This is a genomic window from Thermosediminibacter litoriperuensis (assembly GCF_008124715.1).
GTDB lineage: Bacteria > Bacillota > Thermosediminibacteria > Thermosediminibacterales > Thermosediminibacteraceae > Thermosediminibacter > Thermosediminibacter litoriperuensis.
Genome location: NZ_VNHO01000017.1, coordinates 1 through 52,134 on the forward strand (window position 1 = coordinate 1; position 52,134 = coordinate 52,134).

Annotated in this window: 45 protein-coding genes, 6 tRNA genes, 1 other RNA gene and 3 pseudogenes; 45 read left to right on the plus strand and 10 right to left on the minus strand. The window is 52.9% G+C overall.

What is annotated here, in order from left to right; genetic code table 11:
* On the plus strand, positions 1-310 hold a 310-nt coding region (locus tag LZ11_RS07995; protein ID WP_187695060.1), incomplete at its 5' end, for a transposase.
* A 35-nt stretch (positions 311-345) separates the two neighbouring features.
* Here the strand turns inward: LZ11_RS07995 and LZ11_RS08000 are convergent.
* Together LZ11_RS08000 and LZ11_RS08005 are read right to left on the minus strand one after the other, a co-directional pair.
* On the minus strand, positions 346-966 hold the full coding sequence (locus LZ11_RS08000) for a GntR family transcriptional regulator (RefSeq protein ID WP_148867381.1): 621 nt from the start codon (positions 964-966) through the stop codon (positions 346-348).
* Positions 967-1,693: 727 nt separating this feature from the next.
* On the minus strand, positions 1,694-1,849 hold the full coding sequence (locus tag LZ11_RS08005; protein ID WP_148867382.1) for a PIN domain nuclease: 156 nt from the start codon (positions 1,847-1,849) through the stop codon (positions 1,694-1,696).
* A 102-nt stretch (positions 1,850-1,951) separates the two neighbouring features.
* Between LZ11_RS08005 and LZ11_RS08010 the strand changes: the two genes are divergently transcribed.
* From LZ11_RS08010 to LZ11_RS08080, 15 genes and pseudogenes are all read left to right on the plus strand, one after another.
* On the plus strand, positions 1,952-2,161 hold the full coding sequence (locus LZ11_RS08010; protein WP_148867383.1) for a type II toxin-antitoxin system HicA family toxin: 210 nt from the start codon (positions 1,952-1,954) through the stop codon (positions 2,159-2,161).
* A gap of 38 nt (positions 2,162-2,199) precedes the next feature.
* Positions 2,200-2,607 carry a type II toxin-antitoxin system HicB family antitoxin gene (locus LZ11_RS08015; RefSeq protein ID WP_148867384.1) on the plus strand — a complete coding sequence of 136 codons (408 nt, stop codon included), beginning with the start codon at positions 2,200-2,202 and terminating at the stop codon, positions 2,605-2,607.
* 342 nt (positions 2,608-2,949) lie between these two features.
* Entirely contained in the window at positions 2,950-3,873 is a 924-nt protein-coding gene (locus LZ11_RS08020) for an aspartate carbamoyltransferase catalytic subunit (protein WP_246110760.1), read from the plus strand.
* Positions 3,870-5,207 carry a dihydroorotase gene (locus LZ11_RS08025; protein ID WP_148867386.1) on the plus strand — a complete coding sequence of 446 codons (1,338 nt, stop codon included), beginning with the start codon at positions 3,870-3,872 and terminating at the stop codon, positions 5,205-5,207. The genes LZ11_RS08020 and LZ11_RS08025 overlap by 4 nt, the downstream gene beginning before the upstream one ends.
* A gap of 14 nt (positions 5,208-5,221) precedes the next feature.
* The gene (gene carA, locus LZ11_RS08030; RefSeq protein ID WP_148867387.1) at positions 5,222-6,316 is read left to right on the plus strand and encodes a glutamine-hydrolyzing carbamoyl-phosphate synthase small subunit; all 1,095 of its coding nucleotides are present in this window, start codon (positions 5,222-5,224) and stop codon (positions 6,314-6,316) included.
* Positions 6,295-9,483 (plus strand): annotated as a pseudogene (gene carB / locus LZ11_RS13030) (carbamoyl-phosphate synthase large subunit). Before carA ends, carB begins: the two are co-directional and overlap by 22 nt.
* Positions 9,467-10,291 carry a dihydroorotate dehydrogenase electron transfer subunit gene (locus tag LZ11_RS08040; protein ID WP_246110761.1) on the plus strand — a complete coding sequence of 275 codons (825 nt, stop codon included), beginning with the start codon at positions 9,467-9,469 and terminating at the stop codon, positions 10,289-10,291. Before carB ends, LZ11_RS08040 begins: the two are co-directional and overlap by 17 nt.
* Before the next feature lie 99 nt (positions 10,292-10,390).
* A complete protein-coding gene (locus LZ11_RS08045; RefSeq protein ID WP_148867420.1) occupies positions 10,391-11,386 on the plus strand; it encodes a dihydroorotate dehydrogenase in 996 nt (331 codons plus the stop codon).
* Positions 11,383-12,093: an orotidine-5'-phosphate decarboxylase gene (gene pyrF / locus LZ11_RS08050; protein ID WP_148867388.1), complete on the plus strand. Its 711-nt coding sequence runs from the start codon at positions 11,383-11,385 to the stop codon at positions 12,091-12,093. Before LZ11_RS08045 ends, pyrF begins: the two co-directional genes overlap by 4 nt.
* A gap of 24 nt (positions 12,094-12,117) precedes the next feature.
* Positions 12,118-12,687 (plus strand): orotate phosphoribosyltransferase, encoded by a 570-nt coding sequence (gene pyrE / locus LZ11_RS08055; RefSeq protein WP_148867389.1) that lies wholly within the window; start codon positions 12,118-12,120, stop codon positions 12,685-12,687.
* Between the two features lie 102 nt (positions 12,688-12,789).
* The gene (locus LZ11_RS08060) at positions 12,790-13,137 is read left to right on the plus strand and encodes a hypothetical protein (protein WP_148867390.1); all 348 of its coding nucleotides are present in this window, start codon (positions 12,790-12,792) and stop codon (positions 13,135-13,137) included.
* Positions 13,138-13,239: 102 nt separating this feature from the next.
* Positions 13,240-14,946 carry an arginine--tRNA ligase gene (gene argS, locus LZ11_RS08065; RefSeq protein ID WP_148867391.1) on the plus strand — a complete coding sequence of 569 codons (1,707 nt, stop codon included), beginning with the start codon at positions 13,240-13,242 and terminating at the stop codon, positions 14,944-14,946.
* 301 nt (positions 14,947-15,247) lie between these two features.
* Complete coding sequence (locus LZ11_RS08070) at positions 15,248-16,666, plus strand: sigma-54 interaction domain-containing protein (protein WP_148867392.1); 1,419 nt, start codon at positions 15,248-15,250, stop codon at positions 16,664-16,666.
* A 190-nt stretch (positions 16,667-16,856) separates the two neighbouring features.
* A complete protein-coding gene (locus tag LZ11_RS08075) occupies positions 16,857-17,498 on the plus strand; it encodes an MBL fold metallo-hydrolase (RefSeq protein WP_148867393.1) in 642 nt (213 codons plus the stop codon).
* A gap of 151 nt (positions 17,499-17,649) precedes the next feature.
* Positions 17,650-19,272 carry a CTP synthase gene (locus LZ11_RS08080; protein ID WP_148867394.1) on the plus strand — a complete coding sequence of 541 codons (1,623 nt, stop codon included), beginning with the start codon at positions 17,650-17,652 and terminating at the stop codon, positions 19,270-19,272.
* A gap of 243 nt (positions 19,273-19,515) precedes the next feature.
* Here the strand turns inward: LZ11_RS08080 and LZ11_RS08090 are convergent, their stop codons facing one another.
* On the minus strand, positions 19,516-19,947 hold the full coding sequence (locus tag LZ11_RS08090; RefSeq protein ID WP_148867395.1) for an exoribonuclease R: 432 nt from the start codon (positions 19,945-19,947) through the stop codon (positions 19,516-19,518).
* Between the two features lie 145 nt (positions 19,948-20,092).
* Between LZ11_RS08090 and LZ11_RS08095 the strand changes: the two genes are divergently transcribed.
* The 7 genes and pseudogenes from LZ11_RS08095 to LZ11_RS08120 all read left to right on the plus strand — a co-directional run bounded on the left by LZ11_RS08095 (position 20,093) and on the right by LZ11_RS08120 (position 28,414).
* Complete coding sequence (locus tag LZ11_RS08095; protein ID WP_148867396.1) at positions 20,093-22,480, plus strand: Lon protease family protein; 2,388 nt, start codon at positions 20,093-20,095, stop codon at positions 22,478-22,480.
* Positions 22,481-22,485: 5 nt separating this feature from the next.
* Positions 22,486-23,400, plus strand: a complete 915-nt coding sequence (sppA, locus tag LZ11_RS08100) for a signal peptide peptidase SppA (protein ID WP_148867397.1) — start codon at positions 22,486-22,488, stop codon at positions 23,398-23,400.
* Between the two features lie 19 nt (positions 23,401-23,419).
* The gene (locus tag LZ11_RS08105) at positions 23,420-24,151 is read left to right on the plus strand and encodes a YIP1 family protein (RefSeq protein WP_148867398.1); all 732 of its coding nucleotides are present in this window, start codon (positions 23,420-23,422) and stop codon (positions 24,149-24,151) included.
* A 455-nt stretch (positions 24,152-24,606) separates the two neighbouring features.
* Positions 24,607-27,441 carry an S-layer homology domain-containing protein gene (locus LZ11_RS08110; protein ID WP_148867399.1) on the plus strand — a complete coding sequence of 945 codons (2,835 nt, stop codon included), beginning with the start codon at positions 24,607-24,609 and terminating at the stop codon, positions 27,439-27,441.
* A 166-nt stretch (positions 27,442-27,607) separates the two neighbouring features.
* Positions 27,608-27,673 (plus strand): annotated as a pseudogene (locus LZ11_RS12895) (hypothetical protein); the annotation flags it as partial.
* Positions 27,674-27,679: 6 nt separating this feature from the next.
* Complete coding sequence (locus LZ11_RS08115; RefSeq protein ID WP_342782608.1) at positions 27,680-27,937, plus strand: S-layer homology domain-containing protein; 258 nt, start codon at positions 27,680-27,682, stop codon at positions 27,935-27,937.
* 327 nt (positions 27,938-28,264) lie between these two features.
* Positions 28,265-28,414 carry a UPF0175 family protein gene (locus LZ11_RS08120; protein WP_246110763.1) on the plus strand — a complete coding sequence of 50 codons (150 nt, stop codon included), beginning with the start codon at positions 28,265-28,267 and terminating at the stop codon, positions 28,412-28,414.
* 109 nt (positions 28,415-28,523) lie between these two features.
* On the opposite strand, the gene LZ11_RS08125 is transcribed toward LZ11_RS08120, so the two are convergent.
* Genes LZ11_RS08125 through LZ11_RS08135 form a run of 3 tightly spaced genes read right to left on the minus strand, consistent with a single transcriptional unit; the run spans position 28,524 to position 32,014 of the window.
* Positions 28,524-29,699: an ABC transporter permease gene (locus LZ11_RS08125; RefSeq protein WP_148867402.1), complete on the minus strand. Its 1,176-nt coding sequence runs from the start codon at positions 29,697-29,699 to the stop codon at positions 28,524-28,526.
* Between the two features lies 1 nt (position 29,700).
* A complete protein-coding gene (locus tag LZ11_RS08130; RefSeq protein WP_148867421.1) occupies positions 29,701-30,381 on the minus strand; it encodes an ATP-binding cassette domain-containing protein in 681 nt (226 codons plus the stop codon).
* Positions 30,382-30,397: 16 nt separating this feature from the next.
* Entirely contained in the window at positions 30,398-32,014 is a 1,617-nt protein-coding gene (locus tag LZ11_RS08135; protein WP_148867403.1) for an RND family efflux transporter, read from the minus strand.
* A gap of 234 nt (positions 32,015-32,248) precedes the next feature.
* Between LZ11_RS08135 and LZ11_RS08140 the strand changes: the two genes are divergently transcribed.
* From LZ11_RS08140 to LZ11_RS08170, 7 genes are all read left to right on the plus strand, one after another.
* Positions 32,249-33,493, plus strand: coding sequence for an efflux RND transporter periplasmic adaptor subunit (locus LZ11_RS08140; RefSeq protein WP_148867404.1), 1,245 nt, complete (start codon positions 32,249-32,251; stop codon positions 33,491-33,493).
* A complete protein-coding gene (locus LZ11_RS08145) occupies positions 33,490-36,597 on the plus strand; it encodes an efflux RND transporter permease subunit (RefSeq protein ID WP_148867405.1) in 3,108 nt (1,035 codons plus the stop codon). Before LZ11_RS08140 ends, LZ11_RS08145 begins: the two co-directional genes overlap by 4 nt.
* A 7-nt stretch (positions 36,598-36,604) precedes the next feature.
* Positions 36,605-37,741, plus strand: coding sequence for a TolC family protein (locus tag LZ11_RS08150; RefSeq protein WP_148867406.1), 1,137 nt, complete (start codon positions 36,605-36,607; stop codon positions 37,739-37,741).
* 27 nt (positions 37,742-37,768) lie between these two features.
* Entirely contained in the window at positions 37,769-38,383 is a 615-nt protein-coding gene (locus LZ11_RS08155) for a TetR/AcrR family transcriptional regulator (protein ID WP_148867407.1), read from the plus strand.
* A 152-nt stretch (positions 38,384-38,535) separates the two neighbouring features.
* Entirely contained in the window at positions 38,536-39,222 is a 687-nt protein-coding gene (locus LZ11_RS08160) for an ABC transporter ATP-binding protein (RefSeq protein WP_281282729.1), read from the plus strand.
* Between the two features lie 20 nt (positions 39,223-39,242).
* Entirely contained in the window at positions 39,243-41,045 is a 1,803-nt protein-coding gene (locus LZ11_RS08165; RefSeq protein WP_246110765.1) for an efflux RND transporter periplasmic adaptor subunit, read from the plus strand.
* 12 nt (positions 41,046-41,057) lie between these two features.
* The gene (locus LZ11_RS08170) at positions 41,058-42,401 is read left to right on the plus strand and encodes an ABC transporter permease (RefSeq protein WP_246110766.1); all 1,344 of its coding nucleotides are present in this window, start codon (positions 41,058-41,060) and stop codon (positions 42,399-42,401) included.
* 45 nt (positions 42,402-42,446) lie between these two features.
* Here LZ11_RS08170 and LZ11_RS13180 read toward each other — a convergent pair.
* A pseudogene (locus LZ11_RS13180) lies at positions 42,447-42,593 on the minus strand (nucleotidyltransferase domain-containing protein); the annotation flags it as partial.
* Between the two features lie 208 nt (positions 42,594-42,801).
* Here LZ11_RS13180 and LZ11_RS08175 point away from each other — a divergent pair.
* Both LZ11_RS08175 and LZ11_RS08180 read left to right on the plus strand, forming a co-directional pair.
* The gene (locus LZ11_RS08175; protein WP_148867409.1) at positions 42,802-44,058 is read left to right on the plus strand and encodes a glycerol-3-phosphate acyltransferase; all 1,257 of its coding nucleotides are present in this window, start codon (positions 42,802-42,804) and stop codon (positions 44,056-44,058) included.
* Entirely contained in the window at positions 44,024-44,635 is a 612-nt protein-coding gene (locus LZ11_RS08180) for a GNAT family N-acetyltransferase (protein ID WP_148867410.1), read from the plus strand. The genes LZ11_RS08175 and LZ11_RS08180 overlap by 35 nt, the downstream gene beginning before the upstream one ends.
* A 10-nt stretch (positions 44,636-44,645) precedes the next feature.
* On the opposite strand, the gene LZ11_RS08185 is transcribed toward LZ11_RS08180, so the two are convergent.
* Both LZ11_RS08185 and LZ11_RS08190 read right to left on the minus strand, forming a co-directional pair.
* Positions 44,646-45,230 carry a DUF6036 family nucleotidyltransferase gene (locus tag LZ11_RS08185; protein ID WP_148867411.1) on the minus strand — a complete coding sequence of 195 codons (585 nt, stop codon included), beginning with the start codon at positions 45,228-45,230 and terminating at the stop codon, positions 44,646-44,648.
* Positions 45,212-45,457, minus strand: coding sequence for a hypothetical protein (locus tag LZ11_RS08190; RefSeq protein WP_148867412.1), 246 nt, complete (start codon positions 45,455-45,457; stop codon positions 45,212-45,214). Before LZ11_RS08190 ends, LZ11_RS08185 begins: the two co-directional genes overlap by 19 nt.
* Positions 45,458-45,564: 107 nt before the next feature.
* Here LZ11_RS08190 and LZ11_RS08195 point away from each other — a divergent pair, with 107 nt between their 5' ends.
* Positions 45,565-45,996 carry a pilus assembly PilX N-terminal domain-containing protein gene (locus LZ11_RS08195; RefSeq protein WP_148867413.1) on the plus strand — a complete coding sequence of 144 codons (432 nt, stop codon included), beginning with the start codon at positions 45,565-45,567 and terminating at the stop codon, positions 45,994-45,996.
* Here the strand turns inward: LZ11_RS08195 and LZ11_RS08200 are convergent.
* Positions 45,993-47,192 (minus strand): MFS transporter, encoded by a 1,200-nt coding sequence (locus LZ11_RS08200; RefSeq protein WP_148867414.1) that lies wholly within the window; start codon positions 47,190-47,192, stop codon positions 45,993-45,995. The two genes, LZ11_RS08195 and LZ11_RS08200, sit on opposite strands and share 4 nt — an antisense overlap.
* Positions 47,193-47,399: 207 nt before the next feature.
* Here LZ11_RS08200 and LZ11_RS08205 point away from each other — a divergent pair.
* From LZ11_RS08205 to LZ11_RS08260, 12 genes are all read left to right on the plus strand, one after another.
* Positions 47,400-47,486 (plus strand) — tRNA-Ser (locus tag LZ11_RS08205).
* Positions 47,487-47,496: 10 nt separating this feature from the next.
* Positions 47,497-47,592: transfer RNA gene (locus tag LZ11_RS08210), tRNA-Ser, on the plus strand.
* A gap of 5 nt (positions 47,593-47,597) precedes the next feature.
* Positions 47,598-47,674, plus strand: a tRNA-Arg gene (locus LZ11_RS08215).
* 14 nt (positions 47,675-47,688) lie between these two features.
* A tRNA-Arg gene (locus tag LZ11_RS08220) sits at positions 47,689-47,765 on the plus strand.
* A gap of 24 nt (positions 47,766-47,789) precedes the next feature.
* The gene (gene tadA, locus LZ11_RS08225) at positions 47,790-48,248 is read left to right on the plus strand and encodes a tRNA adenosine(34) deaminase TadA (RefSeq protein ID WP_148867415.1); all 459 of its coding nucleotides are present in this window, start codon (positions 47,790-47,792) and stop codon (positions 48,246-48,248) included.
* Between the two features lie 6 nt (positions 48,249-48,254).
* Positions 48,255-48,345, plus strand: a tRNA-Ser gene (locus tag LZ11_RS08230).
* A gap of 12 nt (positions 48,346-48,357) precedes the next feature.
* Positions 48,358-48,452, plus strand: a tRNA-Ser gene (locus tag LZ11_RS08235).
* Positions 48,453-48,477: 25 nt separating this feature from the next.
* An RNA gene (ffs, locus tag LZ11_RS08240) (signal recognition particle sRNA large type) lies at positions 48,478-48,742 on the plus strand.
* 70 nt (positions 48,743-48,812) lie between these two features.
* A complete protein-coding gene (gene dnaX / locus LZ11_RS08245; RefSeq protein ID WP_148867416.1) occupies positions 48,813-50,528 on the plus strand; it encodes a DNA polymerase III subunit gamma/tau in 1,716 nt (571 codons plus the stop codon).
* Between the two features lie 21 nt (positions 50,529-50,549).
* A complete protein-coding gene (locus tag LZ11_RS08250; protein ID WP_148867417.1) occupies positions 50,550-50,879 on the plus strand; it encodes a YbaB/EbfC family nucleoid-associated protein in 330 nt (109 codons plus the stop codon).
* 12 nt (positions 50,880-50,891) lie between these two features.
* Entirely contained in the window at positions 50,892-51,488 is a 597-nt protein-coding gene (recR, locus tag LZ11_RS08255) for a recombination mediator RecR (RefSeq protein ID WP_148867418.1), read from the plus strand.
* A gap of 398 nt (positions 51,489-51,886) precedes the next feature.
* Positions 51,887-52,134 (plus strand): helix-turn-helix domain-containing protein (locus tag LZ11_RS08260; protein WP_148866478.1); only part of this gene is annotated, 248 nt, incomplete at its 3' end.

Genomic DNA, 52,134 nt, shown 5'->3' on the forward strand with positions numbered 1-52,134 from the left:
CGTGGAAAAAGCGGAAGATATAAGACACACCCAATGGGGTAAAGAACTATACAAAATGCGCGGCCAGACCATCGAGCGGGTATTTGCCGATGCGAAGGAAAAGCATGGCATGCGCTATACAAATCTACGAGGCTTGAGGAAAGTCGGACATTACCTCACGCTTCTTTTCGCATGCATGAATTTAAAAAAGCTGGCTTTATGGAAGAAAAGACGGGGAACGTTTCCGCCAACAGTCCCCGCTTTACATTCGTTTTTCTTAAAAATTTTCTTCGCCTTCAACAAAAAGCCGCTTTTAGGATGCATAACCTAAAAGCGGCTTTGTCTACAAGCTGAACACCCCATATTTTATGGGGTGTTTAAGAATTCATCGGTTTTCTTTAGGACCTCCTCATTTCCCACCAGCACCAGAAAATCTCCCCCTTTTATTTGGAAATGGGGTCCTGGTGAGAGAAACAGCTCTTCTCCTCTTCTCACGGCTATAATTGTGGCGCCGGTATTTTCCCAAAATTTCAATTCTGATATGGTTTTTCCCACCGCCCTGCTTTTTTCATTCACCCGAACCTCCGCCGGGTTAAAGGCGTTGATATTTCTCAGCCTGTTGGCATACTCAATGGTCTTTATTAAAATTAGCTCGAATCTTTCGTCCAGCCGCCTTCGGGCTTCCAGGAGCTCGGTTAACTCATTTCTAAGGGACTCCAGAGTTTGCTTTTCGTTGAAACGGTCTACGTATTTATACGCGGCCTGCCTTGATTTTACTATTATACCTCTACCCTGCTCCGAAGAAACCACTCCCATATCCTCTAGCAGGGAAACAGCCCGCCGGATGGTTTCGGGAGAAACGTTGTAAAGCCCGGCCAGATTCGACCTCCCGTATAGTTTTTCACCCTCGCTGAATTCCCCCTGGACAATCCTCCTGGCTATATCAAGGGCAATATATTCGTATCTGGGTCTTACCACTTCATTCATTTAAAATACCTCCGGCTTTATTTTATGTTGCTTATCAGTCAAAAACGATTTTCAATAATGCTTATTTTCTTTATGGATTCTAATTATTCTTAAGCCAACGTATCTGTATTCGTATCTTTATGAACCTCCTTCCTGGCCGGATCTCACTTTAGGAGTCGTGCCTGTCGAAATATTTCAAGCATTTGAGGGGAAGATAAGTTTTTTATGATAGCATCTACTTTGATTTTATTTTAGGACGTATATATTATAGGACGTATTAAAAATAAGTTTCAAGAGATCATTAAATAATTACAAAAAATTTTCTGATAAATAAGGGAAAAGTAAAGGGATAAGTTTCATTTTTAGCATAAACAAATTTTGGCCCGGATGCCGATATTATAGAAGGGAAAATTGATACAATGTAGAAACTGTATAAAAAATCTGGCCATATTCAAGTTCTTTTCGCTGCGCCACCACCGAGAGCGAAGGAGGCGCACTGCTTGTTGTACAACTGTCCCGGAAATGTGGGTCAGCTGAAAGGCGACATACAGCTCGGCTGTGCCAATGCTTTTCTTAAGTGCGTTTCAAAGGCAAAAAAGGCTTGAGTATATAATGACAGCCGGACTGGACGAGCTTTTTCAATTCAAGAAACCCAGCTTTACCCTCTCCAAATATGCCATGAAGGAGCCCCCGAGCACAAAATCTGGCTCATGGATGGCAAAAAAGTGTGTCTCGACTGTTTCATCGATTACAGGAGGGAAATAATTATATAAGCTTTTAACTCAGAAAGATCAGTGTTTTCAGTTCGGATATATGGCTGGCCATCAATTATGTCAGGGCATCCGCCAGGCCTTAGTGCTTCAATCCAGATGGAAGTATAAACTAAAAATCGTTCTTTCATCATTGCGCATTTCCTCCAGCATCATGCCATCTATTGCAATATCAATTATCCAAATGCTATTTATATGTGTAGATAACATGTGTATAATATAATTGAAAGGAGTTAATGATAAATGTGAAAACAAAAAATCTCTCTTCCAGAGAAATTTTACAAATACTTTTTGAAAACGGATGGTACATAGAAAGAATCGATGGCTCCCATCACATCTTAAAACACCCCGAGAAAAATAATCCGGTGATTGTGCCTCATCCAAGGAAAGCCCTAAAGCAAGGAACGATAAGATCTATATTTAAACAAGCGGGGCTATTAAATTAACCCATCCCCAAAAAATTTCCGAAAGGAGGTTTAAATCATTGAAGAATAAATATTCATACCCGGCGGTTTTTGAACCTGCGGAAGAAGGCGGATATACCGTTACTTTCCCTGATCTGCCAGGGTGTATTACAGAAGGTGATGACGAAGATGAAGCACTACGCATGGCAGAAGAAGCTTTAGGGCTTTATCTTTATACTTTGGAAAAAGAAGACGCTATAATTCCTGAACCTTCTAACATTGATGACGTAAAAGTTCCAGACGGCGGTTTCGTTAGAATTATAGATATCTGGATGCCGCTCGTGAGGGAACGGATCGAGAATAAAGCCGTTAACCTGACCGTCACCCTTCCGCGATGGCTGAAGGATGCAGCTGAAAAGAAAAAAGTCAATTTTTCGCAGGTGCTTCAAGCTGCGCTAAAGGAATACCTTGGTTTACACGTGCGTTAAACTATAGCCGACCGGCAACCGGGAGTAAGGAGCAGAAATCTGCTCCTTTAATTTTTTCAGGCTGAAAATTTTCAAGATAGTCTACAAGTGATATTATCAAAAAATAGCCATTTGACAACAGCCTGATTATCTGATATACTGGACAAAACAATTAAATAGCAACTGAAAAGGACTCACCTTTAAACTGGTCCCGTGAGGCTGGTAAGGTGAAAAGCTGGAAGGAAAAGTATGTACAGCCTTTCTCCACCTGACGGAGAAAGGCTTTTTTGATGAAGACATTCCCCCCTGCTTTACCCTGCCGTCTCAACGGCGGGGTTTTTTAGTATGAAAGGAGGAAGGGCGTTGTTCAAACACAGGCATCTTCTCGGGTTGGGAAAATTGACGGCGGAGGATATCGCCTACATTCTCCGTTTAACGGCTTCTTTCAAGGAAATTATCGACAGGGATGTAAAAAAGTTCCCCACCCTTAAGGGCAAGGCGGTGGTGAACCTTTTTTACGAGGCCAGCACCAGAACCAGAAACTCCTTTGAACTGGCGGCCAAGTACCTGAGCGCCGACACCATCAGCTTCGCATCCTCGGGGAGCAGTGTGGAAAAGGGAGAGACTCTGAAGGACACGGCGAAGACCCTGGAAATGATGGGGGTCGATGCGATAGTCATCCGCCACGGGTCTTCCGGCGCTGCCGAGTTCCTGAGCCGGCATGTGAGAGTCCCGGTCATCAACGCCGGGGACGGCACCCACGAGCACCCCACCCAGGCCTTGCTGGACATGTTCACGGTGATGGAGAAAAAGGGTACGCTCTCGGGTCTGAAGGTGGCGATCGTGGGCGATATACTCCACAGCCGGGTGGCCCGGTCCAACATCTTCGGTTTTACAAAAATGGGCGCCGAAGTTTACGTGGCGGGCCCGGCGACCCTCATGCCCCCGGATGTGGAGAAGACGGGCGCCCGGCTGGCCGGGACCGTGGATGAAGCGGTGAAGGACGCCGATGTGGTGATGGCCCTGCGGATACAGCTGGAACGGCAGAAAAAAGGGATGTTTCCCACCGCGAAAGAGTACTCCGGGTTCTTCGGAATAAACGGCGAAAGATTAAAACTTGCCAAGCCCGACGCGCTCTTGCTGCACCCGGGTCCGGTGAACAGGGGGCTGGAGCTTTGTTCCGAAGTCGTGGACGGACTGCAGTCGCTAATAAACGAACAGGTAAGGAACGGTGTGGCCGTGCGGATGGCGGTGCTGTATATCTTGATCGGAGGTGGCAGAAAGTGAAAAAACTGCTGAAGGGAGCGAGGGTTTTGGACCCGGCCCGGGGACTGGACGGTGTAATGGATGTGCTGATCGAAGGCGGGAAGATCTCCGCCGTGGATAAAGAAGTCACGGCCGGCGACGCCGAAGTGGTGGACCTCACGGGGCTCGTACTGGTGCCGGGACTGGTGGATATGCACGTGCATTTTCGCGACCCGGGTTTTCAATACAAGGAGGACATCGAATCTGGCTCCAGGAGCGCCGCCGCGGGGGGATTCACCACCGTCGCCTGCATGCCCAATACCAATCCCCCGGTAGACAATGCGGCCCTAGTGAGCTACGTCATTTCGAAGGCCGAAAGAGTGGGGCTTGTCCGGGTACTTCCCGTGGGATGCGTATCGAAGGGCCGGCAGGGGAGGGAAATGGCGGAAATAGGCGATATGGCTGCGGCGGGGGCGGTGGCCTTCTCCGACGACGGAAAGCCCGTAGCCGACAGCTCTTTGATGAGAAGGGCACTGCTCTACGCTTCGATGTTCGACAGGGTGGTAATAGACCACTGCGAGGAACCGGCGCTTTCAGAAGGCGGTGTGATGAACGAGGGGTATATTTCGACTGTGCTGGGCCTTCCCGGCACACCCCGTTCCGCCGAGGAAACAGCTGTGGCCCGGGACATCATACTGGCCGGGGAAACCGGTGCCCGGGTCCACATAGCTCACGTGAGCACCCGGGGTTCCGTGGAACTGATCAGGAGGGCGAAGGCCGAAGGGGTCCGGGTTTCCTGCGAGGTGACTCCGCACCACCTGGTTTTAACCGAGGAAGTGGTGATGGGATACGATACCTGCGCTAAAGTCAACCCGCCCCTGCGCACGGAGGAAGATGTCGAGGCCCTGATTGAGGGGCTGAAGGACGGAACCATCGATGCCATAGCCACGGATCATGCGCCCCACTCGGAGGACGAAAAGGACCTGGAGTTCGACAGGGCGGCCTTCGGTATATCAGGCCTGGAAACGGCCCTGGGGCTGGTGCTGACCTGCCTTGTGACCCCAGGGAAACTGAGCCTTTCCGAAGCCGTAAGGAAGATGACCCGGGAGCCTGCCGGCATTCTGGGCGTTGAGGCGGGCACCCTGAAGCCCGGCAGTTCCGCCGACATCACGGTCATAGACCCGGATAGGGAGTGGACGGTAAATAAATACGATTTTCTTTCTAAAGGAAAAAACACCCCCTTTCACGGGTGGAAGTTGAAAGGTAAGGCCGTAATGACGTTTACGGGCGGTAAAATGGTGTTTAAAGACGCCGCATGGGAAAGGGACCGGAAAGCAAGGATTGTATATAAAACGGGGGGATCACCCCGCCCGTAAAAAGGAGGTCTTCGATGAAAGCCATTCTTGTCCTGGAGGACGGGAGCGCCTTCGAGGGTAAAGCCCTGGGGGCCTCCGGGACCGCGTGGGGGGAACTGGTGTTCAACACCGGCATGACGGGATATCAGGAGGTCATAACCGACCCCTCCTATGCGGGACAGATCGTGATTCTGACGTATCCGCTGATAGGCAATTACGGGACCCGTGATGCTTTTTCCGAGTCCCAAAAACCGGTCCTGCGGGGGGTTGTGGTCCGGGAGGCCTGCGAAAGGCCCCCGGCCGGTGACGATGGGAACCTCGACGACTACCTGAAGCGGTGCTGCATAGTGGGCATCGAAAGGGTGGACACCAGGCTTTTAACCAAAAAAATAAGAAGTTGCGGAGTTATGAAGGCCGTTCTGTCCACCGAGCTGGATGTAAGAGATGCCCGGGAGATGCTTCGCCGGCAGCCCGAATTGGGTAGCCAGGATCTGGTAAAACAGGTCACTTCAAAAGGCGTGCGGGTTTACGGCGAAGAAAACGGGATTCCGGTGGCCCTGATGGATTTCGGGGTTAAACACAACATCCTCCGGTGCCTGGTGAGGCGGAGGTGCAGGGTTACGGTTTTCCCGGCGGATGCACCGGCCGGCTCCGTGCTCGAATCCCGGCCCGCCGGAGTGCTGCTCTCCAACGGCCCCGGAGACCCGAAAAAAGCCGGTTACGCCGTAAATACTGTAAGGGAGCTGCTGGGGAAGGTGCCCGTTTTCGGCATATGTCTGGGGCACCAGATAATGGCCCTGGCGCTGGGGGGAGATACTTACAAGCTCAGGTTCGGGCACAGGGGTTCCAACCACCCGGTCAGAGACCTTAAAAATGGTAGGGTATTCATCACATCCCAGAATCACGGTTACGCCGTGGACGGGGCTTCCCTCGAAAAAGGCGTTGAGGTGACCTTCGTCAACGCTAACGACGGCACGGTGGAGGGGCTTGAAGTACCCAAATTCCGGGCCTTTTCGGTGCAGTTTCACCCGGAGGCGTCTCCGGGCCCCGGTGACACCGAATATCTCTTCGACGAATTCCTGAAACTCGCAGGCGGGGAGGTGCGAAGATGCCGAAGGATCCTTCAATAAAGAAAGTCATGGTTATAGGTTCGGGTCCCATCGTTATCGGCCAGGCCGCGGAATTCGACTACGCCGGCACCCAGGCCTGCCTTTCTTTAAAAGAAGAGGGCCTGGAAGTGGTGCTGATAAACAGCAACCCCGCCACAATCATGACCGATTCCAACATTGCCGATAGGGTGTATATAGAACCCCTCACCGTGGAATTTGCCGCGGAAGTCATACGCCGCGAAAAGCCCGACGGTCTTTTGCCAACCCTGGGCGGCCAGGTGGGGCTCAACCTGGCGGTGGAGCTGGCGGAAAGCGGAATACTTGCAAAAGAAGGGGTTAAGCTGCTCGGCACCCCTCTTTCGGCCATCAAAAAGGCTGAAGACAGGGAATTGTTTAAAAGGTTGATGCAGGAAATAGGAGAACCGGTGCCCGAAAGCCGCATAGTATACAGCCCGGAGGAAGCCGTGGCTTTCGCCCGGGAGGCCGGCTTTCCGCTGATAGTAAGGCCCGCGTATACCCTGGGCGGCACCGGCGGGGGCGTGGCCTTCAACGAAGAAGAACTCCTGGAGATTACCGGCCATGGACTGAAGCAGAGCCGCATACACCAGGTACTTCTGGAAAAGAGCCTGCTGGGGATGAAGGAGATAGAATACGAGGTGATGCGCGACGGCAACGACCAGTGCATTGCCGTATGCAACATGGAGAATGTGGACCCGGTGGGCATCCACACCGGCGACAGTATAGTGGTGGCGCCAAGCCAGACACTGTCCGACAGGGAATACCAGAGGCTGAGGGCGGCTTCGCTGAAAATCATAAGGGCCCTGGGCGTAGAAGGCGGGTGCAACGTGCAGTTTGCCCTGGACTCAGAAAGCGGCAGGTATTACGTCATCGAGGTAAACCCCAGGGTAAGCCGGTCCAGCGCCCTGGCCTCTAAAGCCACGGGTTACCCAATAGCAAAGATCGCCGCCAAAATAGCCGTGGGCCTTTGCCTCGACGAAATTAAAAATCCCGTGACCGGCAAGACCACCGCATGTTTCGAACCGGTACTGGACTATGTGGTGGTTAAAATGCCCCGCTGGCCCTTCGACAAATTTACAGAGGCCGACAGGGTCCTCGGTACCCAGATGAAGGCCACGGGAGAGGTCATGGCCATAGACAGGACTCTGGAGGGGGCCCTGATGAAAGGGGTAAGGTCCCTGGAACGGGGCGTGATAGACCTGTCTTTAAAGGGTATGGATGCCTTATCTCTGCAGGAGATAAAAGATAAAATTTCCAGGGCTACCGACGAGAGACTTTTTGCCTTAGCCGAAGCCCTGCGCCGGGGTGTGAACCTCGATGAAATTTGCAATTTATCCGGGATCGACAGGTTCTTCCTTGAGAAAATGAAAAACATCGTAAACATGGAGAACAGGCTTAAAGAGGAGAAATTGACGGGAGGGCTTTTGAAGGAGGCCAAACGGATGGGCTTTCCGGATGCCGTCATAGCAAAGCATGCCGGTTGTGCGGAAGAAGAAGTAAGAGTACTGAGGGGAAAATTCGCCATCAAACCCACATATAAGATTGTGGATACTTGCGCGGCGGAATTCGAAGCACAGACGCCTTATTTTTACTCTACCTTCGAAGAAGAAAACGAGGCCGTGCTCGAAGACAAACCCACAGTCGTCGTAATAGGGTCCGGCCCCATAAGGATCGGGCAGGGCATAGAGTTTGACTACTGCTGCGTGCATTCCGCCTGGGCCGCAAAAAGAAGCGGTTTCAGGACGGTCGTCATTAACAACAACCCGGAGACAGTCAGTACCGACTTCAACATCGCCGACCGGTTGTATTTCGAGCCCCTGTACATTGAGGACGTTATGGCGGTGATAGAAAATGAAAAACCCCTGGGTGTTCTGGTGCAGTTCGGCGGGCAGACGGCCGTAAATCTGGCCGGAGAGCTGGAGAGGCGGGGGATATAAATACTGGGGACCGCCGTGGAATCCATAGATATCGCCGAGGATAGGGAAAAATTCGACGCCCTCTTGAGTGAACTTGGCATACCGCGGCCCAAAGCTGGAGCCGTAAGAAGCACCGCCGAAGCCCTGGAGAAAGCAAGAGAGATAGGTTTCCCCATGCTGGTGCGGCCCTCCTACGTATTGGGCGGCAGGGCGATGGAAATAGTATATAGTATTGAAGAATTGAAGGCGTATATGCAGGAAGCGGTAGAGGTTTCACCGGAAAGGCCCGTGCTCATCGACAGATATATATACGGCACCGAAGTGGAAGTGGACGCGATAAGCGATGGCGCCGAAGTGCTTATACCCGGCATCATAGAGCACATCGAACGGGCCGGGATCCATTCCGGCGACAGCATAGCAGTATATCCTCCCAGGACGTTGACCGAAACGGCGGTTAAAAAAATAGTTGACTACACCACCGGGATAGCCCGGAAACTCTACGTCAGGGGGCTGGTGAACATTCAGTTTGTAGTCCGGGGGGAGGATGTGTACGTAATTGAAGTAAACCCGCGCTCAAGCCGTACGGTGCCTTATCTGAGCAAGATTACAGGTATCCCGATGGTTGAGGCGGCCACCAGGATAGCTCTCGGCGCCACCCTTTCGAGCCTTCGGCTCAAAGGGGGCCTGGCGCCGGAACCCGGTTTTGTGGCGGTCAAAGCCCCGGTGTTTTCCTTCTCAAAACTCCGCCAGGTGGAGACCTCCCTGGGGCCGGAAATGAAGTCCACCGGCGAGGTGCTGGGCATCGACAAGACCTTTGAAAAGGCGCTGTACAAGGCGTTTACCGCCGCTGGATTAAAAATACCCTCCGGCGGGGTTATTCTCGCCACGATCGCCGACCGGGATAAGCCCGAGGCCGTAAAACTTCTGAGAGACTTTCAAAACCTGGGCTTCGACATCTATGCCACGGCGGGCACCGCCCGGGCTCTCGAGGCTGCGGGGGTAAAGGCCCAAGTGGTGAACAAGGTCAGAGAAGGGTCGCCGAATATAATGGACCTGTTTCGGGAGGGCCGGGTGGATATTGTGATAAATACCCTCACCAGGGGGAAGGCGCCTGAACGGGACGGCTTCAAAATCCGGCGGGCCGCCGCCGACGACGGCATTCCGTGCCTCACTTCTCTGGACACCGCCCGGGCCCTTTACAGGGTGATAGAAGCCACCGGCATGAGGGTGACGCCGATTGGAAAGGAAGGGTGATATTCTGGCCGGTTTACTGTTCTCAACAAAAGTGATTCAAAATGTATTGATTGCCTATGACATATATCATATGAAGATATGCTGCCCGGAGGTGGCCGAAAAGGCTGCGCCGGGCCAGTTTCTGCACATTCGATGCTCCGACGGGCCGACTCCACTGCTCCGGCGGCCCATAAGCATCGCCGGAGCAAATGAAAAGGACGGGACGGTGGAAATGGTGTACCGCGTGCTGGGGGAGGGAACGCGCTTGATATCTCAAAAGAAAGCCGGGGAAATCCTTGACGTAATGGGTCCGCTGGGCAGGGGGTTTCCCGTGCCTTTAGACGCCGTAGACCCCGTCCTGATCGGCGGAGGCGTGGGCGTGGCCCCGTTGCTGTACCTGGCCCAAAAGATCGCCGGCCCCCTTTCACGGTCCGGAAGATCCGGAGCCGCCTTCATAGGGTTTTCCACTGCCGGAGAGGTTTTCGGGGTGGATTTCCTGAAATCCTGCGGATTTACTGTGTTTTTAACTACCGACGACGGCACAGCCGGTCAAAAAGGAGTTCCGACGGAGGCGTTTGAAAACTGTATAAAGGGACATGAGGTGCAAAAGCAGTTTGACATCGTATACGCCTGCGGCCCAAAACCCTTCCTGGCAAAGGTAAAAGACGCGGCGGTCCGGGGAAAAATCCCCGCATACCTTTCGCTGGAGGAGCGCATGGCCTGCGGAGTCGGGGCATGCCTTGGATGTGCGGTAAAATCCGCAGGCGAGGGATATAAAAAGGTGTGCAGGGACGGACCGGTGTTTGAGGCGGGAGAAATACAGTTGTAGAATGGAAAAATGCGGTCGGGAAAACCTTAAGGGTTTCAAAAGGATTTAGAGAGGAGAAGCGCTTTGAACCGGGACAAGCTTTCGGAGCCATGCCCAAAAATGGAATACATTCGTAATTGTGCAGTTGACCTTTGCGTTGAAATAGCGGGGATTTCCATGAAAAACCCGGTCATGGTGGCTTCGGGCACTTTCGGGTTCGGAGAAGAGTATGCAAAAATTTACGACATAAACCGGCTGGGAGCCGTGGTTACCAAAGGGATCACCCTTTTACCGAGGCACGGCAATCCGCCGCCCAGGCTTTGCGAGACCCCCGCCGGCCTCCTCAATTCCGTGGGCCTGGAGAACCCCGGCGTTGAGAGGTTTATCAGAGAGGAATGGCCCCGCCTTAAAAAACTCCCGGTGCCGGTTATCGTCAATATAGATGGGGATACGGTGGAAGAATACCGTGAAATTGCAAAGCGGCTGTCGGAGTTAAACGGCCTTGCGGCTCTGGAAGTAAACATATCGTGCCCCAATGTGGAAAAAGGCGGCATTGCCTTCGGTCAGGACCCCGGCAGCGCCTATGAGGTGGTAAGGGCCGTAAAGGAGGCGGCTACGCTCCCGGTAATAGCAAAACTTTCCCCTAACGTCACAAGTATTCAAAAAATAGCAGCGGCGGTGGAATCGGCCGGAGCGGATGCCGTATCTCTTATCAACACCGTTTTGGGCATGGCCGTAGATATCGACAGACAGCGGCCCGTATTTAAAAGGATTTTTGCGGGGCTCTCCGGTCCCGCCGTAAAGCCCATAGCCCTCCGCATGGTATGGGAAGCCTATGAAGCGGTGAAAATACCTGTAATCGGCATGGGAGGCATCAGCACATGGCGCGATGCGGTGGAATTCATCCTGGCCGGGGCTTCAGCCGTGGCGGTAGGTACCGCCGGTTTTATCGACCCTGAAGCGCCTTTAAAAATCATCGACGGCCTTGAGAAATACCTGGTCGAATGCTCGATATGCGAAAGTGCTTTAAAAACCTCCGGCGAAGACAAGACAATAAAACTCCGGGACATTGTCGGCCTGGCCCACAAAAATTTTACGGAAGGAGATTTTTCATGACCCAAGATTTTTCGAAAGTGATTATAGCCCTCGATACCCCTGATGAGAATAAGGCGCTGGGCCTTGTCAGGCTTTTGAAAAACCGGATACGCGTGTTTAAAGTCGGGCTGGAACTTTTCTGCTCCGCAGGCCCGGCCGTAATAAAAAAGATAAATGCGGAAGGGTGCCGGGTCTTTCTTGACCTGAAATTTCACGACATTCCCAACACCGTGGCCGGTGCCGCCCGGGCGGCGGTGCGTTCCGGCGCCTTTATGTTCAACGTGCATGCGTCGGGCGGAAGGGAAATGATGCAGAAGGCCCGCGAGGCTGCCGAAAGAGCTTTTATAGAAAAGGAAAATCATCCGGAAAGGCCCAAAATTTTGGCCGTCACCGTGCTGACCAGCCTGGACGACCGGGACTTAAGAGAAATGAATATCACCGAATCCTCCGCCGGTCAGGCGGTACGGCTGGCGAAGCTGGCCCTGGCTGCGGGCATGGACGGCGTCGTGACGTCACCCGGGGAAATAGAGGCCATCAGGAATGCCGTGGGGAAGGATTTTCTCATAGTGACACCGGGGGTGCGCCCGCCCTGGGCCGGCACCGGTGACCAGAAAAGGGTGGCGACTCCAAAAGAAGCTTTAAAAGCCGGGGCCGACTATATCGTCATCGGCCGCCCCGTTACCGCCGCTCCGGATCCCCTTGCCGCCCTGGAAAGAATTTTTGTTTAAATTTTGTGATTGGAGAGAATCGCTGTGACACAGGAACAGATCAGGAAACTTTTTACCGAAACCGGTGTCCTGCAGACCGGCCACTTTATCCTGACCTCCGGCCGGCACAGCTCGAAATACCTCCAGTGCGCCCGGCTCCTCCAGTATCCCACTGCTGCCGAAAAGGCGTGCCGGGAGCTGGCGCAAAACTTCAAGGATATGGAGGTTCAAACAGTGATCGGCCCCGCCCTTGGCGGCATAATCGTTTCGTACGAAGTGGCGAGAGCGCTTGATGCACGCGCCCTGTTCGCAGAACGGGAAAACGGGCGAATGGTCCTCCGGCGGGGGTTTGCCCTCAAGCCCGGCGAAAGGGTGCTGGTCGTGGAAGACGTGGTCACCACCGGCGGTTCCGTAAAAGAAGTCAGCGAGTTCGTAAAATCCTGCGGCGCCGAAGTGCTTGCGGTGGGGGCCCTCGTAGACCGGAGCGGAGGAAAGGTGGATTTCGGCGTGCCCTCCCGTTACCTTCTGAATCTCGAGGTGGAGTCATACCTCCCGGAAGAGTGTCCTTTATGCGCTCAAGGCATACCGGCGGAAAAGCCGGGAAGCCGAAGTTAAAAAGATGGAAAGCAATGGCTGAAAAATAGGTTTGGCAAACCAAATACGCAGGTCCCTAATCCCTCCTCCCTGCATAATATAGATTAAGAGGGGGGATTTTTTATGAACTGGGCCTGGCTCAGGTTTATCGGAAACATCCTCACCAACGAGGCCGTAATGGAACCCCTCATAGCGGCCGTTCTCGGCTACGGCATAAGCGTGTACAATAAAAACCGGCGGTACCGCATGATAATGGACATTACAGCCGACGTGGTGGACTACATCGAAGAACACTACAAGGAATGGGGCCTGAAGGGCAGCGCCAAAATGGAAAAGTTCCTAGAGATATTTACCAAGGAATTCAAGAAACAGCTCGGGCGAAAGCCGAAAAAAGAGGAACTGGAGACGGCCATGATAAGGGCCGAAGCTCTGGTGCAGAGGGCCAGGAGGGCCTCCAAAACCGGAAAGTAACCCGCGCGGCCCGTCTACCTTTATGTTGCATAAAATTCCATAAAAATATATAATAGTAGTATGCGGCGGCGTTAACTATTCTGACAATTTAGGAGGTTTCTTATGAAGGACGTCAAGGCAGAGATACAGGATAAGCTGAAGGAACTGACGGTGTCCGCTCTCAAGAAGGCCGTTGACGAAGGGGTTCTGAACCTTGCTAAAATTCCGGATTTCAACATAGAGGTGCCTCAGGCTGAAGCCCACGGCGATTTTGCCGCCAATGTGGCGATGGTGGCGGCGAGGGAGGCAAAAATGCCGCCCAGGAAGATCGCGGAGATAATAAAGGAGCGAATGGAAACCACCGGCACCGGCGTAGAGAGGATTGAAGTGGCCGGACCGGGTTTTATAAATTTTTACCTTTCACCCACCTGGGCCCACGGTGTAATCCCGGTAATCCTAAACGAAGGCGACGCTTACGGTCGCCAGGATATCGGGAAGGGCAAAAAGGTGCAGGTGGAGTTTGTCAGCGCCAACCCCACGGGCCCCATGCACATGGGCAACGCCAGGGGAGCCGCTCTGGGGGACGCCCTGGCGTCGGTGCTGGAAATGGCCGGTTACGACGTCACCAGGGAATTTTATATAAACGATGCCGGAAACCAGATTGAAAACTTCGGGCTCTCACTGGAGGCAAGATACCTGGAGCTTCTGGGCTATGAAGGCCGGATTCCCGAAGGGGGATACCACGGGGAGGACATAAAAGACCACATGCGGGAACTGATAGAGAAGGAAGGCGACCGCTTCCTCCACGTGGACCCGGCCGAAAGGAGAGCCTATTTTATAGAGTACGCCCTGAAAAAGAACATAGATCGCATGAAACGGGACCTTGAAAACTTCGGCGTCTACTTTGACGTATGGTTTTCCGAAAGGAGCCTTCACAATGAAGGTAAGGTACAAGAGGTCATCAGGCTCCTTACGGAACGGGGATATACCTACGAAAAGGATGGAGCCCTTTGGTTCAAAGCGACGGAATTCGGAGTGCCCAAGGACGAGGTGCTCGTGAGACAGAACGGTGTACCGACATATTTTGCTTCGGACATAGCCTACCATAAGGATAAATTCGACCGGGGTTTTGAATGGGTCATAGACATCTGGGGAGCCGACCATCACGGCCACGTGCCCAGGATGAAGGGAGCCCTGGCGGCTCTCGGGTACGACCCGGAAAAGCTCACCGTTATAATAATGCAGCTGGTGCGGCTTTACAGGAACGGAGAAATCGCGCGCATGTCCAAGCGCACCGGACGGGCGGTGACGCTGGCGGACCTGGTGGAAGAGGTGGGGAAGGATGCGGCCCGGTTCTTCTTCAACCTTAGGGGTGCCGATACCCACCTGGATTTCGACCTGGACCTGGCGGTCAAGCAGTCGGAGGAAAACCCGGTGTACTACGTCCAGTACGCCCACGCGCGCATAGCCAGCATCTTCAGGCAGGCCGCCGAGCAGGGCGCCGCCGTGCCCGAGGTCCGGGATGTGCCCGCCGGAGATCTGGATAGGCTCCTTTCGATGCTGACCCAGGACACCGAGGTCCAGCTTATTAACAAACTTGCGGATTTTCCGGGAGAGATAAGGGTAGCAGCGTCCACTCTTTCACCCTACCGCATAGCCAATTACACGCTGGAACTGGCGGCGGCTTTTCACTCCTTTTACAACGTATGCCGCGTGCTGACCGGAGACCCGGACCTGACCACCGCAAGGCTCATGCTGGTAAAGGCGGTGCAGCAGGTCCTGAGGAACGCCTTCAGGATCCTGGGCATTTCTGCTCCCGAGAGGATGTAATGTAATTCAGGATAGCGGATAATACTACCAACTTTCAGCCCCGGCGGAAGGGTAACAGCAAGGCCACCTTAGAATTCGACCGTCGCCGCTCCCGGTAAGGGGCGAGCGAAGCCGGGCCGGAGCGCAGGAGGCGCGGAGAGAGGGACGCGGCAAGGATGCCGCATTCCCGCGGTGCCCGGCAGAGCGCAGCACCGAGCCCTGGAGCGGTCAGGGAGAATTCTCGGGTGCCGGATGTTACCCTCCGCATCGGGGTGCTGAAGAGACGTACCGTATTCCATTGAACTTCGAAGGGAGGGGGAAATTGAGCGAGCTTGAAGCCGTGAGGGCTCAACTGGAGCTCCTGCTTTCCCACGTGGAAGAAGGGGTCCACATAGTGGACCACAGGGGGATCTCCGTATATTACAACAGAGCCGCTTCAAAGATCGAGGGTCTGTCGCCCTCGGAGGTGCTGGGCCGCCACTTGCTCGACGTTTTTCCCTCCCTCTCCGAAGAAAACAGCACGCTTCTCAAGGTGTTGAAGACCGGAGAGCCGATTTACGACCAGGAACAGACCTTCACCAACTACAAAGGAAGAAAGATCACCACCATAAACAGCACCCTGCCGGTAAAGGTGAACGGCAGGGTGATAGGAGCTATGGAGATTTCCAGGGATGTGACCTCGGTAAGGGACATGTCCGAGCGGATTACGGACCTGCAGGCCATCCTGTACGGCCGGCAGGTAAAGCCGGACCTGAAGAAAAACGGCACCTCCGGTTACACCTTTGACGATATAGTGGGCAGGAGCGAGGCCATCGTCGAACTGAAAAAGCTGGCTTCGAGGGCGGCAAAGAGCTCCATACCCGTGCTTGTCTGGGGAGAGACCGGCACCGGCAAGGAACTCTTCGTTCAGGCCATACACAACGAAAGCCCCAGGAAAAACAAACCCTTTATACCCCAGAACTGTGCGGCCCTGCCCGGGACCCTGCTGGAGGGCATCCTGTTCGGGACGATAAGGGGAGGATTCACCGGGGCCGAGGACCGGCCCGGCCTTTTCGAGCTGGCCGACGGGGGCACCCTATTCCTGGACGAAATAAACACAATGCCCCTGGAGCTTCAGGCAAAGCTATTAAGGGTGCTGCAGGAAGGGACCATACGCCGCATAGGCGACACCAGGGTGCGTTTCGTCGATACGCGGGTTATAACGGCCTGCAGCGAGGACCCGGTGGAAGCCGTACAAAAGAAAAAGCTCAGGGAGGACCTGTTTTTCCGGATAAACGTGGTATCTTTAAGGATCCCTCCGCTGAGGGAGCGCAGGGAGGACATACCCCTGCTGGTGGACCACTTCATAAAAAAGTTCACCGGGGAGGAGAAAGAGGTCAGGGTTTCCGACGAGGTCATGAAGATTTTCTTCGATTACCCCTGGCCCGGCAACGTCAGGGAGCTGGAGCACGCCATAGAGGGCGCGCTGGTCATAATGGAGGGAAACGAAATACAACCGGCTCACCTTCCCATTCAGATAAAGGCCCATTTTTCGCCTCAGAAGGGGCGTATCGCCTGCTACGACAACCTGAACCTGAACGACGCCCTGGAGAGGGTGGAGGCGGACCTGATCAAAAAAGCTTTGGAAAGGTCAAAGGGCAACATCTCCAGTGCCGCCCGGATGCTGGGCATTCCGCGGCAGACCCTGCAGTACAAGCTGCGAAAGCTAAAGGGAGAGGACGGTGACCTTTCCAGGAATTAGCTTATCAGGAAATGGTTAAAATAAGAAAAGTCGAGCAGGAATTTAGCGATTTTCCAAGAATATATAATTAGCATTGCACCATATGTATGTACAGAGGCGAATTGAGTGCGAAAATACCAAAAGAAATATATATCGGCGTTGATAAATCAAGGTTTGCTTGAAAAGCCTTGAAAGAAAGGGAGGTTTTATTGTGAAAATTAGGTGGTTCGGCCATGCGTGCTTCCTTCTCGAATCCCAGACCGGGACCAAGATAGTAACCGACCCCTTCGACGGGAGTGTGGGCTATAAAATACCCAAGGTCGAGGCCGACGTGGTCACCGTAAGCCACGACCATTATGACCACAATTACGTGGAGGCCGTGCAGGGAGACCCGACTATAATCAAGGCCCCGGGAGAATACAGCACCGGAGGTGTGACCATCAAAGGCATCCCCGCCTTTCACGACGAAGTGAAGGGTGCTAAAAGGGGCCCTGTGGTGATATACGTATACGACGTAGACGGCATAAGGGTCTGCCACGTGGGCGACCTGGGCCACCTGCTCACAAAACTCCAGGTGGAGGAAATCGGCAGGGTTGACGTGCTGTTACTGCCGGTTGGAGGTACGTTCACGCTGGACGCCGAGGGTGCCGCTGCCGTAATGGAGCAGCTTTCCCCGAAGATAACCATCCCGATGCACTTCAAGACCCCGGCCGTCAGCATGCCCATAGACCCGGTGGATAAATTCCTAGAAAAGGTTGGCGGCGGGGAATACCTGGAGTCCAACACCGTCGAAATCACCGGTGAGGACCTGAAGGCGGAAGGCCGCAGAATCCTGGTCCTCAAGTATGAATAGACATTTCGCACGGGGGTAAAAGCAGTGGCGAGTACCATCACCGCTGCTTTTTATTTGGGGCGGCAAGGCTATTGACAATTAACTTTGCAAATGCCTAAAATAAAATGTATGGCCTTTTTTATGTACGGAATTTTCTCAAGGAGGACTTATAATGGGGACCAAGTTCATCTTCATAACAGGAGGAGTTGTTTCATCCCTGGGCAAGGGCATTACCGCGGCGTCGCTGGGGCGCCTTCTCAAGAGCCGGGGTCTTTCGGTATTCATGCAGAAGTTTGATCCATATATAAACGTGGACCCGGGGACTATGAGCCCCTACCAGCACGGAGAGGTGTTCGTGACCGAGGACGGCGCGGAGACGGACCTGGACCTGGGGCACTACGAGCGGTTCATAGACGTCAACCTGACGAGAGACAGCAATGTCACCACGGGACAGATCTACTGGTCGGTCATAACCAAGGAGCGGAGGGGGGATTACCTGGGGGCGACGGTACAGGTAATCCCGCATATAACCAACGAGATAAAGGAACGGATTACCAGAATAGCCCGCAAATCATCTCCTGACGTGGTCATCACCGAGATCGGCGGCACGGTGGGTGACATCGAAAGCCTCCCGTTTCTGGAGGCCATAAGGCAGATCAGGACCGATCTCGGCAAGGACAACGTGCTCTACATCCACGTGACCCTGGTGCCGTACCTTTCAAGGGCCGGGGAACTGAAGACCAAGCCCACCCAGCACAGCGTAAAGGAGCTCCGGAGCATAGGTATACAGCCTGACATTATCGTCTGCCGCTCCGAAAAGCGCTTATCCGAGGAGCTCAAAGAAAAAATCGCTCTTTTCTGCAGCGTGGAACCCGAGGCGGTGGTCCAGAATTACGACGCCGACAGCATATACGAGGTGCCGCTGATCCTGAAAAAAGAGGGCCTTGATGAGGTGGTGGCCAGAAAACTCGGATTGGACGGCAGAAAAGCGGACCTGACCGAGTGGGAAGCGATGGTCGAGAGGGCCAAGAATCCTTCGAAGCGGGTCAGCATAGCCCTGGTCGGCAAGTACGTGGAACTTCACGACGCATATCTGAGCGTGGCCGAAGCCCTCTACCACGGCGGCATAGCCAACGACTCGCGGGTTGACATAAAGTGGGTGCACTCTGAGGACCTGGAGGATGACGGTATAGACCTGGAGGAAGTCTTCTCCGGTGTCGACGGCGTGCTCATCCCCGGCGGCTTCGGCGACAGGGGCATAGAGGGCAAGATTAAGACCATAAGGTACGCCCGGGAGAAAAAGATACCGCTCTTCGGCATCTGCCTCGGCATGCAGTGTTCGGTAATCGAATTCGCCCGCAACGTATGCGGCCTGGAAGGCGCCCACAGCACCGAATTCGACCCGAATACGCCCCACCCGGTGATAGACCTGTTGCCGGAACAAAAGGGTATAGAAGCCAAGGGCGGCACCATGCGCCTGGGGCACTACCCCTGCCGCATTACCCCGGGCACGAAGACCATGGAGGCTTACGGGGAAGAGATGATCGAGGAGCGGCACCGCCACCGCTATGAGTTCAACAACGACTATAAAGATGTGCTTACAAAGGCCGGTATGGTAATTTCGGGACTTTCGCCCGACGGCAGGCTGGTGGAAATAATAGAGCTGAAGGACCACCCCTGGTTTGTGGGGACCCAGTTCCACCCTGAATTCAAATCCAGGCCCAACAGGCCTCACCCCCTATTCAGGGACTTCATAAAAGCCGCCCTGCAGTATAAAGAAAATAAACTGAAATAAAAAAGCTGGAAGCGCTATGCTCCAGCTTTTTTATAAACTCCTCCAAAATTCTTCTTCTGTAATCTTAAGTTGTAAATTTAGTATTTTTCTCCATAAATACCCGGGATCTCCTTATGAAGAGCATGGCTCACTCTCGTCCTCAATACCGAACCGTCCGATAAAACCTTTTCATAATACCAGTGATCGGTATTTTTCACCATTACCCAACCGTTTTTTTCGCAGTACATTTTCAGGTCTCTAAATTTAGGAGGCATGGCTTAACCTGAACAAAGACTTTATTTCTTCATCGGAATCGCAGAGCATCAACCGGAGTATATACGGAAAATGAGGCTTGCGGTTGGGTGAGTTGAGAAAAAGCATGGACCTTTCCAGGTACTCTGTAGTGTAATCCTTTAATTCTTTAACCAACTCCTCTACCGCTCTGTCCATGTCAGGAGCATTAACTGCAATTTCAAGAGCGTCCATTGACAGTGTAATAGACCCGTCTTCCTCTCGATAAACCTCAACTTTGAATTCTACCGGTGTTAAATAAGCCCTTAAAAGGTCCTTTCTGACCATTAGTATTTCCTGGTCTCTATTTCTTTTTATTATCGCCGGTTTCAGCTCGTTGTAAACCGAATTGAAAACCCTTGAAAAGTCGTTTCTGGCCTCTGTAAACCCGTATTCATTGATCATGAAATCATCTCCTCACGTTCATAATAGCACAGGTGCACACAAAGGGCAATATGAGCATAAATATAGATTGAATAACAGCGCCTGAAAGTTTATAATATACTCGACCAGACGTGGAAATAATTCTCAAGAAAGCGAGGGAATGCCTATGCTAAGAAAACTCACCGCCGGGGAACTGTGTGCGACGTGCGACCCGGCCGTTTTTAATTTCCGGTCCACCAAAGAAATCGAGCCCCTTTCGGATATAATAGGCCAGGAACGCGCCATAAGGTCCATGGAATTCGGCTTGAGGATAAACCGAAAAGGTTACAATATATTCGTGACCGGGCCCAAAGGCACCGGCAGGACTACATATACCAGGGCGGCGGTATCCAGGGTGGCTGCGGAAAAGCCCGTTCCCGACGACATCCTCTACGTTTACAACTTCGCAAAACCGGAAAAACCCCTGGCCATATTCCTGCCCGCCGGCAGGGGTTCGGAATTCGCAAGAGATATGGAGAAGCTCATTGAAGAAATCCGGCGGGAGATCTCCCGGGTCTTCGACGACGAGAAATTCGAAAACCAGAGGCAGGAGCTGGTGGAGAAGTACCAGAAAATGTCGGTGGAGCTCTTCGAGAAGCTGGAGCAGTCGGCTAAAGCCGACGGCTTCACCGTGCAGCGCACCCCCCAGGGCTTTATAACCATTCCGCTCAAGGACGGCAGGCCCATGAACCAGGAAGAATACGACGCTCTGACCGGCGAGGAGAGAAAAGAGCTGGAAGAGAAGAGCCGGGCCCTCCAGAGCAGGATTGATGAGACCCTCCGGAAGATGAGAGCCCTGGATAGAAAGATCAGGGAAGAACTTTCCGAGCTGGAAAGGAAGACGGCGCTGACGGCCGTGGACCCGTATTTCGAAGAAATAACTTCTAAATACGCGGGGTTTGAAAATATAATAGCTTATGTGAAGGCCGTGAAGGAAGACATAATCAAAAACCTGGCTGTGATCAGGGCCGATGCCAGGGAAAAGGGGGAAGCCCAGGAAAATTCGACGGGGACGGGCCAGGCCGTGCCCCGGGAGGACTTCTTCATCCGCTATAAGGTGAACCTGTTCGTCGACAACAGGGCTACAAAGGGTGCCCCGGTGATCTTCGAGACCAACCCCACCTATTACAACCTCTTCGGCAAAATCGAGGGAAGGGCCTTTTTCGGCACCGTCGTCACCGACTTTACAATGATAAAAAGCGGGGCTGTCCACCGCGCCAGGGGCGGGTATCTGGTGCTCCAGGCCGAGGACCTTTTTAAAGACCCCTTTGCCTGGGATACTTTAAAGCGCACCCTCAAAAACGGCGAAGCCCGGGTGGAGAACATCGGGGAACAGTACCGCGCCGTGCCCACGGTGACCCTGAAACCGGAGCCCATACCTCTGGACGTCAAGGTCATAATAATAGGAAGCCCCTTCATCTACTATATACTCAACGACTACGACGAGGACTTCCGGAAGCTCTTTAAGGTAAAAGTCGACTTCGACATAGAGATGGAAAGAAATCCGGTCAATATGAAACATTACGCCTCTTTCATCAGCCACATATGCAGGGAAGAAAACCTGCTGCCCTTCGAGTCTTCCGCTGTGGCGAGGGTGATCGACTACAGCTCCCGCCTGGCCGAAGACAGGAAAAAGCTCTCTACCAGGTTTAACGAAATTGCAGAAATAATCTACGAAGCCGGCGCCTGGGCCGCCATGGAGGGCGCCGAGTCGGTTGAGGCAAAACACGTGGATAAGGCCGTCGAAGAAAAAGTGTACCGCTCCAACATGATAGAAGAAAAGCTTTTTTCCATGATCAGACGGGGCGAGATCATAATAAGCACCGAGGGGCAGGCGGTGGGCCAGGTGAACGGCCTGTCCGTAATAGACATCGGCGACTACGTTTTCGGCCAGCCCTCCCGCATCACCGCCCGGACCTTCCTGGGGGACGCAGGGGTGATAAACATCGAGCGGGAGGCGAAGCTCTCGGGCAAAATCCACGACAAGGCGGTGATGATCCTCGCCGGCTACCTGGGCGAGAAATACGCCAGAGAAATGCCCCTTTCGGTCTCCGCCAGCATAACCTTCGAGCAGAATTACGGCGGCGTCGAGGGCGACAGCGCCACCTGCGCCGAGCTTTTGGCCCTGCTTTCCAGCATATCCGGCATACCGGTGCGCCAGGATTTCGCCGTAACCGGTTCCCTGGACCAGCACGGCAACGTGCAGCCGGTGGGCGGGGTCACGTATAAAGTGGAGGGTTTTTACCACACCTGCAAGATAAAGGGGCTTACGGGCACCCAGGGTGTGGTGATACCCGCCAGGAATCTGGATAACCTGATGCTGAAGCGGGAAGTCATCGACGCCGTGAAGGAAGGCAGGTTTCACATATACGCCGCCGAAACCATCGACGACGTCATAGAAATCATGACGGGATTAAAGCCCGAACAATTCCACATGAAGGTAATGGAATCCTTAAAGGAAATGGCGGAAAGGGCTAAAGAATTTTTCGATGGAGAAAATAAAAAACAGGAGTGAGAACCATGAAACGTCTAATAACCATTGCCCTAATAGTCCTTGTCATAGCCTCTGTCATCGCGGCCTTCGCGCTCGGCCCCGGGAGCAGGGAAGGTCTTGCCCCCCGGGAGGGAAATATGGTGGGAGTCATAAACCTGGAAGGCGTCATAGCGGGAGGAAGCGGCGGCACGTTTTTGTCGTCGGGCACCGACCATATAGTCCGCCAGCTGCACGAGGCGGCGCAGGACCCTTCCATAAAAGCGCTGGTAATAAGGATAAACAGCCCGGGCGGCTCGGCGGCGGCTTCCCAGGAGATCTACGAAGAGGTGCTGAAGGTGAAGGAGTCCGGCAAGAAGGTGGTGGTCTCCATGGGAGACGTGGCGGCATCGGGCGGCTACTGGGTGGCCAGCGCCGCCGATAAGATCGTGGCCAACCCCGCCACCATCACCGGGAGCATAGGAGTGATAATGGAATTTCAAAACGTGGAAGGGCTTTACGACAAGTTGGGGCTCAAGGTCAACGTCATAAAAAGCGCCGAACACAAGGACATTGGCTCCCCCACGCGCCCCATGACTGAAGAGGAACGGGCCATATTCCAGGGGATGGTGGACGACATCTACAATCAGTTTATCGACGTGGTGGCGAAAGGCCGGAACATGGACCGGGAACAGGTAAAAGAACTTGCCGACGGCAGGATATTCACCGGCAGGCAGGCGAAGGAACTGGGCCTTGTGGACGAACTCGGGAATTTTTATGAAGCCCTGAAGATCGCCGCCGAACTTGCCGGCATCGAGGGCGAGCCGGTAATTAAGGAGTACGGCAGAAAAACCCCCCTGGATATTTTACTGTCCGGAGCATCGGCTCTTTTTGAAAGCCGGAATATAATACTTCCCTGGGGAATCGATCCCGCCGGCCTTCTCCGGGCTCCGGAAATGAAATAAACGGACGGAGGTGTGACGCGTGGAAGAAGAAAAAAATACCGCCAAACTCGACAAAAAGGGCTTTTTCAGGGATTTCATAGATAACATCACCGGCGTGCTTTTTTCTCCGGCCGAGGCCCTCCGGAAGGTGTCCTTCGAGCGGAAAATCGCCCAGGGCCTCATAGTGCTGATCCTTTCGCACCTTCTGCCGTCGCTGGCAGCCGTTCCGGGCAGCGCGGACATTCTGGGCAGGATGCCCGTTTCAACTTACGGCGGCATGACAATGGAAAATATTTTTCCCGGACTTCAGAATATGGTACCATCCCTGGTAACCATGGGCGTAATTTTTGGAGTTCTGATATGCCCCATGATGCACTTCGTATTCACGGCGGTCCTGGAACTTACCTCGCAGTTTCTGGGCACGGGAGTGACGGCACTGTCCGAAGGTGAGATTGCCGCGATAGGCCCCCTCAAGACCGGCCCTGCCCTTTTTGCAGCCCTGGCCTTTGCCACACTGCCGCGGGTGTTCATGACCCCCGTCAATTTGCTGGTGAGGGTGACGGGAGTCAACCTGAGTCCGCTTTTCAGCCTTATCTTCTGGATCTGGGTTATGATCCTCCAGATCATTGCGGTGAGGGAGACCCATGGTTTCACCACCGGCCGGGCGACCCTGGCCTACTTCGCCCCCGTGCTGGCGGTGGCGGCCCTGGTTATAGCGTTGGTCGTAATGGCCCTTTCGGTTTTCGTTCCGGCTATGCGGAACTTCTGGTAAAAATTTTATGTGTACAGGGAGGAATTTACCAAGATATATAGAATATATATATCTACCGGTGTGTGTCTATTTTTCACCAAATCCAAGTAAATCAAAGAAAAACCGCGAATATTACCGGATTGTTACAGTTATATTACAATTTTGGCAATTATATTGACGCTCCAATAGGCTGATGCTATAATAGCAATAGAATTTGAACATTGACAACCGAATAATGAGCCTCGGCTCATACTCAAATCCGATGACCAGAAGCGAGAAGGCTCATTATTTTTGGATAAAAGTTTTCTAATGTTTTATAAACATGGCAATTGCGCGCAATATCATCCTGTGGATGGTATGGCGTATGATAATCTCAAGAATATAACCTTTGCATATATTCGAGAGGGGGGATATAAAGAAGTTATAAAGCTTTGTTAATATAAATATTTATAAAAAACAATAAGGAGGATTTGGGTATGAAGCGATTCAAAAAGCTCTTAGTAACCCTACTTGTTCTCACATTTGTGCTGAGCACAGTGAGCGTAGGGTTCGCAGCAACAACCGAAACGTCGCCTTCGGTAGTAAGGGCCAAAGCGCTCGGAATACTGAAGGGTGACGAGAAGGGCAATCTGAACCTTGACAAGCCCATCACCCGTGCAGAAGCACTCACATTAATCGTCAGGATTTCCGGACTTGAGAGTTCTGCCAACCTCATGAAAGGCCAGACTCAGTTCAAAGACGTACCTGCTACTCACTGGGCAACTGGCTACATAAACCTGGGAGTTGGCCAGGGTATTATCAAAGGGTATCCCGATGGCACCTTCAGGCCCAATGCTAACGTAACATTTGCAGAAATGGCAAAAATGCTCCTTTACGCTATGAACTACGGCGTAACAGTTGAAGGTGCTCCCTGGCCCGCTGGCGTAATGGGCAAAGCTGATGACCTCGGAATATTCGACGATGTTAATGCAGTGCCCAACGTTCCGGCGCTTCGCGGCGATGTCGTCGAGATGATCGACAACTCCCTTACCATAAAGCACCTGAAGCAGGTTGGCTACGGAGACCTCAAGCAGTATGAAGAGGGCGACGAGACCTTCCTGTCCAAGCTGGATGTCGAAGAAATTGACGGCAGGATTACAGCCGTTGACGTGAAGGACAAAGAAGTAACCGTTGACCCCGATGACGAAGACCTTAAGACCAAAACCTACACCCTGCTCAACGAAGAAATTGACATCGAAAGCCTGCTGGGTGTAGAAGCTACAGTATGGGTAAATGACAATGACGAGATCTTCTTCATCGATCCGAACATGGACGATGTGAAGGTCGACATCGTGGATGAAAATATGGCAGATGATGACGACGATGAGATCGACCTCAAACTTGTCGGCGACTCTTTTGACCTTGCCGATGATGTGAAAGTTTATATCAACGGTGCTAAAGCCGATCTCGAGGATCTGAAAGCAGGAATGTATGGTAACTTCGTGTTTGAGGATGACGAGATCGTCTACATCAACGTAAAAGAGTGGAACAAAGTCGATGCCGGAGTAGTAACCAAAGTTGAGGATAAGATAATTACCTACTTCGATGAGAATGGCACCGAAGATGAGATCGACATGGAAGATCCGGACGATGGGTACGTAATAACCCTTGACGGCAAGAAGATCGATCTCGATGACATTGAGAAGAACGACGTAATTTATGTTGCTGACTACGATGATGTCTATCATATACTGGTCGTAAGAAAGACCGTTGAGGGCAAAGTTGAAAGGGTAAAAGATGAAGAAGTCAAGATAAATGGAACTACTTATGACGTATCCGATAAAGCTACTTATTCCCTCAATGAAGACGAAGATATAGCTGCTTTCACTGCAGACGCCGTAACAGACATGGCGGGCGAAACTGCTCTCACTATCCTCGACCTTGCCGGTGAGGTAAGGCACATAACTTCCGCTGTTGAGTCGACTTCCGACGACATCTTCGGCGTACTCACCAAAGTTGATACCTACAACGAAGTAGTGAAAATATTTGCCAACGGCGAATCCAAGTCCTACGAAATCGACGGCGGAATCTATGCTGGAGATCAGGCGAAGGATGCTGCTGAAATTTCTTTAGATGATCTGTATGCTTACACCGCAAATCATGATGGCGATAGTGAAGACGATGAGTATGTAATAGTTAAATTTGCTTTAAACAAAGACGGCGAAATAGATGACCTGTATGTATTAGGCTTCTACGAAGCTGATAGTGGCTTTAAGACAGTAAGTGATGTAGTGTATGACGTAGATGCTGAATTTGTCGATTATACTATTAGATTCGAAGACGTTATAGAGGATTTCGACGAAGATCATGACAAGATAGAGGCCAGTGACGAGTATTTCGTAACGTCGACCACCACTATCATCGATGAAATCGACGATATGGATATAGTAAAATGGGACGATATTAAGGAAAAAGAAGTTGGCGACGATGTTGATGCTATTGTAGTTTTTGACGATAAGAACGATGCAAAACTAGTAGTCTTCGTGGCTGGTTTCACAACCATAGCTGAAGATGAAGAACTGGGCGTCGTTCTCGACAAGTTCGTCGAAGACGGCGATTGGAAAGCTACGGTTAAGGTATACGATGGCGAAGAAAAGGACTATGTATTAGCTGACAAGGATGACGTACAACTCGGTGAGACAATTGTATTCACCGTCAATAGCGACAATGAGTTAGATCCGGTAGTGACAGTTGTATACGAGAATCCTGAAGACACAATAGCGGTTGACAACTCCGATGATGTCTATAAGTATGTAGATGGAACCGTAAAAGCAAAAGACGGTAGCTATATTAAAGTAGACGAAGATGGCGATGGTGACATTGACGGAACTTACAAAGCTGATGCTAAGACACTGATCTACGACGTAACTGGTGATGACGTACTCGGAGATATTGATGAAGCTTCCCTTTCCGATGTCAAGGTCGGAAAGAACGTTGGCCTGGTAGTTGACGGCAAATCTATAGCAGTACTCTACATCATAAGCGAACCGATAGAAGAGGAAGAAGATACTGATGCTGCAATTACAGCTAACTTTGATGAAACAACTGATGAGCTAGAGATAACTGTAGCTAATGTTGAAGATGCTTATGCTATAAGAGTATATGATGCTGAAACCAATGAAGTATTGACCAGTTTTGCAACACTCGATGAAAATGGAACAGCGATATTTACAGTAACTAGTGGAGAAAATCCTGTATTTGTTAAAGTTAGAGTATACGATGATAATATGGAGACACTACTCGAAAAAGTGGTAGCAGTTAGAGTTAATTAGTCGAAAGCTAGGAGAGAGAGGAAAATCCTCTCTCTTCCTTTTTTGTTTCCACTGTATGGGCTAATCTTTTGCAGTGAAAGTCTGCATGGGGCAGGTAGCGGGGACAAATAACTGAATGACAATACTGTCAGCTAACCACTAGTTCTGCGACAGCGCAGAGACCGCCTACAGGTACGGTTTCATCAGGGGTGATCAGAACGGTTTGTTCAACCCCGGGATGGGTGTCTCTCGCCAGGAGATGGCAGCTGTACTGGTCAGAGCCATGAACCTTGAAAAAGAGGCTGCTCTGATGTCCGACTCAGAGGTGGAGTCACTGCTTGCCTTCAAAGACGAGAGCGAAATCGAGCCCTGGGCCATGAAGTACGTTGCTGCTGCCGTAAAGTACGGGCTCATTAAAGGTAATCCCGACGGTACCTTCGGGTCCAAGGATTTCACCAGGCGCGACCAGGCGGCTGCGGTGATCTTTAGACTGCTTAAGCAGAAGCGAAGGGTATAGAGTTAAATATTAAGCCCGGCGGTTCTAAAACAGCCGGGCGTTCTATTTTTTATGTCTGCTGTATTATTACAACCTCTTTTATCTTTTTTAATTATTGATATAATATTAATAACAAATAGAATTTAAATGACAGGTACTGTAAAGGATTAAAAATTCAGTTTGAAAGAGCTTAATATAATGAGGTGGAATTATGTTATCGGAACCCAATTACACTAATATCCAACTTACGTAGGAATTTATAAGCATATTATCTAAAGTCGGCATTGGTAAATCTATTGATGAAAGATAAGGTTATCCCTTGCCATTAGTTTTTATGTAGAAAAAATTGTGACCTTAGAGAAGGCGGCAGAGCTTGCGGGTAAGCCCCTTGCAAATTTTATAGAAATACTGAAGAGCAAAGGAATACCATGGATGGATTATAGTAAAGAACACGTAAACGAAGATGATTTTGCCATAAGAAAATATAATACCGAATAGGAGAAAAAGAATGAGTAAAATTATTAGCAACTCAGAATTCTCAAAAGTGAAGGTGAAAGTTAATAAATGAGGCAAAACGCCCGGCGGTATAAACCGCCGGGCGTTGCTATTACTCATACCGCAAAGCCTCTACGGGGTTGAGGCCGGCGGCCCTGCTGGCGGGGTAAAGGCCGAAGAAGACACCCACCAGCAGCGAGAAGCTGAAGGCGAGAATTACGAAGGGGGGCGCGAATTTTACGCTTATGCCCAGGGCGCTCTTCAGGGCGTAGGCGGCGGCGAAACCCGAAAGCACCCCGAATACTCCGCCGGAGCCGCTGAGGATGATGGATTCTATGAGGAACTGGAGCAGTATATCCTGCTTCGTGGCTCCCAGGGCCTTGCGGATGCCGATTTCCTTCGTTCTCTCCGTTATTGACACCAGCATTATATTCATTATCCCGATGCCGCCGACAAGCAGGGAGATGGCGGCTATACCGCCCAGCATGGCGGACATGGCGCCGGTGGTCTGCTGGACTGTCTCAAGCACCTGGGTCTGGTCGAATATCCGGAAGCTGTCTTCATCCCCTCTGAATTTTTTTAGGAGCTCGGAAGTCAAATGGTCGATTGCCGGCTGCACGACTTCCGGGGAGCCGGCCTGCATGTAAATCTGGTTTATGCCACTTCTGCCGGTGAGGGTGCAGGCCACGGTGATGGGGATCAGTATTATTTCGTCTTCGGAGCCTCCTATCGTGTTGCCCTTGGGTGCGAGGACCCCGATTACCTCGAAGATCCTGTTCTTCACCCGGATTTCCTGGCCCAGGGGGTTGGTGCTCCCGAAGAGTTCTTCAGCCGCGGTGGAACCTATAACCGCCACGCTTCGCCTGAGCCTGACGTCGTCGGTGGTAAAAAACCTTCCCCGGGCTATGATCAGGTTCCTTATGGCCGCGTAGGCTTCGTTGGTGCCGGTGATGTTTACATCCATACTCTCGCCCCTGTAAACGGCCTTGAGCCTGGCGGTGGAAACCGGAGCCGCGTTATCTATGAAGGGGTTTTTGGACGAAAGCTCCTGGAATTCTTCGTATGTCAGGGAATTCGCAGGCCCGCGGCCCGTAATGTTCACCGCTATGAGGTTGGCGCCCAGGCTTTTAATGTTCTCTTCTATTTGAGATGCCGTGCCCTGAGTTATTGATACCAGGGTAATTACCGAAGCGACGCCTATGATTACGCCGAGCATGGTGAGGAAGGAACGCATTTTTTTGCGGGTGATGCTCCTTAGGGCCATCTTTATATAAGCGGAAAAAGGCATTTTAATCCTTCACCCTTTCGTCGCGGACTATTTTTCCGTCCCTTATTTCGATTTTTCTCTTGGCCCTGGCAGCGATCTCCCTGTCGTGGGTTATGAGTATTACGGTTTTTCCGGACCCGTTTAGTGATTCCAGGATGTTCATTACTTCGGCGCCGGATCTGGAGTCCAGGTTGCCCGTGGGTTCATCGGCCAGGATGAGGGGTGGGTCAGCGGCCAGAGCCCGGGCGATGGCCACTCTCTGCTGCTGGCCGCCGGACATTTCCGAAGGCCTGTGACGGGTCCGGTCCGATAGGCCTACGAGGTCAAGAAGTTCGGCTGCCCTCGTCTGCCTCTCGGCGGGCTTTACGCCGGCGTATATGAGGGGCAGCTCGACGTTTTCCAGGGCGTCCAGGTCCGGTATGAGGTTGAAGCTCTGGAATACAAAGCCTATTTTCCTGTTCCTTATCTTCGCCAGTTCCCGGTCCTTCAATTCGCTGACGGGTTTGCCCTCAAAGATGTAGCTGCCCGAGGTCGGGGTGTCGATGAGGCCCAGGATGTTCATCAGCGTTGTCTTTCCGGACCCGGAAGGTCCCAGGACGGCCACGAATTCGCCTTCATCTACTTTAAGGTTTATGTCATCGAGGACGGGTACCTGGTTTTTTCCCTTTCCGTAAACCTTGGAAACGCCTATCAGCTCGATCACTGTCGCCATCCTCCTTTTACCGCCTGGGTCCGGACGGCCCTATGAACATTCCCGGGGGCCGCATCTGGGTGCGCTGGGTTGTTCCTGTCGTCCTGCCGGTGCCGGATGTCAGCAGTACCAAATCGCCCTCGTTCAGGCCCTCCAGTATTTCGACGTATTCGCTGTTGGAGATACCCGTCTTTACTTCTTTGAAATTCTGACGGCCATTGCCGTTCTGCGGGGAGGACTGACCTTTTTCCGCCAGAACGACGAAACTTTTTCCGTTTATCTGCCGCACGGCCGATACGGGTACCATCAGCGTATCCTCTTTTGTCTCCATGATTATCTCCACGCTTACGGTCATGCCGGCCCTGAGCTCTTCAATGGGCTCCGTCACGACGGTGACGTCGAAGGTGGAAACGTCGTTCTGCACGGTGCCGATTTCGGCTACGTGTTCGACGGTGCCTTCCCAGGTCCTGCCCGGCAGCGCGTCGGAAGTGACCTTTGCCGGCATTCCCGGCTTTACCCTTATGGCGTCCAGTTCGTCGACAGACACGACCACCTTCATTTTAGAATAGTCCGCCATTATTACAAGCGGGTTGCGGTTTTCCTGGCTGCCCGACTGGATCAATTCCTCGCCTTCGCTGGCATTCACTTCGACGATGGTGCCGTCGAAGGGGGCCGTATATGTCAGCTGCTCCTTCTGCAGGAGTTTCTGCTGGTAGTCCAGCTGTGCCTGCTCCAGGGACCGGCGGGCGGTTTCCACATTCCGGTTGACTTCCTCGGAGCTTAAGGAGAGCAACCTCCCGCCTTCATCGACGACCGCATTTTCTTTTACGTAAATTTCTTCAACCGTCCCGGCAGCCTCGGCCTTTACGTCAACCAGTTCCGGCGGCTCCAGGGCGGCGCTTTGGACGCTCTGCTCGGTCCCGTTTTCCGTAGAGATGCTGACGTCAACCAGGGTTTGTTGGCCTTCTATGTAGTAATCACCGTCAATTTCTACGGTGGCGTAGTAAAATACAGCACCGCTCGGCTGTACGACGCCCTTTTCCTCCACTTCCCTTACGGCTCCTTCGGTGGTGAAAAGAGAATCCAAAAAAAGCACCTGTGCCTTCTGGCCCGGCTTTATGTTCTTTATCTGGTAGCCGTTAAAGGGGGCCCGGACCAGGGTTTTACCGGGGCTTAACTGGAGCCTTGCCACCACGGCGCCCTTTGATACGGATTCGCCCTTCCTCACGGTAATCTCTTTCACAAGACCTTTATCGGGCGACCTGACCTCGGTCTTTTCCAGGGCCAAAAGGGCCTCCTCCAGCGTTGTTTTCTGCTGGGCTACGCTTAATTCCGCCTTTCGCAGCGAGAGGTCCGTTTCCTCGTTGCTCAATACGAGCAGCGGGTCGCCCTTATTGACCCGGTCGCCGGCCTTTACGTAAATTTTTACCACTTTGCCGCTGCCCCTAGGCAGCAGTTCGTGAAGCTCGTAAGGCTGTATCGTCCCGCTGGCCTTGACGCTCACGGTGAGGTCGCCCCTCTGTACGCGGGCGGTCAGGGCAGGGGTGGTGGAGGCCGCCTTTTGACGGCCGCCTGCGAAGAAAAAGTAGGATGCTGCGGCGACGGCGGCAATTGTTATGGGGACTAATATTTTTTTATACTTCATAGAACACCTCCGCGTAAAACTGCTTTTTAACAAATATTATATCGAAATATGTTTATGGAAATATGTAAAATTTGTGATAACAATCTAAAGAAACAGTTTTTAAGAATTTAATGGTGGCTTTAATTATTATTCCTGCCTGACGTTTATCCTTGGAGCTGTTGATATTGGACACAAATTATGGTAATATTAACCCTATAGACCGACCGGTCGGTCGAACTGTGGGAGGGTGTTTAAATGATCAGAAAAGGGTTTGCGGCATTGATCCTTTTTCTTATCCTTGTAATGGTCGTTACGGGCTGCGGCAGGAAGCCGCCGGCGACCGCCGGTGCCCAGAAGCCCGTCCCCGTGAGGGTGGACCGGGTGACTGCGCGGGATCTGGCGGAGTACCGTTCCTTTCCCGGTACGGTGGAGGCTGCGGGCCAGGTAACCGTTACCGCCAAGATTTCGGGCAGAGTGGAAGCGGTTCTGGTAAAGGCCGGCGATAAAGTAAAGGCCGGCCAGGTGCTGGTAAAGCTAGAACAGCAGGACGTGCAGGCACAGGTGAGCCAGGCCAGAGCGGGGTACGAAGCAGCCCTTGCCAACTACAATAAAATAAGCAGCCAGCTGGAGCAGGAGGTCCAGCGGCTGGAGTCGGCGTTCAAACAGGCGCAGGCGAGCTTTAACGACGCCGCCCGGAATTACGAGAGGATGAGTAAACTGTATCAGGACGGAGCTATATCGATGCGCGAATTCGAAAGCATCGAGCTACAGTACAAAGTTGCGAAGGAGCAGTACGAATCTGCCAAGGTGCAGCTGGAGATGACAAAAGATAAGTCGGCGCCGGAAACCGTGGCGGCGGCGAAAGCCCAGGTGGAGCAGGCCAGGGCCGCGCTTTCCGCCGCGCAGAGCGCCCTCGATAACACGCTGATAACCGCGCCCGTCGACGGCGTTGTCGGGGCGGTAGACGTGAAGGTGGGCCAGCTCCTTACTCCTGGCATACCCGTAGCCACTTTGGGTAACACAGGCAATATGGTCGTTAAGATCAACGTAAGCGAAGATGTTATAAATTCCATGAGAACCGGGCAGAAGGTTCAGGTTGCCATCGAAGCCGCCGGGGTGAACCTGGAAGGCACGGTGACCAGCGTAAGCCCCTACAAGGACCCGAGGACCGGTACCTACCCCGTTGAAGTGAATATAGCCGGAGCCGGCGAAAACGTAAAGCCCGGCATGTTCGCCAGGGTGAAGCTGGCCGTCGCCTCATACAGCGGAGTGATAGCCGTTCCCGAGGAATGCGTGCTCACAAAAGGCGGGGATAAAATAGTCTACCTGGTGGAAGGCGGGAAGGCAAAAGTGGTGAAGGTCGTTACCGGCCCTACGGTTAACGGATTTACGGTAATTGAGGAGGGTCTGGAGGAAGGTCTCGAAGTTGTGGTTGAGGGCCAGGAGTATCTGGACGACGGTACACCGGTGGAAGTGACCGGCAAGGAGGGGACGAAATGAGCCTAGCGAAGTTTTCGATAAGGCACCCGGTTACCATGATAATGATCGTCCTCATCGTGCTGGTGCTGGGTGCTGTTTCCCTCGACAGGCTTGGCATAGACCTTTTGCCAAATATAAGCTTTCCCACGCTGATGGTGGTAACCGAATACGAGGGTGCGGGGCCCGAGGAAATAGAAAACCTGATTACAAAGCCCCTGGAACAGGTGATAAGTACGGTCAACAACGTCAAAAGCGTCAAGTCTACTTCTCTGGAAGGTGTATCAAGCATAACGGTGGAGTTCAACTGGGGCACTGACATGGATTTCGCCGTGCTGAACGTCAGGGAGAAGATAGACCTTATCAAGAACGCCCTGCCATCGGAAGCCGGTTCCCCCCAGATTTATAAATACGACGCTTCGCAGATTCCGGTCATGGAGATAGCCCTCTATGGCAGCCGGGACATGAAAGAGCTTAGGAAGATCGCCGAGGATAAGGTCAAAAACAGGCTGCTGAAGCTGGAGGGCGTGGGAATGGTTCAGGCCTTCGGGGGGAGCAGGAGGGAGATACAGATAATAGTGGACCCCGACAGGCTGGCCCATTACGGGATTTCAATGAATACCATCGTCAATGCTCTTCGTGCGGAAAATCTGAATCTCCCCGGAGGTTCTATATCCTACGGCAGGAGGGAATACCTGATAAGGATCACTTCCGAATTCAGGGAAATATCCGAGATCGAGGGACTGCCCGTTCCGATAGGCGGCGGTGTTACGGTGCCGCTTTCCAGCATAGCGACGGTGAAGGATACCGAAGAGACAGATATACTGGCAAGGTATAACCGCAAGCCAGGGATCGGTTTTCTGGTTTTCAAACAGAGCGGCTTCAACACCGTGCAGGTCTCTGAAAGGGTGCTGAAGGAACTTAAAGATATACAGCGGGAGCTGCCTCCGGATACCGGCTACGAAGTGGTTTTCGACCAGGCGGATTTCATCAAAAAAGCCATAGGCCGCGTCGTCGAAAACGCCGCCACCGGTGCGTTCCTCGCAGTCTTCATACTTTACCTATTTTTAAGAAATGTGCGGACTACAATCATAATCGGTGTATCGATTCCCATTTCAATAATAACAACCTTTATCCTGGTCTATTTCAATAAACTTACCCTCAACATGATGTCCCTGGGCGGGCTTGCCCTGGGCGTCGGAATGCTGGTGGATAACTCCATTGTGGTACTGGAGAATATCTTCAGGCACCGACAGGAAGGAGGGGATGCTGTAACGGCGGCGGTCTCGGGGACCGATGGGGTCACCAGGGCGGTTATGGCGTCGACGCTGACCACCGTTGCCGTGTTCCTGCCGATCGTGTTCGTGGAGGGTATTACGGCGCAGCTCTTCAAAGAATTCGCCCTCACGGTTACCTTTTCGCTGCTGGCGTCCCTAGTGGTGGCTCTCACGCTGATCCCCCTGCTCTCGTCAAGACTCATGGTGAGGGAGGTGAAGGGAGCGTCCCGGGGATGGCTTGCTAAGCTGGGGCAGAGGTTCGATGAGGCCTATGAAAGGGTTCTATCCCTTTATCAGAAATCCCTGAAATGGGCTCTGGCCCACAGGAAGATGGTGGTGGGCGTCGCGGCGGCGGCTTTCGCGGCCACCATGGCGCTGGTACCGCTGGTGGGAACCGAGTTCCTGCCCGGGTCCGATTCGGGCATGATTATGATGAGCGTCGAGATGCCCGAAGGCACCAGGATCGAGGAACTGGAACGGGTGGTAGATAACCTTAACGAAAAGATAGAAGCCATACCCGAAGTAAAGGGCGTGCTGAACATTGTAGGTTATGAAGGGACGTCGGATCAGAGAAAAGACAATGAGGCCACCATGCTGGTAAAGATGCAGCCCCTGGCGGAGAGAAAAAGGAGCAGCGAGGAAGTTGCCGAGGAAATCCGAACGTTCGCCGAAAAGACCCCCGGCGTGAAGGTCGGCGTTTCGGCTATGGAGACGATGATGTTCTTAGGAGGGGACCAGGACCCGGTTTCCATTAAAATCAAGGGCGACGACCTGGAGACATTGAAAGACATATCGGAAAAGGTCGTGGAAGCGGTAAAATCGGTGCCCGGTACCCGGGAAGTTGAAAGCAGCCTCGCCAGGCAGCGCCCGGAGATCAATATAAAGATCGACAGGGAAAAAGCATCGCTCTACGGGTGGAATTCCGCCTATGTGGCCAGCTACGTGAAGACGGCGGTACAGGGGAGTACCGCCACCAGGATCAGGATGGGCGGCGATGAAATAGATGTAAAGGTGAAAGCTGAAAGCAGCCTGATCGACGATATAGGCAAGCTGAAGAGCCTCACCATTCCGAGCCCGGCGGGAGTAATGCTGCCCCTTTCCGGTATAGCCGAGGTGACAAAGGCCGAAGGACCTATTTCCATCGAGCGGGAAGACCAGACGAGGACCGTCAGGGTTACCGGCAGCGTCCTCGGCAGATTTTCCGGCGAAGTCAACAGGGATATCCAGGAAAAACTGAAGTCCCTAAGGCTGCCGGAGGGGTACAGCATAGAAATGGGTGGAGAGCAGGAGCAGATGATGGAGTCCTTTAAAAGCCTCTTTCTGGCGTTCCTGCTGGCGGTTCTGCTGGTATACATGGTTATGGCGGCCCAGTTCGAGTCCCTGTCGCAGCCCTTCATAATTATGTTTACCGTGCCGCTGGCCCTGATCGGGGTGGTTTTATCCCTGCTTCTGACCGGCAGGAGCCTCAACATAACCTCCTTCATTGGGATAATAATGCTGGCCGGTATAGTCGTAAACAACGGTATAGTGCTGATCGACTTCATAAACCAGCTGCGGCAGAGGGGACTTTCCCGGGAAGAGGCTATATTGAAAGCGGGCCCGATCCGGCTCAGGCCCATACTGATGACGACGCTCACGACAGTACTGGGGCTTTTCCCGCTGTCCCTGGGCCTGGGAGAAGGCGGTGAGCTTCGCGCCTCTCTGGCAACGGCGGTCATAGGCGGGCTTACGGTGTCAACGGTGCTCACCCTGGTGGTGGTCCCGGTGATATACACGTTGTTCGAGGATTTCGGGAAAATAATAGGCAGGATCAATCTGCGGATGAACGGTATCCGCATATTCGGGAGGTAATAAAATAATGAGGAAATTAAGGAAAACGGCGGGTTTTCTCTCGGTGATCCTGGTATTGGCTCTGTTCACCGTTTCATCCGGTGCGGCCGGCGCCGATACCGGTGATGTTTTAACCCTGTCCCTTGAGGAAGCGGTGGAGCTTGCACTGAAGAACAACCCGGCGGTGGGGCTTGCGCAGCTGGGAGTGGAAAAGGCCGAGCTGAAGAAGAAGGAGCTGCGGTATCAGGAAAAGAAGGTTGAGGAGAAGGAAGAAGCGTACGGGACCAACCTTAAGGATTTCGATTACGAGTATGGGATGGAGCTTGGCAAAAAGGCTGCGGATATGGAGCTGAAGCTGGCAGAGCTCGGGGTGGAGGCGACCGGAAGGAGCATCCGGTTCGGTGTCGAGGCGGCGTATTACGCGGCGCTGGCCGCCCGCGACAGGCTCCAGATCGCCGGGGACAGCCTGAAGAGAGCCATGGAAATGGAAAGGATTGCAAAGGCTCTGTACGAAAGCGGATCGGCGGCCAAAAAGGACCTCCTGGACGCCAGGGTAAAGGTAGCTACGGCCGAAGCCGAGCTTAAAAAGGCGGAGGCCGAGAAGGAAAAAGCGTATATAGATCTGAAAAAGCTTTTAAAAGTGGACATGGAAAGAGGAATAGAACTTTCGGAGGCCCTTGAGTTCAAAGCGGCGGATAAGGAAATCAGCCTGGAAGAGCTGCTTTTGCAGGCCAGGGAAAGGAGGATCGACCTCGTTCAGGCCCGGGAGCAGCTGGAACTGGTCCGGCTGGATTTCGACATGACAAAAAGGGTTTATCCCTCCAATACTTTCAAATACAAGGAGAAGGAGTACGCCTTGAAGGAGGCGGAGCTGAACTATGAAGAGGCCCTTAGCCGCGTGGAGCAGGAAGTGAGGAAGGCCTACCTGGATTACACAGCGGCGGCGGCCAGCATCCCGGTGCTCGACAGGTCTTTAGAAATGGCAGAGGAGAGTTACCGCCTTGCGAAGCTCAGCTACGAGGCGGGGCTCATAAGAGGTGTGGACCTGATGCAGGCGGAGGAAGCCTTAAAACAGGCGAAGCTTCAGAGGGCCCAGGTCATCTACGCCTATAACCTGGCCGCGTTAAACCTGGATAATGTGGTATACATGAGCGTCAACCGGTAGGTCTGAAAGAGGGGTGAAAGAAGGGAGATGGGTAAGGAAGACATCGGTACTGACCGGAAGAGGGAGCGCTACGAGTCCATAATCAAGGCCGCCGGGGAGCTTTTTACCCGGAAGGGTTTTCACGATACGAAGATGGAGGAAATCGCCGAACTGGCGGGTATCGGGAAGGGAACGGTGTATGAATATTTCCGCAGCAAAAAGGATCTTTTTTTCGATGTGATAAAGTACTGCACTTCAAACTTTCTTGACGACTTTAAATCCGCAGCGGCAAAAGGTAAAGACTACCGCGAAAGGCTGGACAACGCCCTGAGCGTACTCATAAGGTATTTCCAGGAGTCATCGAATTTTTTCAAGCTGCTGATAAAAGATCACAGAGAGATAGATGAAAAGCTTTATGAATGGCTGGTAAATGTAAAGATAATCACCGCGAAGATTGTCCAGGATATCCTGGAAGAAGGCATGAAAGCGGGGGAATTAAAGCCCGTAATGCCGGTAATCCCAGCTTTGATGCTGCTGGAATCATGCCGCCTGGTGCTTTTCAGGGAGCTTTTTAAGGAGGACGAGTATGACCCGGAAAGTATAAAGGTGATGGTCATCGATATTGTCCTGAACGGTATCAGGGTAAATGGCAGTCGAACATAGGCCGGCGGCAGGTGTTTTACAATAATAATGATTTTACAGTAGAATCAAAATTGTATTGATTTTGCCCCGGGCATCTGATAGGATGTTGTCGGGGCTATTTTTTTTATCCAAATAATGGAGTGGAAGTAAACGGCTAATAAGGGGGTGATTTTTTGCCGCTGATAGAACTCAGAGGCATAACCAGGTGGTACAGAAACGGCAGGGTGGTTATAAACGCCCTTAGCGATATAGACCTGGCGGTGGGAAAGGGCGAATTCGTCACGATAATGGGCCCTTCGGGCTCGGGGAAGTCCACGCTGCTGAACATAATAGGCTGTCTTGACAGGCCTTCCGGGGGCGAGTACATACTCGACGGCATGAGGGTTGAAAGATTAAGCGACGATAAACTCTCCGAAATAAGGAACCGTTATATAGGTTTCGTGTTTCAGAGCTTTCACCTGCTGCCGGGCCTGGACGCCATGGGAAACGCGGAGCTTCCCCTCATATACAGGGGCGTTGGTGCGGCGGAAAGGAGAAGGCGCGTAAGGCAAGCCCTTGAGGCCGTAGGGCTTTCAGACCGGATTCACCACAAGCCCTCCGAGCTTTCCGGCGGGGAACAGCAGAGGGTGGCGATTGCGAGAGCCCTGGCCCAGGAACCGCTGCTCATCCTGGCCGACGAGCCCACCGGTGCCCTGGATTCAAAAACGGGCCGGACGATCATGGAGCTGTTCCGGAAGCTTAACGCGGAAAGGGGCATCACGATTATAATGGTTACCCATGACCGGGACATGGCCCGCTACGGGCACCGCATTGTGAAGCTCCTGGACGGGAGGATCAAAGAAGAAGAACTGGTGGGTTGATATAAATCGGCGGATGCCCGGTGGCTGGTCGCCGTAACCGGGGTTCTATTATAGTGGAATCGATGATTTACTGGCAAGGAGGGGTCTTTACCGTGTACAGAAAAATTTTAGCCGTCATTGCCGTGGTGGCTGCGGTGGTAGCCGGTGGGTTTTACGCCTTTAAAAGCCTTATGCCTCCGCCCGAAGAAACGAGCACGGGACCCGTATACTCCACGGCAAAGGTGATCAGGGGAGACATAAGCGTCGGTGTGGAAACTTCCGGCCCGCTCCACCCCAACCGGGGCGGTGGAATAGTGGTGCCGTACAATATGGAAGGGCAGGGGGGGCCTGCGAGTTACATAATAGAGGAAGTGCTGGTGAAGGAAGGGGATGAGGTAAAGGCGGGGCAGCTTCTGGTCAGACTCAGGGCTCCAAGCCTCCAGGGGGAGATCGAGTCCCTGGAGCAGCAGCTGGAGACTGCGAAAAAGTCGCTGGCCGGCAAATTAAACGTGGAGCCCCATGAGATATACGGCGTGGACCCATCCACCGGCATAACTTTAAGGGCGCCGGAGGACGGCAGGATAATAGGCCTTACGGTAAAAGAAGGTGCGGAGATCAAGCAGGGGGATATAGTGGCCCGGGTCGTCGACGATTCCAAATTCAAGGTTACGGCGAAGCTGAACCCCGGGGAATTCGAGATGGCGAAGGACTGCCGCAAGGCGTTTTTGAGGTTCAATCAGTTTGAGGGAGTGATCGAAGGGAGGATCACGGATATAAATACCGAGCCGGTAGTTGAGCCTTCGCCCGGCAGCGGCGGAGGGGGCGAGGGCGGCGATGCGCTGTACCAGTACGTCTATTATATGACGATAGAGGGCGATAACCCCGGACTGGTGATGCCGGGCATGACGGCGCAGGTAGGAGTAGCAAAAGGCGAAACTACCCGGCCCGACGATCCGGCGGTTCTCTGGCTGCGATTTCCGGCGCAGGTGGAAGGGTACTCCGTGGAGGAGACCATCACGAGCACCGTTGAAGCCCGGGTGACGAAGGTTCACGTCAAGGACAGGAACCGGGTAAAGAAAGGAGATGCGGTAATTTCCCTTACCGGCTCCGATGTGCGCGATATGCTGGAAGAGGAGCTGGAAAAGATCCGCGAGCTTGAGGATAAGCTCAGACGGCTTTACGGCCAGTACGAGCTTCTTGAAATCAAATCCCCCATGGACGGTGTTGTGGCCAGCATAAACGCCCAGCCCGGCAGGACCATACAGATGGGCGAGTGGTTGGGCCACATCTACAACTCCGAAGATATGCAGATGTGGGCCCAGGTGGACGACGTGGACGTGCTCATGGTGAAGCAGGGGTCTCCCGTGAAAGTGACGGTGGACGCCCTGCCGGGTAAGACGTTTGAAGGTAAAGTGATGCACGTCGCCACCATGGGCAAGGATATGAGCGGCATCACCCGGTTTGAGGTTTCCATAAGCGTGAAGGGCACGCCGGAACTGCGGCCGGGGATGCAGGCCAGGGCGTACATAGAGGCCGGCAGCGCCAGCAACGTGCTGCTCGTGCCGGTGGAAGCCGTTTTCGAGGAGGACGGCCAGCCCATGGTAGAGGTGCTGCAGCCCGATGGCACCACAAAGATTGTGCGCGTCGAACTGGGGCTGATGAACGATCGCCATGCGGAGATTAAAAGCGGCCTCGAAGAGGGCTGGCTGGTGGTGACCGGCAGCAGTGCCGACATACTGCCGGGGCAGCGGATTAAATCTAACGAGATCCTGCCCGGGACCGGCCAGCAGGGGAACGGTGAAGGCCAGGGTGACGGCGGCAGCCCCCAGGACAAGGGGAACTGAGGGGGGATGGCGGTGAGGTTTTTTGATTCGTGGCGGTCTTTCTGGGTGCGGTTCATTTTCGGCGCTCAGATGGCGTGGCACGGGGTTGCGGTCAATCCCCTCCGCTCCGGCCTCACTATGCTGGGAGTGGCCATTGGCGTTGCGTCGGTTATAAGCCTCATGGGTATAGGTGAGGGGGCGCGCCTGGCCGTGGTGCGGCAGTTTGAGAGCCTGGGTTCCAACGTAATCGTGATAAAGGCCCACGACGCGAAGGCCGAGTTTCAGCCCGAAGAGGCCCGGGAGCTGGTGGAGAGGGTTTCCGGGCTCAGATATGCGTCCCCGGTGACCCGGACTAATGCCGTCATGAAGTGGCGAAGGGCCAGGGGACAGGTGGATATACTGGGTGTGAGCAGCGATTTCCCCCAGCTTCGCGACCATAAACTCGTATCCGGCAGGTTTTTTACTCCTTGGCATGTGGAACAGCGGTCACCGGTAGCCGTGCTGGGCTACAACATAGGTGCGGGCCTGTTGGGTGGCAGAAGTCCCGTGGGGCAGACGGTCACGCTGAACGGGCAGACCTTCAGGATCGTGGGTGTGCTGGAGAAAAAAGGCGAAGGTCAGGGGGAAGGCATAGACGATAAAATAATAATACCGTACACTACGGCCATGAAGATAGCTGGGAAAAGGACGGTCGACGAAATATGGGTTAAAGCCGAATCGGCAAAGGCGGCGGACCTTGCAATAGCCCAGCTGGGGCGAATTTACAGGAGAAAGCTGGGGCTTGACAACAAAGCCCCGGTTCCCACCGGCGGGGAGCAGAAGCAGGGAGAAACGCCCGGCGAAGGGCCCGGAACGGGAAAACCGGTGGAACCCAAGCCCGCTCCGGCCCCCGAAACCCCCGGGAAAGACAGCACGCCGGGCCTGGAACTTGGCAAGGACATAATTACAATTACCAATCTCAATACGCTGGTAGAAGAGGCCGATAAGGCCAACAGGGTCATGACACTGCTTTTAGGGGGAATAGCTGCGGTATCCCTGCTGGTAGGAGGCCTCGGCATAATGAACATAATGCTGGTGGCGGTAACCGAGAGGACCGGCGAGATAGGCGTGAGGAGAGCGCTGGGGGCCAAGCGCTCCGACCTTCTGATGCAGTTCCTGCTGGAGGCCCTTTACCTGAGCGGCATGGGAGCGGCGGCTGGCACCGCCGCGGGATTATGGGGCGTGGGCATATTCAACCGGTACGGACTCACCGCCGTCGTCAGCCTGGAGGCGGTGAAAGTCGCGGTGCTGGTGGCCCTGGGGTGCGGCCTGCTTTTCGGCGTGTATCCGGCGTGGACCGCCGCCTCGGTGCCGCCCGTGGAAGCCCTGCGACGATAAAAAGAGCTCCTTTACGGAGCTTACCGCACCGGGTACCAGTATTATACCCAAATCTATGTCGCTGTCAGTCCTCATCTTATCAAGTGCAGAGCCAAAAAGATATACCCCCGCAATTTCGGTGAATTGGCCGAGCTTTTCTGCTATAAAGACTTCCAACTTACCCCTGTCAATTTGAATCAGGTCCGATGGCATTTTGTCACTTCCTTTTGGTTGCTATTGAAAACTCCTTAATAAAATTCTATTACAAGAAATAAGTAAGAATTTATAAGTGTATCCCCGCACATTGACTTAAGAAAGACCCGTTTGTTAGAATATTGTGGGCGCTGCATAATTTTAACTCAGCAAAGAGCGGAGCATGCGCTGAGGGAAAAACATATAAATACAAAAAGGGGAAGATTTTATGGCGCAGCTCTGGCTTTCGGGTATAATCTCATACTTCATCGGTAGTTTTTTCGTGATAAAGGACCGCCCAGTGGGCCATATTCTGGATTTTTCAAAAGGATATCTCACCATGTGGCTGGCTGGTATGTACCTCCCCTCCGGGGTTTCCTATCTTCTCGCCTCGGGTGGGGTGCTGATAGGCCACACCCGGCCGCTTTTTTATAAATTCAACGGGGATACTACGGAGGCCCTGGCGCTTGGAGTGATCACCTTCATGTCGCCGCCTTTCGGGCTTATCATACTGTTTTTCTTCCTGCTCCTAAAATTTCTCTTTAACGATTATGACAGTGCGGTTTTCGCCACTTCCTTTTTAATCCCTGTTTTAGCCTTAAAATTTTTCAGGAGCGATTCTTATATAATAATATCGCTTCTAATATTCGGCAGCCTGGCCGTGCAGTTCTGGCCGCCTGCCTTTGAAAAACGGCTGAAACCTGCCATTTTTACCCGAGCGGCCTTCGCTTCCCTGCTGCTCTTTTTACTGTTGCTGTTTTATTTTAACAAATACGTATACAAGGGTTTCGGCGTGCAGAGGGATATAATCCGGCATGGACCGTGGCAGTTTAAATATGTGGCCATCACCTTCGACGACGGCCCGGACCCCGTATACACTCTCCAGATATTAGACATATTAAAAGAAAAGGGCGTCCCTGCCACCTTTTTTCTGATCGGAAAGAATGCGGAACAGTACCCCGAGATCGCCAGAAGAATAGTGAAGGAGGGGCATTCCATAGGCAACCACACCTATTCCCACCGGAGCCTCATACCGCTTTCTGCTAGGGCAACCCGGGAGGAGATAAAAAAAGCCGAAGAAGCCATAAAAAAGGCGACCGGCGTAAGGGCTACACTTTTCAGGCCGCCCAGGGGCGTCTATTCGGCCTACGCCAGGAAGTTTTTGAAGGAAGAGCGGTACACGATGGTGCTGTGGGACGTGTCCGCTATGGATTGGGCTGAGCTGCCGCCCAACAATATAGTTTCCTATGTGGTCAACCGGGTGAAGCCGGGGTCGATAATTCTGTTTCACGACAGCGGGGACCTGGTGACCTTTAAAGGCGGTGACAGGACGAGCACCGTCATGGCCCTTCCGGTTGTAATCGATGAGCTGAGGGCCCGGGGTTACGAATTCGTGACTGTGGACCAGATGATCTTTCTGGCGGAATTGATGAGGACGGAGGAGCAGGTTGATGAAAATAATAGCGGCGGAGATCAAACACATTGAGGCCGTGGTGGACATATTCTGCGCGGCGTTCAGCAGGAGCATAATGTTTTTCACGCCTTTGAACTCTGCCGTTAAAAGGGCGTTTCGCGACTTTTTTATGCTTCTGCGGGATACCTTCAACGGTGGGTTCATGGTGGCCGTCGACGGCAACGAGGTCTGCGGCTATATAGTTATGGCCGACGACATAAAAAGGCTCTGGCTGAGGGCAATCTTTTCCGGATTTCTCTTCAAGATATTCTTAAAGGCCATCGGCGGGATATACGGTGTGGGTTTATCGACGATATACAGAGTGGTGAAGAATAAGCTGTGTTACATGAAGTTCGAGGTCACTACCAGGCCCTCCGCCCAGCTGCTCTCCATAGCCGTCGCCCCCGAGCACCACGGCCGGGGGATTGGGAAAAAGCTGCTGGAGGCGGGTTTAAAATACATGGCTTCTCTTGGTGTCAGGAGGGTCAAGCTGGAGGTAAGGCCCGACAACGCTCCGGCCGTGAGGATCTACGAAAAGTACGGCTTCAAACCGGCCGGAAAAACCAGGGACCTTCAGGGAGATTGGCTGATAATGGTAAAGGAGCTATAAAAGGGTTAATCTATAATTTTTCTATTAATTTCTTGCTTTTATCGATAACGGAAGTTAATATATCTGCAACCTGGTTTTTATGAGCTTCTTCTTTTAAATAATCAAAATCAATCTTTTTAAAGTGCAATGCCATAATTTTTATCGCCCACTCTTCATCATCGGTGCTATGCCAAAATTTTGCCGCCAATAACCTGTCAATTATCAAATCTTCGATACCGATTATATAAGCTTCCATATTATCTACTTCGACTGTGATAACTTTTTCTGTTGATCCTGCAAGGTATTCATCGGGAACTTCAATAGCCAGATCGATCTCTTCATTGTACCAATGCCTTTCTCCTGTCCTTCTGGTAAATCCCAGCTTTTCAAATACTTCTTTTGCGTGCTCTCTCCCTCTTATTACTAGATCGATATCTTTTGTCGCATAACCTCCAAGAGTATAAAATTCTAGTGCCCTGCCACCAACAAGGATAGGCTTGATATTTTTGGTTTTCAGGGCCTCAGTTATAATTGCCGTAATTTTTAATGCTTTTTTCAAACTGTTGTGTTCATCTGCAATAGACTTTAAGTGCTGCTTCAAAAGTTTTTCATCCAATCTAATCTGTACCTCCTCGGGGCGATTTCGCTAATGGCACCGGTCTCTAACGCCCTCTGCCATCTTTTATAATCGAGTAGAAAAAGGACGAAGGTTTCCTCGGGATCGCGGGGTTTTCGCTTAACTTTTTTCCCGCGGGTCCGTTCGGATTCCATCAGGCTGTATATTTTAAAAGAATCTTTTTGTAATTGTTTTATATAGTCTTCGAAGATTATTTTTTCACTCATAAACCATCCCTCTTCTCATAATCCTATTATAACAAAAATTTTCTTGAAACGAAGTTTAACCGGTGGTATTTTATTATTGAATGTTTCATGAAAGGTTTGTGAGGCAAGTGTCGAATAAAGTTCTGCCTAAAAGCGGCCGTGAAGCGGGCCTCGCCCTTATTACGGTTGTATTTGCAGTCGCAGTGCTGCTCCTGCTGGGCGTTGCCATTCTGGACATGATGACCGCCGAACTCAAAAAAACCGCGTATTTCAGGGATAGCGCGATAGCATATTACCTGGCGGAAGCGGGAATCCAGAAAACCCTCGCCGCCTTGAAAAAAGACCCGGATCACAGGCCCAAAGGAGCCGGAGACCTGGGAGACGGGTCTTTTGAGGTATCGGTGGAAGAGGTAAACCCCGGCAGGCTGGAGATAACGTCACAGGGTGCGGCGGGCCGGGCAAGGGAAAAGCTTTCGGTGACCGTGGAAGTCTTAACCGGCGAAGAGGGGACGTATATAAAGGTAATTTCCTGGGGTCAGGAAGGCAAAGAGGACCTTTAAACGGCGCCCGAATCCTCGCGGACAGGTTCCTTGACGAAGAATGAAAGCAGGTATGCGGCAAGAAAGAGGCACGCGCTTCCGAAAAACGAATAGGCCAGTCCAAAACGATCGCCCATTATGCCGCCAAGGGTTGACCCGAATACGAGGCCGATGGACATTATTCCGTTGTAGACTCCGAAGGAACTCCCCTGCCTGCCCCTGCCGCCGACCTTCGCTATGAGCACGTTTCCCGAGATGGTCATGGCTGCGTTGAAAAACCCGAATATAAACCTCAAGATCAATAAAGACGCCACCGAACCGGCCAGCCCCTGCAGGGCGGTTAAAAGAGAGCTGCCTGCGAGAGACCAGCGGTAAAGGGATGTGAGAGGGATGCCCGTCATTTTTCCGATAAAGGGCGAAGCGATGGCCGTCGAAATCCCTATAATAGAGAACACCATGCCGGTATAAAGCTCCGCATTCTCCGGGGCCATCTTTCTCATGACCAGGCTCAGCGTCGGAAGTATGGCCATAAGGGCGGCCTGAGTCAAAAGCCCGGTCATGAACACCAGGGTGAGCTGCCGGTTTTTGAAAGTCTTGATGATGCTGTCTTTGATCGAGTCCTCCGCTTTTTTTGAGCGGGGCGCTTCTTTTATCCTGGTGACGTAGGGCAGCACCCCGGCGATGGTAAGCAGAAACCCGGTGAAGGCAAGGCTGCCCCTCACTCCGAAGAGCTTTGCGGTCAGACCTCCGATCATCGGTCCCGTAATGGCCCCTACGGCGGATGCGGCGTTGACCATTCCCAGGTTATGGCTGAGCCTGTCCGGGCTGCTGGTGGAAGCCACCAGGGTTATCGCCGCCGGTATGTATCCCGACAGAGCGCCGTTCAAAGCTCTGAGCATCAGGAGCTGGATGTGGTTCTTGGATGCGGCCATTAGAAAATACACTACCCCCATACCGAGGCCAGCCCGGGCCATCATCGGCTTCTTGCCGTAACGGTCCGAGATAGCGCCCCATACGGGGGCCATGATTCCGAAAGTCACCGCATGTATGGAAAATATGAGGCTCGACCAGAAGGATATGTTAGATTCCAGGCCCAATTCAATAAGGAGCGACGGGAGAAAGGGGGTAATAGATGAAAAGGCTATCTGGGCGATGAACACACCGATCGAAATTAGAAAAAGGTTGCGGTCATCGAGCGAAAATTGAAATAAATGCATTTGAAATTCCTCCTGCCATATATTATACTATATTAGCCTGTGAGTTCAATAAAAATAATCAATTTCAGCGTAGATGTTTTGTACGACCGAATACACCGCAAAAGGCTTTCTCTACCATAAATAAGTCTTGCAACGGAATAGGTACATTGTGTCTCTTCCGGTTGACAATAGACCTTCAATATGCTATACTTTGAATTGCCATCGGACGGAGGGGTGTCCGAGTGGTTTAAGGAGCTGGTCTTGAAAACCAGTGCCCCAAAAGGGCCGGGGGTTCGAATCCCTCCCCCTCTGCCAGAATTCCCGGGGAGAGATGGCCGAGAAGGTCGAAGGCGGTCGCCTGCTAAGCGACTATACGGACCTAAAATCCGTATCGCGGGTTCGAATCCCGCTCTCTCCGCCATACGTGCGCCTGTAGCTCAAATGGATAGAGCGTCTGACTACGGATCAGAAGGCTGTGGGTTCGACTCCTGCCAGGCGCACCAGAGACTTATCATATGCGCCCGTAGCTCAGGAGGAAAGAGCAGCGGTTTCCTAAACCGCGTGCCGGGGGTTCGAGTCCTCCCGGGCGCACCATTCTTTTTAAAAGGGATTAAAATAATGCAGGAAAAAGACCACGAATACTTCATGCGCGAAGCCCTGAAGGAAGCACGGAAGGCCTTTGAGGAAGACGAAGTGCCCATCGGGGCGGTAATCGCGTACGATGGCCGCATAATTGCCCGGGCCCATAACCTCAGAGAGGGAAGCCGGGACGCCACCGCTCACGCGGAGGTACTGGCGATAAGGGCCGCGTGCGATGCCATGGGCACCTGGAGGCTCACGGGATGCAGCCTTTACGTTACGCTGGAGCCGTGCCCCATGTGCGCCGGGGCCATTATCCTGGCCAGGCTCGATAGGGTGGTGTTCGGCGCGCAGGACCCGAAAGCCGGGGCTGCGGGCAGTGTGGTGGACCTTTTCAGCGTCGAAAGATTCAACCACCACCCGGAAGTAGTTTCCGGTGTGCTGGCCGAAGAATGCGGCATTTTGCTGAAGGAGTTTTTCAGGCAAAAAAGATCATAACTTGGTGGAGAGATGGCCGAGAGGTCGAAGGCGCTCGCCTCGAAAGCGAGTAGGCGGTAATCCCGCCTCGTGAGTTCGAATCTCACTCTCTCCGCCAGAAAAAAAGCGTGGAGAGATGGCTGAGTGGTCGAAGGCGCTCGACTGGAAATCGAGTAGACGGGGAAAATCCTCGTCTCGCGGGTTCGAATCCCGCTCTCTCCGCCATTTTTATATCTGCAGAAAAATTTGGCCGTGCTAGACGGGGAGGTAGCGGTGCCCTGTACCCACAAACCGCTGTAGTGGGGTCGAATTCCCTCCCGAGGTTTTCTCCCTGTGGGGTCCGGCCATGACAAGTGGCGAGGAGGGCCGGGTCCCGCGCAATGGAAACTTCTGAACCCCGCCAGGTCCGGGAGGAAGCAACGGTAAGGAAGCCCTTCCATGTGCCGCGGGGCAGCCTGGTCGGAGCTAACTATCATGGTAACGCCCGGAGGGAAAAATCGACGGAGGGTGCACGGCCAAAATTTTCAGCCGCCGGAACTTTCCGGCGGCCTTTAAAATATATAAGGAAATCGTGGGGGAGATCCCATGGCGTACGTGGCCCTATACAGGAGGTACAGGCCCAGGGATTTCGATGAGATCGTGGGTCAGGAAGCCATTGTAAGGACTTTAAAAAACCAGATCAGAACCGGAAGGATTGGTCACGCTTATCTTTTTTGCGGCATGAGGGGCACCGGCAAGACCAGCACCGCGAGGGTTTTCGCAAAAGCCCTGAACTGCGAACAGGGCCCCACCGACACCCCCTGCAACCGGTGCAGCAACTGCCAGGCCATCAACGAAGGCGGCATGATAGACGTTATCGAGATGGATGCGGCTTCAAACCGGGGCATAGACGACATACGCACTCTCAGGGAAAGGGTGAATTTCCCTCCCTCCGAAGGGCGGTACAGGGTATACATAATCGACGAGGTGCACATGCTCACCACCGAAGCCTTCAACGCCCTTCTGAAAACCCTGGAGGAGCCGCCGGAGCACGTGGTTTTTATTCTCGCCACCACCGAACCCAACAAGCTCCCCTCCACCATCCTTTCCCGCTGCATGAGGTTTGATTTCAGGAGGGTCCAGACCCGAGAACTGGTGGCCCACCTGAAGAGAATTTCGGCGGAAAACGGCGTCGAGGCTGAAGAAAAAGCTCTCGCCCTGATAGCCAGGAGTTCCCAGGGGTCCATGCGGGACGCTTTGAGCCTGCTGGACAAAGCCCTGGCTTTCGGCGGCGATAAGCTTACCTACCGGGATGCCCTTTCGCTCTTCGGAGCGGTGGGCGACGACCTGCTCTTCGAGGTTTCGCGGGCGGTCAGGCAGAGGGCTCCCGGCAGGATTCTCGACATCATCGAGGAAGTTATGGGTCTGGGGAAGGACCTTTTGCGCTTCACCGACGACCTGATGGGGTTTTACAGAAATTTGCTCATGGTGTCCATTGGTGCCGGCAGGAACTTGGTGGATGTGACCGACGAGGAGTACAGGGAGCTTGAGGCCCTCGCAAAAAGCTATTCCCGCGAAGAAATTCTTCACATACTGGACCTTTTAAAAGCGGCCTCCAACGACGTCCGGTGGGCGTCCCAGCCCCGCACCGCGCTGGAAGCCGCAATGGTAAAGCTGGCTATGCCGGAGCTCTGGACCGGCGAAACGGGGACATCAGGCAGGATAAAGGCCCTGGAGGAAAGGGTTGAAGAGCTGGAAAAAAGGCTGGAGGGGCTTTCCCGCAGACCCGCCGCCTGTGAAGCTCAAGACCCTGACGCCGGTGGTGCGTCCGGCGGCTCCGAGACCGGAAGTCCTGCACCCGGAGGTGCGCCAATCAGGTCCGAAAAATCTCTCGGAGTGATGTCCGAAACGGTTGCCGCCCCGCCCCCGGAAGGCGGGGAGGTCCGGCGCGAAGGCCCCGGGAAAGAACTGCTGGAATTGAAGGAGAAATGGCCCCGGGTCCTGGAGGAACTGGCAAGGAAGGGGAAGATGGCCCTGGTTAACGTCATGGAGGCCTGCCGGATCGAGCCCGTGGAACTTCAAAAGGGCAACTTGTTCCTTTCCTTCGAGGGATTCGACGGCCAGAAAGCTTTAGTAGAAAAGCAAAAGAATATAATAGAAGAAGCGATAAAAAATATAACGGGCATGCAGATTGCCGTAAAGGGGTTTAAAAAGGTGGAGGCGGCTGCGAGCCGGGATTCCCAAGACGTCTCCGATGAGGAGTTCATCAGGAGCGCTGTCGAGTTATTCGGTGAGGACATCGTTGAACTGGAAGATAATTAATTGGATTGGAGGTCGGTTTTCATGAAAAACTTCGGCGGCATGGGCAATATGAACAAGCTCATGAAGCAGGTGCAGAAAATGCAGGAAGACATGGTGAAGCTTCAGGAGGAACTGAAGCAGAAGACCGTGGAAGCCACCGCGGGCGGCGGTGTGGTAAAAGCGGTAGCCAACGGCAAGAAGGAGCTTATGGAAATTAAGATCCAGCCGGAGGCCGTTGACCCCGACGACGTGGAAATGCTGGAAGACCTCATTCTTGCTGCCGTCAACGAAGCACTGCAAAAGGCCGAGGAGATGGTGACCGAGGAAATGAGCAAGATCACCGGCGGATTGAACATACCGGGGCTGTTTTAAGGAAGGATTGAGATGGGGTATTACGCGGAACCGATCGCACGGCTCATCGAAGAATTGTCCCGCCTCCCCGGCATAGGCCCCAAGACAGCCCAGCGACTGGCCTTTCACATCCTGAAAATGCCTGCGGACAGGGCGGTAAGACTTGTTCAGGCTATAGCCGGCGCCCGGGAATCCATCGTATACTGTTCCGTATGCGGCAACTTCACCGACGTGGACCCGTGCAGCATATGCAGCGCGTCCCACCGGGACAGGAGCACCATTATGGTGGTGGAGGAACCCAAGGATGTGGTCGCCATAGAGAAGACCAGGGATTATAAGGGGCTCTATCACGTGCTGCACGGGGTGATTTCGCCGCTGGAGGGCATAGGCCCCGATGATATCAGGATAAAGGAACTGCTGTCGCGGGTGTCTTCCGGCGTGAAGGAAGTCGTCATCGCCACAAACCCCGACGTGGAGGGCGAAGCCACGGCCCTTTACATCGCCAGGCTCCTCAAACCCCTGGGATTGAAGGTGACGCGCATAGCCTACGGTATCCCGATGGGGGGAGACCTGGACTACGCCGACGAGATAACCCTGGCCAAAGCGCTGGAAGGCCGCAGGGAACTGTAGGCAAATTTTGCAAGTTGTTTCAGGAAACATGGTTTATTAGGGCAAAGGAATGTCCTGTAGGCCATGTTTTTTATTTTCCAAAAGGACTTTTTTTCTTTTTCAACTGCCAGTTATGGAATTTTAAGGGAAAAAGGATGAAGGGAATAAGGGTAAGGGTATAAATGGAAATAATAGAATAGAATACACTAACGATTTTTAAAGGGTTTGAGGGGTATTTGTGAAAGGAGTTTATTTGAAAGATGAGGGGAGTTTATTTTGATTACACATAGTTAGGATTAAGGAAAAAGGGGAAAGTGTCACCGCCGGTGTATAATTGACCCAGGAGCAACGAAAAGGAATTGACCCACCCCCTGGCGAAATATCCCTCTGATACCAGCCAAAAGATCGGAGGGAAATAAGTGCTGGGGAGTGGATCTATTATCATGTTACACGAATTAAGAGCAATGGGCAAGAGCATCCGTGCAATTGCACGAGAAACAGGCCGTTCAAGGAATACGGTAAGAAAATACTTAAGGGCAGAGGGCATTCCCGAAAGGAAGCCGCATCCCAAAAGAGGATCAAAGCTCGATCCATACAAAGACACCATTCAAGAGCTCATAAATCTTGGTATATTCAATTGCGAAGTCATCTACGAAAGAATCAAAGA

Excerpts from the sequence above, each read along its gene's own strand:
- LZ11_RS08000 (WP_148867381.1), bottom strand. The coding sequence starts at position 966 with ATGAATGAAGTGGTAAGACCCAGATACGAATATATTGCCCTTGATATA.
- LZ11_RS08005 (WP_148867382.1), bottom strand. The coding sequence starts at position 1,849 with ATGATGAAAGAACGATTTTTAGTTTATACTTCCATCTGGATTGAAGCA.
- LZ11_RS08010 (WP_148867383.1), top strand. The coding sequence starts at position 1,952 with ATGATAAATGTGAAAACAAAAAATCTCTCTTCCAGAGAAATTTTACAA.
- carA (WP_148867387.1), top strand. The coding sequence starts at position 5,222 with ATGAAAGCCATTCTTGTCCTGGAGGACGGGAGCGCCTTCGAGGGTAAA.
- LZ11_RS08045 (WP_148867420.1), top strand. The coding sequence starts at position 10,391 with ATGGAATACATTCGTAATTGTGCAGTTGACCTTTGCGTTGAAATAGCG.
- pyrF (WP_148867388.1), top strand. The coding sequence starts at position 11,383 with ATGACCCAAGATTTTTCGAAAGTGATTATAGCCCTCGATACCCCTGAT.
- LZ11_RS08060 (WP_148867390.1), top strand. The coding sequence starts at position 12,790 with ATGAACTGGGCCTGGCTCAGGTTTATCGGAAACATCCTCACCAACGAG.
- argS (WP_148867391.1), top strand. The coding sequence starts at position 13,240 with ATGAAGGACGTCAAGGCAGAGATACAGGATAAGCTGAAGGAACTGACG.
- LZ11_RS08080 (WP_148867394.1), top strand. The coding sequence starts at position 17,650 with ATGGGGACCAAGTTCATCTTCATAACAGGAGGAGTTGTTTCATCCCTG.
- LZ11_RS08090 (WP_148867395.1), bottom strand. The coding sequence starts at position 19,947 with ATGATCAATGAATACGGGTTTACAGAGGCCAGAAACGACTTTTCAAGG.
- LZ11_RS08095 (WP_148867396.1), top strand. The coding sequence starts at position 20,093 with ATGCTAAGAAAACTCACCGCCGGGGAACTGTGTGCGACGTGCGACCCG.
- sppA (WP_148867397.1), top strand. The coding sequence starts at position 22,486 with ATGAAACGTCTAATAACCATTGCCCTAATAGTCCTTGTCATAGCCTCT.
- LZ11_RS08110 (WP_148867399.1), top strand. The coding sequence starts at position 24,607 with ATGAAGCGATTCAAAAAGCTCTTAGTAACCCTACTTGTTCTCACATTT.
- LZ11_RS08115 (WP_342782608.1), top strand. The coding sequence starts at position 27,680 with ATGGCAGCTGTACTGGTCAGAGCCATGAACCTTGAAAAAGAGGCTGCT.
- LZ11_RS08125 (WP_148867402.1), bottom strand. The coding sequence starts at position 29,699 with ATGCCTTTTTCCGCTTATATAAAGATGGCCCTAAGGAGCATCACCCGC.
- LZ11_RS08135 (WP_148867403.1), bottom strand. The coding sequence starts at position 32,014 with ATGAAGTATAAAAAAATATTAGTCCCCATAACAATTGCCGCCGTCGCC.
- LZ11_RS08140 (WP_148867404.1), top strand. The coding sequence starts at position 32,249 with ATGATCAGAAAAGGGTTTGCGGCATTGATCCTTTTTCTTATCCTTGTA.
- LZ11_RS08145 (WP_148867405.1), top strand. The coding sequence starts at position 33,490 with ATGAGCCTAGCGAAGTTTTCGATAAGGCACCCGGTTACCATGATAATG.
- LZ11_RS08150 (WP_148867406.1), top strand. The coding sequence starts at position 36,605 with ATGAGGAAATTAAGGAAAACGGCGGGTTTTCTCTCGGTGATCCTGGTA.
- LZ11_RS08155 (WP_148867407.1), top strand. The coding sequence starts at position 37,769 with ATGGGTAAGGAAGACATCGGTACTGACCGGAAGAGGGAGCGCTACGAG.
- LZ11_RS08175 (WP_148867409.1), top strand. The coding sequence starts at position 42,802 with ATGGCGCAGCTCTGGCTTTCGGGTATAATCTCATACTTCATCGGTAGT.
- LZ11_RS08180 (WP_148867410.1), top strand. The coding sequence starts at position 44,024 with ATGAAAATAATAGCGGCGGAGATCAAACACATTGAGGCCGTGGTGGAC.
- LZ11_RS08190 (WP_148867412.1), bottom strand. The coding sequence starts at position 45,457 with ATGAGTGAAAAAATAATCTTCGAAGACTATATAAAACAATTACAAAAA.
- LZ11_RS08200 (WP_148867414.1), bottom strand. The coding sequence starts at position 47,192 with ATGCATTTATTTCAATTTTCGCTCGATGACCGCAACCTTTTTCTAATT.
- tadA (WP_148867415.1), top strand. The coding sequence starts at position 47,790 with ATGCAGGAAAAAGACCACGAATACTTCATGCGCGAAGCCCTGAAGGAA.
- dnaX (WP_148867416.1), top strand. The coding sequence starts at position 48,813 with ATGGCGTACGTGGCCCTATACAGGAGGTACAGGCCCAGGGATTTCGAT.
- LZ11_RS08250 (WP_148867417.1), top strand. The coding sequence starts at position 50,550 with ATGAAAAACTTCGGCGGCATGGGCAATATGAACAAGCTCATGAAGCAG.
- recR (WP_148867418.1), top strand. The coding sequence starts at position 50,892 with ATGGGGTATTACGCGGAACCGATCGCACGGCTCATCGAAGAATTGTCC.